The organism is Nocardia sp. 852002-51101_SCH5132738, assembly GCF_001665695.1.
GTDB classification, from domain to species: domain Bacteria; phylum Actinomycetota; class Actinomycetes; order Mycobacteriales; family Mycobacteriaceae; genus Nocardia; species Nocardia nova.
The window spans coordinates 1-57236 of record NZ_LZML01000148.1; the positions used below are offsets into that span (position 1 = coordinate 1).

Annotated in this window: 53 protein-coding genes (1 of these 53 running past the window's edge); 27 read left to right on the forward strand and 26 right to left on the reverse strand. The window is 68.1% G+C overall.

What is annotated here, in order from left to right; genetic code table 11:
* Positions 1-1635 (forward strand): NAD-glutamate dehydrogenase domain-containing protein (locus tag A5789_RS21775; protein WP_197516679.1); only part of this gene is annotated, 1635 nt, incomplete at its 5' end.
* 135 nt (positions 1636-1770) lie between these two features.
* Here A5789_RS21775 and A5789_RS21780 read toward each other — a convergent pair.
* Positions 1771-3033, reverse strand: coding sequence for an SPFH domain-containing protein (locus tag A5789_RS21780; RefSeq protein WP_064905944.1), 1263 nt, complete (start codon positions 3031-3033; stop codon positions 1771-1773).
* A gap of 184 nt (positions 3034-3217) precedes the next feature.
* Between A5789_RS21780 and A5789_RS21785 the strand changes: the two genes are divergently transcribed.
* Together A5789_RS21785 and A5789_RS21790 are read left to right on the forward strand one after the other, a co-directional pair.
* Positions 3218-4768: an amino acid permease gene (locus A5789_RS21785; protein WP_063018512.1), complete on the forward strand. Its 1551-nt coding sequence runs from the start codon at positions 3218-3220 to the stop codon at positions 4766-4768.
* Between the two features lie 127 nt (positions 4769-4895).
* Entirely contained in the window at positions 4896-7325 is a 2430-nt protein-coding gene (locus A5789_RS21790; RefSeq protein WP_082940871.1) for a serine/threonine-protein kinase, read from the forward strand.
* Positions 7326-7331: 6 nt separating this feature from the next.
* On the opposite strand, the gene A5789_RS21795 is transcribed toward A5789_RS21790, so the two are convergent.
* Positions 7332-7697, reverse strand: coding sequence for a DUF1707 domain-containing protein (locus A5789_RS21795; RefSeq protein ID WP_064906005.1), 366 nt, complete (start codon positions 7695-7697; stop codon positions 7332-7334).
* 117 nt (positions 7698-7814) lie between these two features.
* Between A5789_RS21795 and A5789_RS21800 the strand changes: the two genes are divergently transcribed.
* From A5789_RS21800 to A5789_RS21820, 5 genes are all read left to right on the forward strand, one after another.
* Positions 7815-8549 carry a MerR family transcriptional regulator gene (locus tag A5789_RS21800; protein ID WP_064905946.1) on the forward strand — a complete coding sequence of 245 codons (735 nt, stop codon included), beginning with the start codon at positions 7815-7817 and terminating at the stop codon, positions 8547-8549.
* A 142-nt stretch (positions 8550-8691) separates the two neighbouring features.
* Positions 8692-9201, forward strand: a complete 510-nt coding sequence (locus A5789_RS21805) for a hypothetical protein (protein ID WP_064905948.1) — start codon at positions 8692-8694, stop codon at positions 9199-9201.
* Positions 9202-9324: 123 nt separating this feature from the next.
* Positions 9325-9909: a dihydrofolate reductase family protein gene (locus tag A5789_RS21810; RefSeq protein ID WP_030515447.1), complete on the forward strand. Its 585-nt coding sequence runs from the start codon at positions 9325-9327 to the stop codon at positions 9907-9909.
* Positions 9910-9973: 64 nt separating this feature from the next.
* The gene (locus A5789_RS21815) at positions 9974-11353 is read left to right on the forward strand and encodes an AAA family ATPase (protein WP_064905950.1); all 1380 of its coding nucleotides are present in this window, start codon (positions 9974-9976) and stop codon (positions 11351-11353) included.
* Complete coding sequence (locus A5789_RS21820; RefSeq protein WP_064905952.1) at positions 11350-13845, forward strand: AAA family ATPase; 2496 nt, start codon at positions 11350-11352, stop codon at positions 13843-13845. The genes A5789_RS21815 and A5789_RS21820 overlap by 4 nt, the downstream gene beginning before the upstream one ends.
* Here the strand turns inward: A5789_RS21820 and A5789_RS21825 are convergent.
* Both A5789_RS21825 and A5789_RS21830 read right to left on the reverse strand, forming a co-directional pair.
* Entirely contained in the window at positions 13839-14930 is a 1092-nt protein-coding gene (locus tag A5789_RS21825) for an aminotransferase class V-fold PLP-dependent enzyme (protein WP_064905954.1), read from the reverse strand. The genes A5789_RS21820 and A5789_RS21825 overlap by 7 nt on opposite strands.
* A gap of 87 nt (positions 14931-15017) precedes the next feature.
* Positions 15018-15923 (reverse strand): MBL fold metallo-hydrolase, encoded by a 906-nt coding sequence (locus tag A5789_RS21830; RefSeq protein ID WP_227462795.1) that lies wholly within the window; start codon positions 15921-15923, stop codon positions 15018-15020.
* 157 nt (positions 15924-16080) lie between these two features.
* Here A5789_RS21830 and A5789_RS21835 point away from each other — a divergent pair, with 157 nt between their 5' ends.
* Positions 16081-16521 (forward strand): MerR family transcriptional regulator, encoded by a 441-nt coding sequence (locus tag A5789_RS21835; RefSeq protein WP_064905957.1) that lies wholly within the window; start codon positions 16081-16083, stop codon positions 16519-16521.
* On the opposite strand, the gene A5789_RS21840 is transcribed toward A5789_RS21835, so the two are convergent.
* The 3 genes from A5789_RS21840 to A5789_RS21850 all read right to left on the reverse strand — a co-directional run bounded on the left by A5789_RS21840 (position 16515) and on the right by A5789_RS21850 (position 19550).
* On the reverse strand, positions 16515-17810 hold the full coding sequence (locus A5789_RS21840; RefSeq protein ID WP_064905959.1) for a sensor domain-containing diguanylate cyclase: 1296 nt from the start codon (positions 17808-17810) through the stop codon (positions 16515-16517). The genes A5789_RS21835 and A5789_RS21840 overlap by 7 nt on opposite strands.
* A gap of 32 nt (positions 17811-17842) precedes the next feature.
* Entirely contained in the window at positions 17843-18646 is an 804-nt protein-coding gene (locus tag A5789_RS21845; protein WP_082857425.1) for an SAM-dependent methyltransferase, read from the reverse strand.
* Between the two features lie 118 nt (positions 18647-18764).
* Complete coding sequence (locus A5789_RS21850) at positions 18765-19550, reverse strand: maleylpyruvate isomerase N-terminal domain-containing protein (RefSeq protein ID WP_064905961.1); 786 nt, start codon at positions 19548-19550, stop codon at positions 18765-18767.
* Between the two features lie 416 nt (positions 19551-19966).
* Here A5789_RS21850 and A5789_RS38420 point away from each other — a divergent pair, with 416 nt between their 5' ends.
* The 3 genes from A5789_RS38420 (at position 19967) to A5789_RS21865 (ending at position 22090) form a co-directional block, all read left to right on the forward strand.
* Entirely contained in the window at positions 19967-20731 is a 765-nt protein-coding gene (locus A5789_RS38420) for a DUF6319 family protein (protein WP_063018518.1), read from the forward strand.
* Between the two features lie 102 nt (positions 20732-20833).
* A complete protein-coding gene (locus A5789_RS21860) occupies positions 20834-21211 on the forward strand; it encodes a MerR family transcriptional regulator (protein ID WP_064905963.1) in 378 nt (125 codons plus the stop codon).
* 15 nt (positions 21212-21226) lie between these two features.
* Positions 21227-22090 carry a TIGR03619 family F420-dependent LLM class oxidoreductase gene (locus tag A5789_RS21865; protein WP_064905964.1) on the forward strand — a complete coding sequence of 288 codons (864 nt, stop codon included), beginning with the start codon at positions 21227-21229 and terminating at the stop codon, positions 22088-22090.
* 7 nt (positions 22091-22097) lie between these two features.
* Here the strand turns inward: A5789_RS21865 and A5789_RS21870 are convergent, their stop codons facing one another.
* From A5789_RS21870 to A5789_RS21880, 3 genes are read right to left on the reverse strand one after another with little or no spacing between them, the layout of a single operon-like run.
* Positions 22098-23639, reverse strand: coding sequence for a GGDEF domain-containing protein (locus A5789_RS21870; RefSeq protein ID WP_082940874.1), 1542 nt, complete (start codon positions 23637-23639; stop codon positions 22098-22100).
* Entirely contained in the window at positions 23639-24238 is a 600-nt protein-coding gene (locus A5789_RS21875; RefSeq protein ID WP_082940875.1) for a hypothetical protein, read from the reverse strand. The genes A5789_RS21870 and A5789_RS21875 overlap by 1 nt, the downstream gene beginning before the upstream one ends.
* Positions 24235-24783: a pyruvoyl-dependent arginine decarboxylase gene (locus A5789_RS21880; protein WP_104363743.1), complete on the reverse strand. Its 549-nt coding sequence runs from the start codon at positions 24781-24783 to the stop codon at positions 24235-24237. The genes A5789_RS21875 and A5789_RS21880 overlap by 4 nt, the downstream gene beginning before the upstream one ends.
* 200 nt (positions 24784-24983) lie before the next feature.
* On the opposite strand from A5789_RS21880, the gene A5789_RS21885 reads away from it, so the two are divergent.
* Entirely contained in the window at positions 24984-26705 is a 1722-nt protein-coding gene (locus tag A5789_RS21885; RefSeq protein WP_228794972.1) for a sodium:solute symporter family protein, read from the forward strand.
* Between the two features lie 288 nt (positions 26706-26993).
* Here the strand turns inward: A5789_RS21885 and lhgO are convergent, their stop codons facing one another.
* The 7 genes from lhgO to A5789_RS21920 all read right to left on the reverse strand — a co-directional run bounded on the left by lhgO (position 26994) and on the right by A5789_RS21920 (position 36126).
* Positions 26994-28196 (reverse strand): L-2-hydroxyglutarate oxidase, encoded by a 1203-nt coding sequence (gene lhgO / locus A5789_RS21890; RefSeq protein ID WP_064906011.1) that lies wholly within the window; start codon positions 28194-28196, stop codon positions 26994-26996.
* Between the two features lie 108 nt (positions 28197-28304).
* Positions 28305-28967, reverse strand: coding sequence for a YcnI family protein (locus A5789_RS21895; protein ID WP_064905966.1), 663 nt, complete (start codon positions 28965-28967; stop codon positions 28305-28307).
* A 196-nt stretch (positions 28968-29163) separates the two neighbouring features.
* Positions 29164-29862, reverse strand: coding sequence for a hypothetical protein (locus A5789_RS21900; protein ID WP_063013840.1), 699 nt, complete (start codon positions 29860-29862; stop codon positions 29164-29166).
* A gap of 284 nt (positions 29863-30146) precedes the next feature.
* Complete coding sequence (locus A5789_RS21905; RefSeq protein WP_082940876.1) at positions 30147-31652, reverse strand: PepSY domain-containing protein; 1506 nt, start codon at positions 31650-31652, stop codon at positions 30147-30149.
* Between the two features lie 293 nt (positions 31653-31945).
* The gene (locus A5789_RS21910; protein ID WP_064906015.1) at positions 31946-32524 is read right to left on the reverse strand and encodes a hypothetical protein; all 579 of its coding nucleotides are present in this window, start codon (positions 32522-32524) and stop codon (positions 31946-31948) included.
* Between the two features lie 128 nt (positions 32525-32652).
* Positions 32653-34311, reverse strand: coding sequence for an acyl-CoA synthetase (locus A5789_RS21915; RefSeq protein ID WP_063013836.1), 1659 nt, complete (start codon positions 34309-34311; stop codon positions 32653-32655).
* Between the two features lie 144 nt (positions 34312-34455).
* Positions 34456-36126: an acyl-CoA synthetase gene (locus A5789_RS21920; protein ID WP_064922888.1), complete on the reverse strand. Its 1671-nt coding sequence runs from the start codon at positions 36124-36126 to the stop codon at positions 34456-34458.
* A gap of 160 nt (positions 36127-36286) precedes the next feature.
* Between A5789_RS21920 and A5789_RS21925 the strand changes: the two genes are divergently transcribed.
* The 3 genes from A5789_RS21925 to A5789_RS21935 all read left to right on the forward strand — a co-directional run bounded on the left by A5789_RS21925 (position 36287) and on the right by A5789_RS21935 (position 39431).
* Positions 36287-37474 carry an NAD(P)/FAD-dependent oxidoreductase gene (locus tag A5789_RS21925; protein WP_064905968.1) on the forward strand — a complete coding sequence of 396 codons (1188 nt, stop codon included), beginning with the start codon at positions 36287-36289 and terminating at the stop codon, positions 37472-37474.
* Positions 37471-38367: an RNA polymerase sigma factor SigJ gene (gene sigJ, locus A5789_RS21930; RefSeq protein ID WP_063013832.1), complete on the forward strand. Its 897-nt coding sequence runs from the start codon at positions 37471-37473 to the stop codon at positions 38365-38367. The genes A5789_RS21925 and sigJ overlap by 4 nt, the downstream gene beginning before the upstream one ends.
* 176 nt (positions 38368-38543) lie before the next feature.
* The gene (locus A5789_RS21935; RefSeq protein WP_064905970.1) at positions 38544-39431 is read left to right on the forward strand and encodes a proline iminopeptidase-family hydrolase; all 888 of its coding nucleotides are present in this window, start codon (positions 38544-38546) and stop codon (positions 39429-39431) included.
* A 450-nt stretch (positions 39432-39881) separates the two neighbouring features.
* Here the strand turns inward: A5789_RS21935 and A5789_RS21940 are convergent, their stop codons facing one another.
* Positions 39882-40076: a hypothetical protein gene (locus A5789_RS21940; RefSeq protein WP_064922875.1), complete on the reverse strand. Its 195-nt coding sequence runs from the start codon at positions 40074-40076 to the stop codon at positions 39882-39884.
* A gap of 176 nt (positions 40077-40252) precedes the next feature.
* Here A5789_RS21940 and A5789_RS21945 point away from each other — a divergent pair, with 176 nt between their 5' ends.
* Entirely contained in the window at positions 40253-40855 is a 603-nt protein-coding gene (locus A5789_RS21945; RefSeq protein WP_064905975.1) for a chloramphenicol phosphotransferase CPT family protein, read from the forward strand.
* A gap of 583 nt (positions 40856-41438) precedes the next feature.
* Here A5789_RS21945 and A5789_RS21950 read toward each other — a convergent pair.
* The 7 genes from A5789_RS21950 to A5789_RS21980 form a co-directional block, all read right to left on the reverse strand.
* Positions 41439-42677, reverse strand: coding sequence for an acyl-CoA dehydrogenase family protein (locus A5789_RS21950; protein ID WP_064905977.1), 1239 nt, complete (start codon positions 42675-42677; stop codon positions 41439-41441).
* Between the two features lie 46 nt (positions 42678-42723).
* Positions 42724-44109, reverse strand: a complete 1386-nt coding sequence (locus tag A5789_RS21955) for an acyl-CoA dehydrogenase family protein (RefSeq protein ID WP_063013822.1) — start codon at positions 44107-44109, stop codon at positions 42724-42726.
* 120 nt (positions 44110-44229) lie between these two features.
* Positions 44230-45024 (reverse strand): hypothetical protein, encoded by a 795-nt coding sequence (locus A5789_RS21960; protein ID WP_063013820.1) that lies wholly within the window; start codon positions 45022-45024, stop codon positions 44230-44232.
* Positions 45024-45917: an ABC transporter ATP-binding protein gene (locus A5789_RS21965; protein ID WP_063013818.1), complete on the reverse strand. Its 894-nt coding sequence runs from the start codon at positions 45915-45917 to the stop codon at positions 45024-45026. The genes A5789_RS21960 and A5789_RS21965 overlap by 1 nt, the downstream gene beginning before the upstream one ends.
* A 67-nt stretch (positions 45918-45984) precedes the next feature.
* Positions 45985-46770: a histidinol-phosphatase gene (gene hisN / locus A5789_RS21970; RefSeq protein WP_227462794.1), complete on the reverse strand. Its 786-nt coding sequence runs from the start codon at positions 46768-46770 to the stop codon at positions 45985-45987.
* Positions 46771-46830: 60 nt separating this feature from the next.
* Positions 46831-47637 carry an SDR family oxidoreductase gene (locus A5789_RS21975; protein ID WP_064905979.1) on the reverse strand — a complete coding sequence of 269 codons (807 nt, stop codon included), beginning with the start codon at positions 47635-47637 and terminating at the stop codon, positions 46831-46833.
* 145 nt (positions 47638-47782) lie between these two features.
* The gene (locus tag A5789_RS21980; RefSeq protein ID WP_063013812.1) at positions 47783-48370 is read right to left on the reverse strand and encodes an NADPH-dependent FMN reductase; all 588 of its coding nucleotides are present in this window, start codon (positions 48368-48370) and stop codon (positions 47783-47785) included.
* Between the two features lie 132 nt (positions 48371-48502).
* Here A5789_RS21980 and A5789_RS21985 point away from each other — a divergent pair, with 132 nt between their 5' ends.
* From A5789_RS21985 to A5789_RS22020, 9 genes are all read left to right on the forward strand, one after another.
* Positions 48503-49360 (forward strand): helix-turn-helix domain-containing protein, encoded by an 858-nt coding sequence (locus A5789_RS21985; RefSeq protein ID WP_064905981.1) that lies wholly within the window; start codon positions 48503-48505, stop codon positions 49358-49360.
* 83 nt (positions 49361-49443) lie between these two features.
* The gene (gene prfB / locus A5789_RS21990) at positions 49444-50556 is read left to right on the forward strand and encodes a peptide chain release factor 2 (protein WP_063013808.1); all 1113 of its coding nucleotides are present in this window, start codon (positions 49444-49446) and stop codon (positions 50554-50556) included.
* Between the two features lie 127 nt (positions 50557-50683).
* Complete coding sequence (locus A5789_RS21995) at positions 50684-51541, forward strand: mechanosensitive ion channel family protein (protein WP_063013854.1); 858 nt, start codon at positions 50684-50686, stop codon at positions 51539-51541.
* On the forward strand, positions 51528-51686 hold the full coding sequence (locus tag A5789_RS36770; RefSeq protein WP_156055619.1) for a hypothetical protein: 159 nt from the start codon (positions 51528-51530) through the stop codon (positions 51684-51686). Before A5789_RS21995 ends, A5789_RS36770 begins: the two co-directional genes overlap by 14 nt.
* 74 nt (positions 51687-51760) lie before the next feature.
* Positions 51761-52450 carry a cell division ATP-binding protein FtsE gene (ftsE, locus tag A5789_RS22000; RefSeq protein ID WP_063013806.1) on the forward strand — a complete coding sequence of 230 codons (690 nt, stop codon included), beginning with the start codon at positions 51761-51763 and terminating at the stop codon, positions 52448-52450.
* The gene (gene ftsX / locus A5789_RS22005) at positions 52450-53355 is read left to right on the forward strand and encodes a permease-like cell division protein FtsX (protein ID WP_063013804.1); all 906 of its coding nucleotides are present in this window, start codon (positions 52450-52452) and stop codon (positions 53353-53355) included. The genes ftsE and ftsX overlap by 1 nt, the downstream gene beginning before the upstream one ends.
* A 192-nt stretch (positions 53356-53547) precedes the next feature.
* Entirely contained in the window at positions 53548-55668 is a 2121-nt protein-coding gene (gene recQ, locus A5789_RS22010; RefSeq protein ID WP_063013802.1) for a DNA helicase RecQ, read from the forward strand.
* Between the two features lie 145 nt (positions 55669-55813).
* Positions 55814-56065, forward strand: a complete 252-nt coding sequence (locus A5789_RS22015; protein ID WP_155525635.1) for a hypothetical protein — start codon at positions 55814-55816, stop codon at positions 56063-56065.
* 15 nt (positions 56066-56080) lie between these two features.
* Entirely contained in the window at positions 56081-56317 is a 237-nt protein-coding gene (locus tag A5789_RS22020; protein WP_030515490.1) for a hypothetical protein, read from the forward strand.
* 7 nt (positions 56318-56324) lie between these two features.
* Here A5789_RS22020 and A5789_RS22025 read toward each other — a convergent pair whose 3' ends face one another.
* The gene (locus A5789_RS22025) at positions 56325-56693 is read right to left on the reverse strand and encodes a hypothetical protein (RefSeq protein WP_063013798.1); all 369 of its coding nucleotides are present in this window, start codon (positions 56691-56693) and stop codon (positions 56325-56327) included.
* Between the two features lie 340 nt (positions 56694-57033).
* Between A5789_RS22025 and smpB the strand changes: the two genes are divergently transcribed.
* Positions 57034-57236, forward strand: partial view of an SsrA-binding protein SmpB gene (gene smpB, locus A5789_RS22030; RefSeq protein ID WP_063013852.1) — the 5' end (the start) only. The gene runs 271 nt beyond the window's last position; only the first 203 of its 474 coding nucleotides appear in the window; it begins with the start codon at positions 57034-57036; its stop codon lies off the right edge, out of view.

The window sequence follows — 57236 nt, forward strand, 5'->3', positions numbered from 1 at the left end:
GGCGTGAGCACGCTGTCCCCGCCGGAAATGATCCGGGCGATCCTGCTGGCGCCGGTCGATCTGCTGTGGAACGGCGGTATCGGCACCTACATCAAGGCCAGTACCGAATCGCACGCCGACGTGGGTGACAAATCCAACGACGCCGTGCGGGTCGACGCGGATCTGTTGCGCGTCAGAGTGATCGGCGAGGGCGGCAATCTGGGCGCCACCGCACTCGGCCGGATCGAGTTCTGCAAACTCGGTGGCCGGATGAATACCGACGCGCTCGACAACTCCGCCGGCGTGGACTGCTCCGACCACGAGGTCAACATCAAAGTCCTGCTGGGAGCGGCGATTTCCTCCGGCGAGCTGGCCGCCTCGGACCGCAATGCCCTGCTGGCCGAGATGACCGACGAGGTCTCGGCACTGGTGTTGCGCGACAACATCTCCCAGAACTTCCGGATGGGTCTGTCGCGTTCGAATGCGGCCGCCATGGTGGGGGTGCACCGGCGGTTGATCGCGGAACTGGAGACCCGGCGCGGTGTGGACCGGCAGCTCGAGGCACTGCCCTCGGATGCCGAACTGGACCGGCGCGCCGCGGCCGGTGCCGGGCTGACCTCACCCGAGCTCGCCAATCTGCTTGCGCACGTGAAGCTTTCGCTCAAGTCGGATCTGCTCGGTGGCGATCTGCTGGACAGCAGTGCGTTCGAGGCGCTGCTGCCGGGGTACTTCCCGACACCGCTGCGGGAGCGCTTCGGCGCCGCGATCGGCCGGCATCCGCTGCGCCGGGAGATCCTGGCCACCATGGTGGTCAACGATATGGTCGACTACGGCGGCATCACCTACGCCTTCCGGCTCGCCGAGGAGGCCGGCGCCACCACCGACGATGCGGTGCGCGCCTTCACCGCGGCCGTGGAGATCTTCGATCTGCGATCGCTGTGGGAGCGCATCCGCACCACGCCGATGCCGGCCGCGGCGCGCAACGAGCTGGAGATGGAGACCAAGCGCACCCTGGACCGGGCGGCGCGCTGGCTGCTGACCAACCGGCCGCAGCCGATCGCGGTCGGTGCCGGCATCGCGCGTTACCGCGACGGGGTGCGGGCGCTGGCGGCCCGGGTGCCGGCCTGGCGGCCCGGCGCGCTCGCCGACGATCTGATGTCGCGCTCCGGCGGACCGATCGGTCACGGCGCGCCGCGGGAACTGGCAGAGGAGGTGTTCCTGCTGATCCATCGGTTCCCGCTGCTGGACGTGCTCGACATCGCCGATATCTGTGAACGCGATGCCGACGAGGTGGCCGCCCTCTACTACGCGCTGGACGCCCACTTCGACATCCAGCGCCTGCTGTCCGCGGTGGCCGGACTGGATCGCGGCGATCGGTGGCAGACCCTGGCGCGCTTGGCCGTTCGCGAGGATCTCTACGATTCGCTGCGCTCGCTCACCGCCGACGTGCTGACCACCACGGAACCGGTCGACACCCCCGAGGAGAAGATCGCCTACTGGGAATCGACCAACCGCTCCCGTCTCAGCCGCGCTCGCGCGGCACTCGGGGAGATCTTCACCTCCGACGCCCACGACCTGGCGACCCTGTCGGTAGCCGCACGCCAGGTCCGCAGCATGGTCGGCAGCGCCGAAACGACGGCGACGGTGCCCAGCTGACCTGCCGGTGGGTTCGGGTGCGCCGCCTGGGACCGGCACACCCGAACCCACTCCGGAACCCGCCGCCGCCCACTCGGTTTCACGAGTGGGCGGCGGCGTCCGCGAATCCCGGTCCCAGCGAGCAGCCGCGGCGGCTCACGGGCCGGCGGGGGTGCCGCAGGCGCCGCAGAACCGGGCCGCGGGCGGGAGGTCCGCACCGCATTCGGCGCAGTGCCGCGGGGGAGCGGCCAGCCGGGTCCCGCAGTGCATGCAGAACCGCGCGGTGCGGGGGTTGTCGGTATCGCAGGCCGCGCAGGTCACCTGCTCCGAGGCGGTGGCCTCGTCACTCTCGAGCCGTGACGCCGCGGACGAAGGCGATTCCGCGCTCGAGGAGGCGGCGGGGGAGCCGGTCGTCGCGGAGTCGTCGGCCCCGGCGGGAGTTGTCGGCGGCAGCGAGCCCGAGGTCGTCGGCTCCGGTGTGGGTGGCGGTTGCAGGGCCGGTCGGCCCGCGGGCTGACCGAACGGCGGCGGCGGGGGTGGCGGGGATTGCTGCGCGGCCCACGGCACCGTCGACTGCTGACCCATGCCGGCAATGGCGTTGAGACCCAGTGCGGCACCGAGGAATCCACCTTCTCCGCCGCCGTGTCCGTGCGCCATTCCCTGTCCCGCGCCCAGGGCCATTTCCCCGGCGGCGTAACGCTGGAAGTCGCCGGCGAGCCGGATGTAGGTGACATCCTTGGCGAGTCGTTTGAGCCGCTCGGCGTCCTCCGGTGCCAGGGTGATGTCGAAATTGCCCATGCGCGAGATCCGCATTCCGTACTCGTACAGCGTGAGATTGGTCTGGCGCACCACCGCGGACTCGATCGACTGCAGCTGCGCCGAGAGGCCGAGCACCTGCCAGTCGCCCTCCGAGATGCCGTGCGACACGGTCATCTTCATCGACTTGAGCAGCAAATCCGCGCACCAGGCCTGAACTCCGGCAGGATCGGTGAGATCGGTGGTGCCGACGAGGGAGGTGATCAGTTGCGCGGGATCGCGGACGGACAGGGCGAATTCGCCGAAGACCCGCAGCGTCACGATCTGCTCGCTGGCCGGGTCGACGATGTCGTCGAGCCGGCCGCCGAATTTGACGCCCGCGAATTCGCGCGTGGAAACGAAGTACAGCTCCGCGCGGTAGAAGTTGTTGCCGGTGACGGTGTCGACGAGCGCACCGAGTACCGGCAGCTCGTCGGCGTCGACGCGATGGCGCCCCGGCCCCATCGTCGCGACGACCCGGCCGGACTTGACGAACAGTGCGATCTGATCGGCGTTGACGATCGTCCGGCTGTAGCGCCGGATGTTCAGATCGGGCCACTTGTAGACCAGCTGATCCTTGCGACCGTCCGGGACGGCGATGAATTCCCGCTCGAACCAGGCCATATCCTCGCCCTTCCTCGGCCGTTGTCGTTATCCAGCGTACCGATACCTATCGGTATGATCTACCGCCGACCTCGGCGGATGGCATTTCCGTTGTGTTACAACCCATCCCACGTATTGAACGTGCCGTTGAATGACGGTACATTGCCCATAGATATGATCGCCGTCACGTGAAAGGTCCTCCCCCATGACAACTGTTCGACCTCCCTCGGAGGCGACGGCGCCCGCGGACGCGCTGCATGCCGAGGATGCGGGCTATCACAAATCGCTGCGCCCCCGGCAGCTGCAGATGATCGCCATCGGCGGTGCCATCGGCACCGGCCTGTTCCTCGGCGCAGCCGGCCGCCTGCACGACGCGGGCCCGGGCCTGTTCCTCGTCTACGCCGTCTGTGGAATCTTCGTATTCTTCATCCTGCGAGCGCTCGGCGAGCTGGTGCTGCATCGCCCCTCCTCGGGATCGTTCGTCTCCTACGCTCGCGAGTTCTACGGGGAGAAGCTGGCTTTCGGCGTCGGCTGGATGTACTTCTTCCACTGGTGTATGACCGGGATCGTAGACATCACCGCGATCGCGACCTATGTCCACTATTGGGGAGGGACCCGCAGCATTCCGCAGTGGCTCATCGCGCTGATCGCACTGGCGATCGTGGTGAGCATCAACCTGATCTCGGTGCGCTGGTTCGGCGAGCTCGAGTTCTGGGCGGCGCTGATCAAGGTGGTCGCGCTGGTCGCCTTCCTGATCGTGGGTGTGGTCATCCTCGGCGGCCGCTTCGATCTGGACGGCCAGACCACCGGCCTGAGCCTGCTCTCCGCGCACGGCGGTCTGTTCCCGACCGGATTCCTGCCGCTGGTCACCGTCACCACCGGTGTCGTCTTCGCCTATGCGGCGGTCGAGCTGATCGGCACCGCCGCGGGTGAGGCCGAGAATCCGGAGAAGATCATGCCGCGCGCGATCAATTCGGTGATCGCACGGATCGCGCTGTTCTACGTCGGTTCGCTGGTCCTGCTCGGACTGCTGTTGCCCTACAGCGACTTCCACGCCGGCGAGAGCCCGTTCGTCACCTTCTTCTCCAAACTCGGGGTGAACGGCGCCGGGTCCATCATGAATCTCGTCGTGCTGACCGCCGCGTTCTCCAGCCTGAACGCCGGGCTCTACTCCACGGGCCGGATCCTGCGCTCGATGGCGATGAACGGCAGCGCGCCCAAGGTGGCCTCGCGTATGTCGAGTTCCGGTGTGCCCTACGTCGGCATCCTCGCTACCGGGTGCATCGCGCTGATCGGTGTCGGACTCAACGCGATGGTGCCGGACAAGGCGTTCGAGATCGTGCTGAACATGTCGGCGCTGGGCACGATCTTCGCGTGGACGGCGATCATCCTGTGCCAGTTGCAGTTGTGGCGCTGGTCGCGCATCGGCAAGGTCGAGCGGCCGTCGTTCCGGCTGATCGGCGCTCCGTACACCAGCATCGCGACCCTGGTGTTCCTGGCGGCCGTGGTGGTCCTGATGGCCGCCAGCGACGACGACGTGCAGCGCTTCGCCGTGCTGGCCATGGTGTGCGTCATGCTGCCCGCGCTGGTCGCGGGCTGGTTCCTGGCCCGCCGCAAGGTCTTGGCCATGGCCACCGAGCGTCTCGGCTACACCGGTCAGTTCCCGGTGCTGGCGGAGCGTCCGCTACAGAACGAGGCGGCCGAGTCGGCAGCCGAATCCGGGGAGCCGGGATCAGCGCCCGACGCCCAGAAGTAGTCGCTCCCTCCGCCCCGGTACCACCGGGGCGGAGCTGTTCCCGGCCTTGGGAAGCTCGCGAACGCGGGACCGCGAACGGGGAACGAGAATGAGGCCCCGGTTCATCAGCGGCCTCGGGAGGTTTCTCATGCCGGAGCGACCCGATACGCCACTTCCGCATCCGTGGGCGAATCGCCGCATCCGCCGCAGCGAGGTGCGCGGACCCGATGCGCATCCGTGGGCGACGCGACGCAACGGTGGGACAGAACTCTCGCAGCGACTGCGCGTCGCGGTGGACTCTCCGGATGAACCGTCCGTGCGGCAGGCCGGCGGCATCGCTGTCGAGAAGAACGGTGCCGCAACGAGTTTCGAGCCGGACCCGTTCTCGGGGCCGGTGACCGCGGATGTCGAGGTCGACACGCTCGGCACCGACACCGGCTCCGGTCGCAGCGCGCGCTCGCGACCGAGTCCGCGCCGGCTGGGCGCCGGCCTGGTGGAGATGCCGCGGGTGGTCTCGGTGGATCCGCGTGCCGCGGTGCTGGACGACCCGGAAGTGCCCGAGGAGAAGCGGTTCTGCTGGAAATGCAACTCCCCGGTCGGGCGCGCGGGCGACGCGGGCCCCGGGCAGGTCGCGGGGGACTGCGGAAAATGCCGGTCCCCGTTCAACTTCCGGCCGATTCTGCAACCGGGTGAGGTCGTCGCCGGACAGTACGAGGTGCAGGGTTGCCTGGCGCACGGCGGTCTGGGCTGGATCTACCTGGCCGTCGACCGCAACGTCAGCGATCGCTGGGTGGTGCTGAAGGGCCTGCAGAATCCGCAGGATTTCGAGGCGCACGTGGTCGCGCTCGCGGAGCGGCAGTTCCTGTCGGAGGTCGCCTATCCCGGCATCGTGAAGATCTACAACTTCGTCAAGCACCGCGGCCCGGGCCGCGATGTCGCCGACGGCTACATCGTGATGGAGTACGTCGGCGGGCAGTCGCTCAAGCGTGTGCTCGATCAGCGTGCGCCGCAGCGTATTCCGGTGGCGGAGGCCATCGCGTACGTGATGGAGGTTCTGCCGGCGCTGGACTACCTGCATTCGTTCGGATTGTCCTACAACGACCTCAAACCCGACAACATCATGGTCAGCGAGGACGAGGTCAAACTCATCGACCTCGGTGCGGTGGCGGCCATGGAGTCGTTCGGAAGTATCTACGGCACACCGGGTTTCCAGGCGCCAGAGATCACCGAGACCGGGCCCACCGTCGCCTCCGACATCTACACCGTGGGCCGCACCCTGGCGGCACTGGTGATGCAGTTGCCGCGCGACGAGCGCGGCCATCAGCTGCCGGAAATGCCGGAGCCGCAGGCACATCCGCTGCTGGTCCGCTATCCGTCGCTGTATCGGCTGCTGTGCCGGGCCACCGATCCCGAACCGGCCCGCCGATTCCCCTCCACCTATTCGATGTACTGCCAGCTCACCGGCGTGCTCCGGATGGTGCTGGCCACCGACACCGACCGGGAACATCCGCAGGCTTCGGTCGAATTCGGTTCCATGCGTGGTGATTTCGGCATCGAGACGCTGATCGGCCAGACCGACGGTATCGTCGACGGCCGCCACCGGATGCCGACCCTCGACGCGCGCGCGGTGGTGGCCGCCCTGCCGGTTCCGCTGATGGACAGCACCGATCCCAGTGCCGAGCTGATGTCCACGCTGTTGCACGGGGATCCGCGCCACGCGCTGGATACGTTGCGGCGCATACGCGATCGGATCGCCTCCGGGGTGCTGGCCGACACCGGTTCCTTCGAACTCGAGGGCGCCCTCACCGCGGTGCGCGCCCATCTCGATCTGGGCGAGGTGGAACCGGCGCGGGCCCTGTTGCGGGAACTGATGCTCGACTACGACACCGACTGGCGGCTGACCTGGTACCGCGGTATCGCCGATCTGCTCGACGGCGCCTTCGAGCACGCCTACACGCAGTTCAACACCGTGCACGCCATGCTGCCCGGGGAGATCGCCCCCGCGCTCGCGCTGGCGGCCACCGCCGAACTGGTCCTGCAACATCTCGACCTACCGGCCGATCCGGATCGCTGGCACCGGGCCGCGGTCGACTTCTATCGGACCGTTTGGCGCACCAACCACGGGGTGGTCAGCGCAGCGTTCGGACTGGCGCGGCGACTGGCCGCGGACGGCGAACTGCTCGACGCCGTCGCGGTACTCGACCGGGTGCCGATGTCCTCACGGCACTACGCGCTGGCCCACATGACCGGCGGACTGCTGCTGGTGTCGCGACCGGTGGCGGAGGTGACCGAGGAGGACCTCGCCGCGGCCGCGCTGCGCCTGGAGGCGCTGCCGGAGGAACCGCGGGCCTCGCAGTTGCAGGTCGTCGTGGTGGGCGCGGCGCTGGAATGGGTGCGTGCGGGCGGGCAGCCGCGCCGGCCCGAGGCGACCCTGCTGGGCTTCGCGCTCACCGAATCCGGTCTGCAGCTGGGGCTCGAGACCTCGCTGCGCGCCCTCGCCCGCACGGCACCGGGCCGGTTGCATCGTTACCGGCTCGTCGATCTGGCCAATCAGGTACGTCCGCGCACCCGGTGGTGAACCGGCTCAGGCGACCCCGCGCACCCGCCAGAGCACCACGGCCACCGGCGCCGCGGCGATCAGCAACAGCCACAACCAGTTTCCGGCCGCCCATGCCGCCGCCCCCGCGAAGACCGTGATGGCACCGGCCAGGACGGCCAGGGAGGGCAGCGGATTGGCCGGTGCGGGCGCGGCCGGGGGATCGGGGGTGACGGCGGGCAGATCGGTGAACAGCGCCGCCAGCTCGACGCGGGTATCGGCCCGGGTGGCCAGCGCGGTGCGCTCGTCGAATTCGGGCAGGGTCAATCTGCCGGCGCCCAGTTGCTGTGACAATTCTTGCAGTGCGCGCTCTCGCTCGGCGACGCTGGGGCGCGCGTCCGCCATATCGTCCATGCACAGCAGGATAGGTCCGCCACCCCCGCGGATCGCAATCGAACCGCCAAGGATGGGAACCGGCATGCCGCCGCACACTTTCGATCCACGTATGTTTCAGTGTGGTTTCCTTGATGTATGACGACCCGGACCGAGTACACCATCGACGAGCTCGCGCGTGAGGCGGGGACCACCGTGCGCAGCCTGCGGGTGTACCACGAGCGCGGTGTGCTGCCGCCGCCGCAGGTCAAGGGTCGCACCGGCTTCTACAGCGCCGAACACCTCAACCGGGTGCGGACCATCAGCCGATTGCTGGACCGCGGCATCAAACTCAATGGCATCAAGGAACTGCTCAACGCCTGGGATCGCGGTGACGATCTCGGCGACATTCTGGGTGTCGCGGAGCCCGATGCGTCGTCGGGCGCCGAATCGCCGGCCGATGTGACGATCGCCGCGACCGACCTGGCGCAACGGTTGCGCGAGGTGCCCAACGGACTGGCCCGGGTCGTCGCCCTCGGCCTCTACGAGCCGGTCGACGCCGGCACCTACCGCGCCGCCGATCCGATGCTGCTGCAGGCCGCCGACCGGCTGGCCGCCGCGGGTGTGCCGGAGCCGGAGATCATCGCCGAATTCGAGCGGCTGGCGACCGAATGCGACCGGATCGCGCGCCGCTTCACGGACCTGTTCCAGCGCACGGTGTGGACCGGCTTCCAGGATTCGGCGGGCACGCCGGCCGATGTGGCCGGGCTGGCCGCGGGCTCCGAGGCGATCCGGACCGTCCCGGCACAGGCCGGCGCCGAACTGATCGGCCGGTTCGTGGCCCGGTATCTCGATCAGGACAGTGCGCTGAACGAGGCGCTCGCCGACTCCTGAGCGTTCACCGCGAAATTTCCTCACTCCCATCCCTGGGGACACCTCGCGATATAACGTGCCGTTATCTAACGGTACATTAACGGTGTGGCCGATACTTCCGTCCATCAGCGTCGGAAGTGCACGATTGAACGGAGACACACCGATGACCGCAGCCACCTTTGCCCGCGCCACCCGATCCCTGCTGCTGGCCGCGACCGTCGCGGGTGCCGCGGTCGTGGGCCTGTCCGCCGGTCCGGCCGCGGCACAGGCGCCCGGACCGTACTGTCTGTGGGCCGGCGCCGCCTTCGCCCCGGGGACGCAGGTACATGCCGGCGGCTGGGCATTCAGTTGCCGCAGTGAACTTTTCGGCGCCGCCCGGTGGAATGCGGACGGCCCGTCCCACCGCGCCGACACCGTGGCCAATCCGGGCGCGCTCGGAAACCCGGCCGGTCGCTTCAGTCCCGGCGCACGCCAGCCGGGCACGTCCTACAACGACTACTGCGTGGGCGATCAGCTGATCGCGGGGACCGAGGATGTGTACGAGGCGGTTCCGGCCTCGGGCGGTCTGTACTGGCGAGCAGCCGGGCCGATCTCCCAGTGGCGCTTCCAGGGCGAGGGCCCGGCGCCGACCTGGCGTTCGTCGAGCCTGTGCCGCGACGGCGAACTGCTCTGATCCGGCACCTATAGGTAACGGGCGCAACCTACTTAAGTAGGTGCGCCCGAACATTACCGATGCGCGCCGCCCCCACCGGGGGGAACAATCACACGTCGGCAAGTTACGGCAGATGGGTGAGCGATGGCAGGCGTGACACTGTGGATGCAGATGTCGCTCGACGGATACGCGGAGGGGCCCGACCAGGAAATTCACTGGCCGGTGGTGGACGAAGAGCTGTGTGAGTCCTTCCTGGACGAACTACGGGCGGCCGAGGTGTTCGTCTACGGCCGTAAGACATTCGAGATCATGGCCGCGTTCTGGCCCTATGCCGATGCCGATCCGGCCATCTCGCCGTTCTACGTCGAATTCGCGCGCTGCTGGAAACGCACACCGAAACTGGTGTTCTCCCATACGCTGCGCGATCCGGGCTGGAACACCCGGGTGATCGGTGCGGATCCGATCGGCGAGATCAGCGCGCTGCGGGCGGCCTCGACCGGACCCGTCGTGGTCTTCGGCGGTGCGCAAACCGCCTCGTACTTTCTCGAACACGATCTCGTCGACGAATACCGGCTGTTCGTGCACCCGCTGCTGCTCGGCGGTGGGGTGCCGCTGTTCCCCAAACCGCTGGATACGGCGGGACTGCAGCTGGTGGACATCATGACCTTCGACAGCGCGGTCGTGCAGATGCACTATCAACAGGCCGCGCCGGTCGCGCGAACGGGGTAGTCGCAGATCGCGGTATCGAATCCGGACACACGACGGGGGCACGGTGGGCTAACTTGTTCCTACTATGTTCCAGCGATCGCGCATCGGTGTACTGCCCGCCACCAGCAGTGAGTTCGTGGGCAGGCTCGCGCAGCGAGAGCGGATAACCGCGCTGATCGCCCGTGGCGCACGGCTGATCACCCTGACCGGCCCCGGCGGTATCGGCAAGACCAGGCTGGCCATCGAAACGCTGCGCCGCGACGTAGACCTGCCCACGCGCTGGCTGGCGCTGGCGGAACTGGACGCCGAGACCGCGATCGCCGAACTGCGCGAGTTCGCGCCCCGGCCCGGCGGCGCCCCGCACGTATTGGTCCTGGACAGCTGCGATCGGCTGGTGACCGCCCTCGCGACCGAGCTCGCGGACCTGCTCGAAGCCGACCCGGCGCTGACCGTCGTGGCCACCAGTCGCGAACCGATCGGCTGGATCGACGAACAACTCGTCCCGGTGCCCTCGCTGGATCCCGCACAGGCGTTGCGGCTGCTGCGCATTCGCATGGAGCTCACCGGCCGCACGGCCGGCGACGGCGACGAGGACGACGATATCCTCCGGCGGATCTGTGCGCATATGAGCCACAATCCGTTCGGACTGCGGCTGGCCGCGATCAGATTGCGGCACCATCCGCCCGCCATCGTGTTGCACGAGGTGAGCGGCGATGCCTACGACCGTCGCCTGCAATGGTCCGACAGTGCCCGGGTCGGGGTGGAAGCACGCCACCGCGATATCGGCGCCAACATCGCATGGTCCACCAGTCGCTGCACCCCAGCCGAATCCATTCTGCTGCAACGGTTGTCGGTCTTTCCGGGTGGCTCCGCGGGCGGCGGAGCCGATCGGGAGGCGATCGAGGCGATCTGTGCCGACGAGGCGTTGCCCGCGGTGTCGATCGAATCGACACTGGACCGGCTGGTGGAACGGTCGCTGGTGATCGTGCGGCTGACCGGGACCTCGGCACGGTGGTATCTCACCGAATGTGTCCGCCTCGTCGCGCGCGCCGAACTGCACCGGCGTGATCCGGTCGAGGCCAATCGGCTCGCGGCCCGGCATCTGCAGCTGCGCCGGCTGGAGGTGCGCCGCGCCGAGGGCTCGGCGCTGCCCCAGCAGCCGTGTGTCGTCACGGCACAACCGCCGGTCGGCGCGGTGGCGGCGGCGCGGCCGGAGTCGGAGCGCTGGGAGAGCCTGTCGCGGGCGGAACGTGAGGTGGCGGTGCTGGCGGCCGCGGGCTGGCCCAACAGCGCCATCGCCGTGCGCCGCCGCAGTTCGGTGCGCACGGTCGATGCCCAGGTGGCGATGGTCCGGCAGAAGTTGCAGATCACCTCGCGCGCGGAGATCGCCCGGCATCTGCCCGCCGAGGCCCGGGAGCGGATGCGCAGCGAGGCTTTGGCCCGGCGCGAGACGGCCCGGTCGTGACCACACCGTGGATATCCCAATTCGTCGGCCGGACAGCGGAACTGCGCAGCATCGCCGAACTGCTCGAACCCGGTGGGCCCCGGCTGATCACGCTGCTCGGACCGGGTGGGATCGGTAAGACGACGCTGGCTACCGAGGCGTTGCGCAGGTCCCAGCGGCCCGGTCGCGATCACGTGCTGTGGGTGCGGTTGGCGCGGCTGGAGACCGGCGCCGACGCCGAGGCGGTCGCCGAGGAGATCGTGCGCACCGTCGCACCGACCGCGACCACCGGCAGCAGCGCGGAAGACTGCCTGCTCGAGGCCTTCGCCGCGCTCGGCGCCGCTCGCACCGTCCTGGTCCTGGACAACTGTGAACACGTGCTGCATCCGGTGGCGCGGCTGATCGTCGAGCTACTGAGCGTGAATCCGGACGTCACCGTCGTGGCCACCAGCCGGGAACCGATCGGCTGGACCGACGAGCGGCTGGTGCCGGTGCCGCCACTCACCAAAAACCATGCGCTGGAACTGTTCCGGCGGCGTGCCGAACTGACCGGCCGGCCCATCGCCGCGGATCCCGCGACCCTGGAACTGGCTGCCCGGATCTGCCGGCAGGTGGACAACAATCCGCTGTTCATCCGGCTGGCCGCGGCCCGGCTGCGCTACCGGCCGCTCGCCGAGGTGTTGCGCGATCTCACCGGCACCGACTCCGAGGCGTGGATGCACTGGTCGTCGGGTGTGCGGGCCGGCGCCGACGAGCGTCATCGCAACGTCGGTGACGTGATCGCCTGGTCCTACGGGCTGTGCACCGACGCCGAACGCCTGCTGCTGGACCGGATGTCGGTCTTCGCGGCCGGATTCGACCCCGGTGACGAGGAAACCCGCAGCGGCGGTATCGAATACAGCGCGGTGGCGCAGGTCTGCGCCGACGAGGCGTTGCCCGAGCCGGTCATCGCCGCCACGCTGGAGCGACTGGTCGAACGGTCGCTGGTGTCGACCCGCATGACGGCCACCTCGGTGCGCTATTTCCTGCCCGAGAGCGTGCGCGCGTTCGCCCGCCTCCGGCTGCAGGAGCGACCGGACGGTGCGGCCTCACCGTCCGGCATGCCTGCCCGCCATCGTCGCTACTTCCGTGACAAAGTCGTTGCCGGACAGGCGATGTGGTACGGCCCCGACGAGATGGAGTGGATCGACTGGGTCCGCGGGGCATGGAACGACGTGCTGCTCGCGGTGGAGACCAGCCTCGGCGATCCGGCCGAGGCCGTGATCGGACTCGAGATCGCCACCGTGGTCATGGCATTGCGGGTGCCGTTCCTCACCGGCACCAACCGCGCGGTCGCCGGGCTCACCGAACGCGCCCTCGGGGTGGTCGGCAACGATCCGGCCTTGTCGTCGCTGCGGATCACCGCCAAGGCCCTGATCGGCTGGATCGCGGTGTGGCAGGGCCGATTCGACTACACCTCCCGCCTTCTCGGCGAATGTGCCGCCGAATGTCTCACCGATCCCGTGCTGCGCCGGGAGTGGCGAGAGCACACCGCCGACGACATCGGCCTGCCGGCCCAGGTCGAATTCACCTGGGGACTGGAACTGTTCCTGATTCGCCTGGACCTGCGCTCGATCGAGGTGTTGTCGCGCGCCCGCCGGAAGTTCGCGGCCGTCGGCGATCGCGGCGGCACCCAGCGTAGTGATCTGTTCACCGTGCTCGCGGCCGCCAGCCTGGCGACCCCGGAGGTGGCCGGGCGGGTGGTGCGCCGCCACCTGCACGACGCGGCGAAAACGGATGCGCCGTGGGCGGTTTCGTGGGCGGAGTTCGCGGAACTGGTCGCCACCATCCGCCACGGCGACCCCGCGGACGCCGTGCGCCGGGGCCGGGAGGCGGTGGCCGCGCATCTCGATCGCGGAGATACCTGGACCGCGGGTTGGATCATCCATTTCTGCACCGTCGCGCTGGCCGCGATCCTGTCGCGGCGTATCGAATCCGGCGCGCGCCCGGACGAGCTCGCGGCGGCCGCGCGAGAGATCGCCTACCTGCAGGGCGGCACGGCCGCGCTGCATCGCTCGATGGGGATCGCCTCGGACCGGGTGCCGCTGGTGGTGGAGGGATCCTTGGCGGCGCGCGCGGCCGCGACCGCGGTGCTCGGGGCCGAGAGCTACGCCGCCGCGGTGCGTCGCGGTGGGCGGATGCGGCCGCAGGACGACGAGTTGCAGCGGTATTTCCTCGGGCGGCTGGAGATCGTCGAGGACGCCGACGCCGGTCCGGACGACGCACGATGGCAGGAACTTTCACCCGCCGAACGCGATATCGCGATTCTGGTGGCCGCCGGGTGGACCAACAGTGCGGTCGCGGTGCGCCGCGGGACGTCGGTCCGCACGGTCGACGCCCAGGTGGCGACCATTCGCCGCAAACTCGCGGCCGCCGACCGCTCGGCGATCATCCACCGCATTCCCGGCGAACTGCGCGATCGCGTGCGTGCCGAATCGCGACAGCCACCGGGACGTCCGCGCCGCACCTACTGACCCGACGTCGTTCGACTCCGGCTGTCGCTCAAGGCTTTCAAGGCACGGTCGACATCGTCGGAATCGTTGTGGACGTGGAACGACACCCGCAGCGCACCCGCTCGGGCCGTGGTCACCACCGCGGCCTCGGCCAGGGCGTCGGCGGCGGCCGCGGCGCCCGGAATCGACACGATCGGCGCTCGTCCGGGCACGGGCGTGAGGCCCAGGTCGTCCAGTCCGGCGCGGAAGCGGTCGGCCAGCGCCAGATCGTGGGCCTGAATCGCCGGAATCGTCAACTCCTCCAGCAGTTCCGCTCCGGCCAGCGCGCCTACCACGCCCAGCCAATCGGGCGTGGCGTCGAAGCGCCGCGCGGTATCGGCAAGTCGTTGTGGTGCATACATTTCCGCCCAGCGGTCGGCGGCCGCGTACCAGCCCGGCGCATGCGGGCGCACCCGGTCGGCGATCTCCGGCCGGATCGCCAGCAGCCCGACACTGCGAGCGCCGAGCAGCCATTTGAAGCTCGCGCACACCCAGATGTCGGCATCGGCGAATCGCAGCGGCAACCAGCCCGCCGCCTGCGAGACGTCGAACAGCAGCAGCGCGTCGTGCGCCGCGGTGGCCTCGCGCAACCGCGCCGGATCGACCGTCCGGCCGTCGGCGGACTGGACGAGACTGCAGGCCACCAGCGCGGTATCCGGTCGAACCTCCTCGGCCAATCGCTCCAGTTCCACCGTGCGTACCCGCAGATCTCCGCGGTAGCGGAACGGATTGGGTACGGAGGCGAAATCGCCTGCGGCGACCAGTACTTCGGAGCCGGGCGCGAGTGCGGCCGCGGCCGGGCCGATGAGCGCGGCGGCCGAATTGCCGATCGCCACATCGGCTGCCGTCGCGCCGTCGAGGATGCGGGCATAGGCCGCGCGCAGCCGATCCACCCGATCGTCGTAGCGCGAGGGTGCGCGATGCCCGCTCGCCCACCCGTCGAGAACCTCACGCACCGCCGTGAACGCGCGGGCCGGCGGAATGCCGTACGAGGCGGTGTCGAGATAGGTGGTGTCGACCGCGAATTCGTGGCCGGCCAGAGCGGGAACATACGCCGAGGAGGTCATGAGGCCATGGTCGCGAGCGAGTGGCCCGCCGGTCCATAGCCACCCGAGGCTCGCTGGACCGGTCGAAGGTGCCGAACCGCCGCGACCTCAGCCGTCGCTCGCCGCGCCCACGTTCGCGTCCTCGGCGCGCAACCGCTGGGCGGCCGCGTGGTCGTGGGTCGGCACCACCGTCACCGTCGTGCGCGCCAGATGCAGCCGGTGCAGTGTGCGGAAGGTCAGTTCGCGATCGTCATCGGCGAAACCGCCCGGGTAGCTTGCCTTCTGGCGGATCTTGTCGATCTGCAGGTGGTGCCAGGCGGCATCCCCGGCGAGCAGGACCCAGCCCCGCCGGGTGTGGGCGAGGACGCCGATACTGCCGGGGGTGTGCCCGGACAGATCCACCAGCACCACGGTCCCGTCGCCGAACAGATCGTGGCTCGCGGTGAACGTCAGCACCGGCGGTCCGTCGAGGTCGTATTCGACCACGGGCCGCTCCCGCAGCGCATCGCGGACGCCGCCGACCGGCGCGACCGGACCCGTCATGATCCACCGCTGCTCGACGCGGTGCATGTGGACCGGCAGTTCCGGCAGATCCAGCAGACCGCAGACATGATCCCAATGCGCGTGCGTGGGCAGCGCGAAATCCAGCGGTCGCGGATCGTGTTGACGCAGCGAGTCGACGGTCGCCACGGTTGCGGCCGGGGGCCGCACCGCGACCCGCAGGACCGCCGGGAGCTGCGCGATCGCGCGACGTTCGGCATCCAGGCAGACGCCGGGGTCGACCACGAACCGGGCCTGCGGATGCTCGACGACGAAGGCGGTCAGCGCGTTGTCGATACGGCGCGGGGTGAACGTTCCCTCGACGACCGCCGCCGTCGGCACCGACCGTGGTGCCTGCGGCAGCGCGCGCACCGAGACGACGCCTCGGGGCTCGGGCAGCCCGGCATCGGGGATCGAGGCCAGGAAGCGCCGATCGAGCCGGCGGGGCAGCATCAGCCCGCGCACGGAACCCACTGCGGCAGTGCAGCATTCGAGCACACTCGGTGTCTTCACCGGATCCGGCATGTCATTCGTCCGTTCTGTGGGTGGGCCGCGAACGACGGGATCGTCGCCACGTGTTGTGGCACGATAAAACTTAAGGTCGACATGAAGTAAAGGGGTGAGGCCGGCGATGGACGAGGGACTGAAGATCGGCGACGCCGCCGTGGCGATCGGCGTCGAGGCGCATGTGCTGCGCCATTGGGAATCGGTCGGGCTGCTGCATCCGGCCCGCAGTCCCTCCGGGCATCGCGCCTACGACGAACAGACTCTCGACCGGGCACGGCTGATCCGCACCCTGCAGCGCACCGGGTTGTCGCTGCGCCGGATCCGGGAACTCGGCATCTCCGGGCGCGACGAACGGCTGGCCCTGATTGCCGCCGAGCGGACACAGTTGCGCCGCCGCATCGACCTGTTCGAGGCCACCGATCGCTTCCTCGCCCACATCCTCGATTGCCGCCATCCCATCCTCGCCGAATGTCCCGACTGCTCCGGTTTCCTCGCCCGATACGGCGACGAGCGCGACCGGCACGAATTCGCGGATCGAGACCCCTCGCCGCTGCCGGCTCACTGATGCAGGCGTGACCGGCTGCCGGGCCGTTGCCGCGCACTCTTGTTGCGGTACATCGCGGTGTCGACGGCATGCATGAGATCGTCGACCGCCTCGGGCTGCCGGGTGACCAGTGCGGTGCCGATCGAGGCGCCCACCGTGATCGCCCCACCGGCCACCACGACCGGTTCGCCGAGTGCCGCCAGCAGCCGGGACGACATGTCGACCAGTTGCGTCTCGCCCGCGCACCGTTCGATCAGCACGATGAACTCGTCGCCCCCGATCCGAGCGGCCAGCCCATCGGGCTCGGCCGCCGCCCCCAGTCGCTCGGCGACCGTACGCAACACGCGATCACCGATGGTGTGCCCGTAATCGTCGTTGATCTCCTTGAATCCGTCCAGGTCGAGATAGCACAGTCCGATCGGCGGCTCGGCCTGCGCCAGCCGGTCGAAGAACAGCAGCCGATTGGCGAGCCCGGTCAGATCGTCGTGATGGGCTTCGTGCCAGAGCCGGTCGGCCAGCGCCTTGCGCTCGGTGATGTCGACGGCCACCCCGATCAGGAATCGCACCCTGCCGCGCGCGTCCCGCACCACCGACATGGACAGGTCGATATCGGAATGGTGACCGTCGGGCCGGGTGAGCGACGTCTCCATCCGGAAGCGGTCCAGACTGCCGCGCAACAGCTGCTGGAACTGGGTGTAGGCCTCACCGACGTTGCCCTCGCCCAGCACCGCCGCCACCGACCGGCCGAGGATCAGGTCGATCGGCACACCGAGCATCTCGGCGAAAGCGGCGTTCACATCGCGGACCCTGCCGGTCTCGGCGTCGATGGTGCCGATGCCCACCGAGGCGCCGGCGAAGATGGCGCCGAACCGGGCCTCCGACAGTTGCCGCCGCGCCTGTTCCTCACGGACCGCGGCCAGTGCGGCGCTCAGCGTCGTCTCCTGTTCGGCCAGAGCGGCACCGCGCAGGGCCGCGGTGAATCCGGCGGCGAACTCCGCGGCCACGGTGACGGCGCGGTCGCGGACGGTCTCGTAATCGGGTTCACCGGGGTCCGGGCAGATCTCGGCGACCATATCGCGGCAGATCACCGCCACCGATCGGCTCACCGCGGCATCGTCGCGATAATTCGCGGCGACCAGCGACGAGGCGGCCAGCCGGGCGGCCTCGACGCCGACGGTGCCGCGCAGCGTGCCCAGCAGTTCCTCGCACAGGCCGGTGAGCAGGGTCTCGATCTCGGTTCGCGTCAGCGTCGGCGCGACCACTCCGTCGAGTGCGTCGGCCCACCGCGCCGCCAACTCCTGCGAACCCACCCTGCAAACCCCTGCCTATCCCGTGGACCCCGTCACACCTTGTGCCCCACGCCGCCCAAACCGAGCGAGCGTCCCGGCGTCTCGTGCAGGTCACGCTCGGATTCCGGGCGCCACAGAGGTAATTCGACGACGCCCGGCTCGACCTGTTCCCAGCCGGTGAACATGTCGACGATGGCCGCGCGGTCGCGGAAACGGATTCCGACGCCGCTGGTCGATTCCTCGTGAATCCGCGCGGCCGCCTCCGGCCGGTGTGCCGAGGACAGATGGGAGATCGCGATATAGCTGCCCGGCGCCACGGCCGCCCGCAACGCGGCGACCTGCTCGCGCGGACGTTCCTCGTCCTGCAGCAGATGCAGCACGGCGACCAGCAGCAGACCGACGGGACGATCGAAGTCGATCAGGCCGGTCTCACGGGCGCGCGCGAGCAGTTCCTCCGGCTTGCGCAGATCCGCCTCGATGGCGCCCGCGTGGTCGTTGCCCTCCAGGATGGTGGCCGCATGGGTGACCGCGACGGGGTCGATGTCGGCGTAGAGCACCCGGATCGAGGGATCGATGTCGTGCGCGACCTCGTGCACATTCCCAGCGGTGGGAATTCCTGATCCGACATCGAGGAACTGCCGGATCCCGGAGTCGATCATGAATCGGACCGCCCGGCGCAGAAAAGCGCGGTTGCTCAATGCCAGCCGCGGCAGATCCGGCACCAGCTTGCGCCCCTCCGCCGCGGCGTGCCGGTCCACTTCGAAATTGTGGGAACCGCCCAGCAGCGCGTCGTACATCCGGGCCGGGCTGGGCCGCTGCATATCCACGCCCTCGGGCGCCCACGCTGGCCTGTCCACTCGAATCCCCTCTTGCCGATCGAGAATCGGCCCGCCGGACCGCGGGGTCCGGGGCCGATCTTGTCGAAGCCCAACTGTACGCCCACGCGGGTCCGGTCCGCGGACATGCGTCGGCCGCTCAGACCAGATTGATCGAGTCGAGTACGCGGGCGCCGAGCTCGGCATCGCCGGTGATCGCGACCGCGCCCGCCCGCCACGGCAACCGCCGGGTACCCCACTGCGGAAACTCCAGCGCCAGCGCGGCGATATGGGCGGCGGCGCCGGCGGCCTGACCGGGCCGCACCCGCAGCCGTCCGCCCCGCGGCTCGATCCGCCAGGTACCGCCGCCGGGGCCGGTGAAAGTCAGCGCCACCGGGGCGTCGAGCCAGCTCAGCGCCTCGCGATGGGAACGCTCCAGCAGTACGGTGAGCCAGGTCAGGATGGCGTTCATGCGCAGCGCGTCGGTGGGTGGCGGGGGAAGGTCGAGCGCGGGCGCGATGTCGTGGCGCAGATGCGTGTGCCAGTCGAAGAGCAGCATCGCCGGAATCAGGTCCAGCCGGTACCAGCCCAGCTCACCGATCGGGAGCTGTATGCGCCGTATCCCCGCCGCGGTGAACAGCGACAGCGCCCGCACGCCGCGCCGCGACCAGGTGTCGAATTCCGGCAATACGTGACGCGTTGTGTGCGAACGTTTTTCGTCCACCAGCTGTTCGTTGAGGCGCTCCAGATCGCGAGTGGCCACGATGGCGGCGGCACTCGGGGTGAGCAGCGCGCGCACTCCGGTCGTCATGTGGATGACGACCTCGGCCACCGACCATCCGGCGGCCGCGCTGGGCGCGGCCCACTGCTCCTCGGTCAACTCCCCGCAGAATTCGAGCACCGCGCGGCGCTCGTCACTGAGGCCGGGCAGATATCGCGAACTCATCGGCAGACCTCGACGACCACCGAACTCCTCATGAACAGCGCACGCTACCGGTTCGTGGTCGCCGGGAGCCAGAGCGCGCGCCGATTTCGGCCCCGGACCGGCGCCTCGGCACACTGCGGCAACGTCGCCGCACCCGCCGGGACGTCCGTCTGTGCCGGTGCGCCGGCGAAGGGGCCGGCCGAACGGTTCGCCGAAACATTGCAGTGGTCTCGTACGCGGGCGAACCGACGGACACCGACGATTCCGGATGCCGCGTTGTGCACGCGGCCGAGTTCGCCGCGCGCGGATCGGCCGATTCGCTGAGCTGTTGCCGATATGTCTGCCGTAACCCGGGTGTCGCGCACGATGTGGACTTGTCGGTGCCATGGGGCATGCTCTTGGCACGCAGATGTCTACGAGCCCGCCCGGAGTACACCATGTCGTCCCCACGAACCAAACCGCAACCGTTGTCCGACACCGAGATTCGACAGATAGCGGCCGAGCTCGCCGACGGCCGGCCACCCATGGTGTGGTTCACTCCGGCGGCAGTGGGAGTATCCGAGGGGCGTTCGGGCAAGGTGATTGCACTCGGTGATCCGGCCGACGGCGATTTCCTGCAGGTCCGGCCGACCGGATCGAAGGATGTCATGTCGTTCTCGCCGACCGAGGTGACATTGGCCAAGCCCGCCCGCAAGGACAAGCGCACCACCACATCCGAGACCACCGGCGCTACGCCGGCAACGAGGAAGGACACCGCAGTGAGCATGTCGTCGTCCGTGACCGCGCCGTCCGCGCCGACCACACCGGCAGCCGTGCCCGCCGCGGCGTCGAAAACGCCTGCGCCGCAACCTGCTTCGGATCAGAAGCCGGCGGCCAAACCCGCCGCCACGCCGGCCGCCCGTCCCCAGAAGTCGGCCGCGGCCGCCCGCAAATCCAAGGCCCCCGAGGTGACGGTCACCCTGTCCGGCACCGCCGACGGGGAATGGGCCGTGGATGTGGTGCACGGTAAGAAGCGCACGATCAAGGGCCTGGCGGTGGCGGGTGCCTCGGTGGCGCAGGCCGCGAAGCTGCTGCATCCGGAGGTCGCCGAGGTGGTCGACTCCGTCCTGGACGCCGTTCGCGACTCTCAGCGCGCCAAGGTCGAACAACTCCAGGCCGAACTCGAACAGGCCCGGCGCCTGCTCGACGAACTGTCCGGCTAACCGGGCCGCACGCCACAGCTCCCTCCGAATTCGCGGCCGCGGCCTTGCGTTGACACCGATGACAACGTTTAGCGTGACGGCTGCAGTGGCGAGAGGGAATTCATGCTGATCGGAGAACTGGCCGAGCGGGTGGGAACGAGCGCCCGGATGCTGCGGTACTACGAGCAGCAGGGTCTGGTCCGGTCCCGGCGGTCGGCGAACGGCTACCGCGTCTACGACGAGCACGAGGTGGATGTCGTACGCAAGATTCGCGATCTGCTGGAGCTGGGATTCGATCTGGCCGACACGCAGCCGTTCGTCACCTGTCTGCGCGCAGGCAACGAGTCGGGTGACGAATGTCCGGAATCTGTCGAGTCACTGCGTCGCAAATTGGCCGAGATCGACGACGCGATCGCTCGACTCGGCGCCGCACGCCGGCATCTGACGGATCGGATCGACGCTGTCACCGGACCGTCGCCGAAGTGTGCGTTCACCTGCTAACTCGGAGGTTTCCGGATGCGTTTCGCGGTCAGCTACAGCACGGCATTCAACGGCACCGATCCCGATCGGCTCGTCGCCTTCGCCCGGCATGCCGAGGACTGTGGATTCGAAGGGCTCTACGTCCAGGATCACATCGCGCTGTATCCGGGGGCGGACTACGGCGCGGGCGAATTGCCGCCCACCCTGCCGTATTTCGATCCGCTCGACTGCCTGAGCTTCGTCGCGGCCGCCACCCGGCGGATTCTGCTCGGCACCGGCGTGCTGTTGCTTCCCTACCGCCATCCGGTCGTGCTGGCCAAGCGGCTGGCGACGATCGACGTGTTGTCGCGCGGCCGGATGCGGCTGCTCACCGTCGGCCTCGGCAGTCTGCCGGGGGAGGCGCGGGCGCTCGGGGTCGACTACCGCACCCGCGGCCGCCGCGCCGACGAGGCGATCAACGTGCTGCGGCTGCTGTGGTCGGGCGGTCCGGAGGGTGTCGGTCACCGTGGTGAGTTCTTCTCCTTCGACGATCTGTGCAGTTACCCCAAACCCCATGGCGTGAGCGAACTTCCCATCCATGTCGGAGGTTCCAGCGCGGCGGCCGCGCGTCGTGCCGGGCGGCGCGGCAACGGCTATTTCGCCGGCGGCATGCTGACCGAGGCCGAACGCGACCGGCAATTCGCGCTGGCGCGCGGGGCCGCTGCCGAGGCGGGCCGCGACCCCGCGGCTCTCGAGTACACGCGATGGGGATCGGCCGATATCTCCGCCGACCGTGCCGGACAACTCGCCGAAACCGGTGTGCATCGCCTCGTCGTCGGATTCGCCGGAGCCGAGCCGGCGCAGCAACACGATCAGATGTCGGAATTCGCCGAACGTTTCGCGATCGCACCCGCGGTGTGACGCCGGCTCACACCGCCGGTTCGTGCCGGCGCACTCGCCGCCGGCTCTCGGCCTGGGGGAGATGGCGCAGGTCGTCGTGGAAGGCGCAGCCGAGCGAATAGTCCTTGGCGTGGTACATGGCCGAATCCGCTTCGCGCAGTAAGTCGTAGATGGTGGCATCGGTGCTGCGCGGGCCGCTGCAGGCGATGCCGATGCTCGCGCCGATGGTCACCTCGGTGACCGACAGTTCGAAGGGTTTGCCGAAGGCGGCCAGCAGTTTCTCGGCCAGTACGGCCGCCTCGGCGCGGTTGGCGCCGGCCAGCACCACGAATTCGTCGCCGCCGTAGCGGGCCGCGACATCGTCGCGGTGGATGACGCGGCGGATGCGGGCGGCGGCGTTCGCGATGAGTTCGTCGCCGACCGCGTGGCCGTAGCTGTCGTTGATGGTCTTGAAGCCGTCCAGATCGAGAAACAGCAGGCAGATCGGGCGCCCGGCCCACAGTTCGCGATTGCGCGCCGGGGCGCGCAGCAACGCCGACCGATTGAGCAGGCCGGTGAGCATATCGTGGTCGGCCTGGTACTGGGCCCGGCGCTCGCTGCGCGCGCTGCGCACGATCGCGCGCTCGCTGCGCACCAGCACACCCACCAACAGCGTGGCGAGCAGTGTGGAGACCACCACCCGGTCCACCGTGCCGACCGGCGCGCCGACGGTCGGCACCAGCGAGGCGACCACCAGCGTCACCGCGATCACGCTGGCGCGCTGCCGGGACCGGTGCGGATGCACCCGGCGGGGGCCGCCGAGGGTGACCATGGTCGGATGCAGCGCCGCCAGCCCGACCATCGCATAGGCGACGAGCAGCGGCGTCAACAGCATGCGCGCGTCGAGATGTACCGAGCCGGCGGACTGCAGGTTGTAGCCGAGGTCGGCCACCAGGATCGCCAGCAGGCCGACGTGCACCAGCCGCAACGAGGTCTCCGAGCGCGACGACGTGACCACGGAGTGGGTGACCAGCGTCAGCAGCAAGGCATCGATCACCGGATAGATCGGCATGATCAGCGCCGAGGCGTCCCACTGCCGGGTGTTGTGCAGCACCGGGGAGATGAGAAAGGTCCACGAGGCGAGCAGGGCGCCGAGCGCGATCAGACCGGAATCCAGCACCAGATCGCGCTGACAGCTCGAGCGCCGCGGCCACAACCAGAGGAAGGCGGCGACTCCGACGCCGCCGTAGCCGGCCAGCGTCGCCAGATCGTCGTACGGCGGGAAGCCGCTGGCGGTGAAATCGCGCAGCAGTGTTCCGGCGGCGAACAAGACGCCGGAGAGGGCGAGCAGATACCAGGCTGCCGGCGCGGGCGGCCGATGCCGGCGCACTCCCGTCCTGATCATGGTCAGCGTCGCGACGACGACACCCAGCATCGCCGTCAGTGACAGCGCCGGGGATTCGGCGATCGCCAGGACCGCCACGATCGAGACGACGGCCGTCGATAGCGCTGTGCGCCAAAGCTTTTCCGGCGGCCAGGTGCGCAGCGGCCGGATGCGGGTGGTGTGGTGGTGCTGTGTGCCGGATGTCATCAGCCCCCCTGGTCCGCGTCGTCGTTCAGGAACCGAGCCGCGTAGTAGGTTTGTGAATCCTCGACCGCGACTTCCACGTTCGCCTGTTCACCGACCGCACTGCGCAGTGCGTCGGCAAACGAGAATTGAGAATTGTTGTACGAGCAGATGTCCCAGCCGACGACCCCACCATCTGCCGCCAGGATCTGGACAACTGTACTGATCATGGCATGAAAAGCCACCCCGTGTCGCGCAGTTGGGGTAACAAGGGTGAAACCTGCATAGTAAATCGCATCGCGCTCGGCGTGTTGCGGAAACCGTGTCGCAAAATACTCCGGACTGATCCACGGCACGGTGTCCAGATGCCGCGTCAGGGTGGTGAGTCCGATCGGTTCGCCGGCCGGTGTGCGGGCCACGATCTTGTCGACCCGGGTGTCGGTCATCTCCGCGCGGAACTCGTTGCGATGCAGCACCTGCCGGGCGATCGCGCGCGCTCGCAGCGGTCCGAAAGCCTGCTCGTAGAGGTCGTGGAAGAGGTCGATCTCGGCGTCCGCGATCGCCGTCACGATGGTGATCTCGACGCCCGGCCACGACGCCCCGGTTCCGAGGGCATCGCTCACGGACGATCCCAGCCGCTGGCTCGGTAGGCGGCCAGCACCAGCGCACACGTGTCGCGCCCGTCGGCGCGCACCGCGACGGTGGCAGTGTGGATCGGGCCGAAGCGCCCTGGCCGTGCGGTGGTCATATCGGCGAGGCTGGCGTTGATGAGATCCTCGACCTGCCCGGTAGTTTCGGCGGCGTGTTCCACGAACAGGCCCGCGCCGGAGCCGTCCGCACACAGGGTCCAGCCGATCCCGGCGGCCGCGGTGGCGCCGGGCGATCGCGCGTGCCCGAGGGCGTAGACGCAGTAGAGACGATCGCCCCAGCCGATCCGCTGGCGTACTCGCGCCGTCCGCCGCACCTGCGCCCGGGGCGGGATCACCGAGGATAATCGGATCAGATTCGCCTCTCCCACACCGAGTTCGCACAGGGCCGCGTCGAAGGCGGCCACCTCGGTAGCGCCCGTTCCCGTCGCCGTGCCGATCTCGATGGTCAGCGTCGCAGGTCCCTCGCGATCGCGATCGCGGCGGCCGAGTGGGTCGAGCGAAGTATGAGTTGTGAGCATCGTGTTCGATCCTTCCCGGGCTCACCAGTGTTGCATTTTGCAGGGCGATGTTTCTCTAAATTCTTCCTTCGAAGAGTGGCAGATCGACCCGGCGCGCGCCGCGCGGGCGGCGGACTGGCCCCGGAGATGCACTGGGGCGCGCTACGATCCGGGCACATCGTGACCCGGTCGACCGCTGGTCTTTCCGACAGGAGATCCGTATGCAGCCGCTAGCTCAGCCACCGCACCGGTTCGATTCTGCGGCGGCGGTGCTGGGGTCGGATCAGCTCCGGCTCGATGCCGCGCCCGTCGATTACGCCTTGGTCGCCGTGTATTTCGTCTTCGTACTCGGAATCGGACTGATGGCCCGCGCACGGGTCTCCTCGAGTATCGATTTCTTCCTGTCGGGTCGTTCGCTGCCGGCGTGGGTCACCGGCCTGGCCTTCATCTCCGCGAATCTCGGTGCGGTCGAGATCATGGGCATGTCGGCCAACGGCGCCGAATACGGCATGCCGACCATGCATTACTTCTGGATCGGCGCGGTGCCGGCCATGCTGTTCCTCGGCGTGGTGATGATGCCGTTCTACTACGGCTCCAAGGTGCGCAGCGTCCCGGAATTCATGCGGCGCCGCTTCGGCACCGGTGCGCATCTGGTGAACGCGCTCAGTTTCGCGGTAGCCCAGGTGCTGATCGCCGGGGTGAACCTCTATCTGCTGGGTTCGATCGTCAACGTGCTGCTGGGCTGGCCGCTCTGGGTATCGGTGATCGTGGCGGCGCTGATCGTGTTGTCCTACATCACCCTCGGCGGTCTGTCGGCGGCGATCTACAACGAGGTGCTGCAGTTCTTCGTCATCGTCGCGGCGCTGCTGCCGCTCACCCTGGTCGGCCTGCATCGCATCGGCGGTGTGAGCGGATTGAAGGACCAGGTGACCGCCCGGCCCGACGGCTCCGAACAGTGGCATTCCTGGCCGGGCCACGAGCTCAGCGGTTTCTCGAACAACTTCCTGTCGGTGACGGGGATCGTGCTCGGACTCGGCTTCGTGCTGTCCTTCGGTTACTGGACAACCAATTTCGTCGAGGTGCAGCGCGCGCTGGCGACGCATTCGATCTCGGCCGCGCGCCGCACCCCGATCATCGGCGCCTATCCGAAGATGTTCATCCCGTTCATCGTCGTCATCCCCGGTATGGTCGCCGCGCTGCTGATCCCGCAGATCGCCGAGTTGAAGAACACCGGCCACGGTGACGCGACCTACAACCAGTCGCTGCTCTATCTGATGAAAGAGGTCCTGCCGAACGGACTTCTGGGCGTCGGCCTGGCGGGACTGCTGGCGGCGTTCATGGCCGGGATGGCGGCCAACATCTCCGCGTTCAACACCGTCTTCAGCTACGACCTGTGGCAGCAGTACGTGATCAAGGACAAGCCCGACGGTTACTACCTCACCGTCGGCCGCCTCGCCACCGTCGGCGCCACGGCCATCGCGATCGGCACCGCGTTCATCGCGGGCAGCTTCTCGAACATGATGGACTATCTGCAGACGCTGTTCTCGTTCTTCAACGCGCCGCTGTTCGCGACCTTCATCCTCGGCATGTTCTGGAAGCGGATGACCCCGACCGCCGGCTGGGTGGGTCTGGTGTTCGGAACGCTCAGCGCGGTGGTGGTTTTCATCCTGAACAAGGCCGAGGTGTTCCATCTGTCGGGGCAGGGCTCGAGTTTCGTCGCCGCCGGCGTGGCCTTCGTGGTCGATATGGTGCTCAGTATCGCGGTGAGTATGTGGACCGCGCCCAAACCCGACGCCGAACTGGTCGGACTGGTGTATTCGGAGACGCCGAAGGCCCAGCTCAGCGATCCCGATGCCGCGACGCTGCCGTGGTATCAGCGACCGGTGCTGCTCGCCGGGATCGCGCTGGTCATCGTGATCGCGCTGAACATCTTCGTGGGATGAGGAAGTGACGCCATGCTTTTCGATATCCGCACCATCGTCGGCTCCCTGCTCGGGTGCTACGGCCTGATCCTCGTCGTCACCGCACTCGTCCACGACACCGTGGCCGATCGGGTGCGCACCGGCGGTTGGAACATCAACCTCTGGGCCGGGATCGGGATGCTCGTCGCGGCGGCGGCGTTCCTGCTGTGGGTGGTGCTACGCCCGGTCCGTCAGCTCACCGCGAGGCCGAACCGGAGCCGGCCGACACCGAGCCGCCCGCCGGCCCGTCGGAACCCTAGCGGCCCAACGCTATTCGCCCTCGCGCTCGAGTACGTCGGCCACCTGCTCGGCGATGGCCATACTGGAGGTGGCCGCGGGGGAGGGCGCGTTGCGGACCGCGGTGATCGGGCCGAGGCGGTGGATGCGGAAATCGTCGACGAGGTCCCCGCCGGCGTCGACGGCCTGCGCTCGCACGCCCGACCCGGCCCGGAACACATCGTGCACGCCGATATCCGGGACATACCGTTGCGCCGCGCGCATATAGGCTCGCGCCGACAGTGAGCCGTACACTTCACGCACCCCGGTGCGCCAGTGCCGGCGCGCCATTCGCCAGGTCCCCGGCCAGGTCGCGAGGTCGCGCAGGTCCCGCGCGGAGACCGCGGACCGGCGGTATCCCTCGCGGGCGAAGGCGAGCACCGCGTTCGGCCCCACCTCGACCTCGCCGTTCACCCGGCGGGTGAAGTGCACGCCGAGAAAGGGATACCGCGGATCGGGTACCGGATAGATCAGCCCGCGCACCAGCTCCTTCTTCTCCGACCGGACCAGCATGTATTCGCCCCGGAACGGAACGATTCTGGGCCCCGGCCGGTCTCCGGCCAGTCCGGCCACGGTGTCGCTGTGCAGGCCCGCGCACACGATGAGCCGATCGACCACGATCGCCGCGGCGTCCGAGCCGATGCGGATGCCGTTCGAGGCGCGCGTGACGGCGGTGACCGGGAACGACAACCGGATCTCTCCGCCGGCGGCGGTGATCTCGTCGGCGAAGGCGGCGGCGATGCGGGGATAGTCGGTGATGGCGGTGTGCGGCGAATACAGCGCGGCCAGACCCGTCGCATGCGGTTCGATCTCGCGGATCTCGCCGGCATCGATGCGCCGCAGTCCCGGCACGGCGTTGCTGCCCGCTCGTTCGGCCAGCGCGTCCATTCGCACCACGTCGTCCGGGGTGACGGCGACGACCAGTTTGCCGACCTCGTCGTAGGGCAGCTGCTTCTCGGCGCAGTAGTCGCGCAGCAGCTGCCGCCCGCGGGCACAGAGGGTGGCCTTCAGCGAGCCCGGTTCGTAATAGATTCCGGCATGGACGACTCCGGAGTTGTGCCCGGTCTGATGGACCGCGACCCGGTCCTCCTTGTCCACGACGACGACCCGGGTGCCGGGCCGGCGGCGGACGAGTTCCCGGCCGATCGCCAGTCCGATGATGCCGGCGCCGATGATGCCGACGGTCTGCTCCGGCACGCTCACTCCCACTCTCACCCGAGATCGGCCATTGCGCTCGTGGTCAATGTACGGGCGGTCTCCGGCGATCGCGTTTCCGGGGCCGATCGGGCGCCGCGGCGGTGTCGGCTACCGCCGAGACCGGTTTCGCGTGAACATCGTGGCCGCCGCGAGGACACCCAGTGCGCCGAGCACGATGCCGATACTGCCCAGCCATCGTGCCGTGGTGTCGGTTTCGTGTTCCTCGGCCGCGGCGGCGGCGTGGACGTCGCCGTGGTTGTGCGCCCCGCCCGCGTGTGCCGGCGCCAATGCCAGTGTCGGAGCGGGGAATTCGGGTTCGCCGTCCCCGGAGGAGGGTTGGTCCCATCGCACGACCCGGCCGTCGGCGTAGGTCTGGGTGGCGGGCAGGGAGACGGTGTCGGCATCCGGTAGTCCGTCGGCCAGTATGGAGAACTGTTCGAACTGCCCGGCCTCGATGCCGCTGCCGGTATCCGCCATCCAGGTGACGGCGACGACCCTGTGGTTGTCGTTGCGGGTGACCTTGGTCTTCCAGCCCGGCACGGGTTCGGTTTCGGCTTCGGTCAAGGCCGGAAGCTGCACGCTCAATTGGGTGGTGGCGCTACCGGTGGCCGATTCGTTGGGTACCCGGAAGGTCAGCACCGCCGAACCGCCGCGCGCCGCGTCCGGACCGGAGACGGTGACGTGGGCGAGAGCCGGGGCGGCCGCGAGGATTGTGGCCCCCGCGGCGGCGACACCGGCGCGTGCGGTGCGGTGGAACCAGGAATCGTTCATAACGCGGTCACTCCTTCGCGAAGGGAAAACGGAGACAACCTGTGCTGATCGTGTGCACGATATCCCGGAAGGGCTGCGCCGGCGCCGATCCCGGCGGATTGCGCTGGGCGCCTTCGCTGTTCCGCCGGCGGCCCCGCGCCCGATACCCGGCAGATCACCGGATATCGGGGTGCGGGTGCCGCGTCGTCTCGCTACCTCACTTCGCGGGGAACGGGGAGTTCACCGTGGTGAAGTACTGGGCCGCGGCCAGGACCGCGACCGGGGCGGTGACCAGCAGCTGACCCGCGAGGGTGCCCAGCGCGCCGATGGCCACGATGCCGCCGAGGCAGCCCACCACCGCGGCCGGTACGAACGGGCCGAACATGCCGACGATGGTGGCCGCCGCGATGGTCGCGCCCGCGATTCCGCCCAGGACGCAGCCGATTCCGGCGCCACCGATGCCACCCACCAGGGTGCCGATGGAAGCGCCGGCGCTGAGGGTGCTGGTCATCCGGCTCCATGCGGCCTGCTCCCGGTCGTACGGGGTCTTCCACGGCGCGCTGTCCTCGAACGGCATCGCGACCGGCTGGTAGGCCGCGTGCGCGAGGTCGAACTTCGGCGTGAGGGTCGCGGTGCGGTCGTGGATCCGCGCCTCGATCGGGAAGACGAAATCGTCGACCCGGAACGAGAGCTGCGTTCCGGCCAGGACCGTGCCGTCGGCCGCCTTGACGGTGAATACGCCGTCGTCGGCCGACAGCGATCCGGCATCGGTGGAGATGACGGTGCCGCTCGGCGTGGTGGTGGCCTGGAAGCCCACCGCGCCGGCGTCGGTGGGGGCGGCGCCGGCGGTGGCCGTGCTCAGGCCCAGGGCGGCGGCGACGAGGGCGGCGGTGGCGGCGATGTTCTTGATTCCCATGGTGATGAATCCCTTTGCGGTATCAGGTAAACGAAAGTTGCTGTAGGTGTGCCGACTGCGCCGAATATGGGCATGATGCAGCCCCGGACGACCGCAAGCGGTACGTCCTGCGTATTGCGGCGCAATCGGTGATGCCGGCCGATCGCTGTCGGCGGCTGTTACGACCCGGCCGAGCGCGCGGTCCATCGCACGGGCGACGCGGTGGTGCTCGCGTGCGCGGGAATGATGTTGCGGCGCAACCGAATTACCTCGGCCGGTGTCGTAACCGAGTGCGATTCAGGACCTCAGACGACTGCTCCCCGGCGTCGTCCCGCGATCAGGCCGAGGACGACATCGACGATCAGGAACGCGAGCAGGCTCACGCCCAGCACCGGTGCGAACCAGCCGATCCCCACAGTGACCGCGATCAGCGGCACGCTGATCCACAGCGGCGCCCGCCGCAGCACACCGCGTGCCGGTGCCCGCCCGAAGGTGAACGGGCCGTCCGCGCGGGTCGGCCGTCGTCGCCACCACATCAGATAGCCGCGTCCGATCACGGTGATCAGCGCGATCATCGTGGCCAGCAGCAGCAGTTGATTGGCGAGGCCGAACAGCATGCCCATATGCAGCGCGATGCCCCAGTTGGCGAGTTTGGCCATCAGCGGCCAGTCCGCGTAACGCAGGATGTCGGTGACATCGCCGGTCCTACCGTCCACGGCGATCGCGTCCTGGGTGTAGACCCCGGGCAGGCGGCGCTCCTTGACGGTGAAGGCGGTGGTGTCCTTCGCCGGGACGGAGATCTCGACCGGACCGTCGATGCCGTGTCCGCGGGCCACCGCGAGCACCTTGTCCGCCTGGGCGGCGCGGTCGGCGGGAACGGGCATCGACATGCCGTGGCCGCCGGTGTGTTCGGCGTGTTCGCCACCGGCCGGCATCGACGGCATCGGTGCACCCGGCAGCGCCGTGTCGACGACCGGCGTGGTCCAGCTCAATTGCTGCCGCAGCGACGTGATGTGCTGCCCCGCGTGCAACGACCAGGTCAGGCCCGTGGCCGAGAGGAACAGCAGCGGCAGCAGAATCCACATGCCGACCGTGGCATGCGCACCGACGCTGCGCGGGCGACCGGCCTTCGACCGGTCCGGCCACAGCAGCCGCCGCAGCGAGCCACGGGAGCGGCGCAGCCACATCACCACACCGGCCAGCGCGATGATCCACATCCACGAGGCGGCCATCTCGCTGTAGAGCCGGCCCACATCGCCGAGATGCAGGTTGCGATGCAGCACATCGATCCAGGTGCGCATGGGTAGCGCGCCCGTACTGCCGTACACGACGCTGTCGCCCACGGACGTCGCGGTCGCCGGGTCGACGAAGACGGCGCGGCGCTCGGATTCACCGAGGCTCGGATCGGTGAAGATCACGCGGGTGGTGTCGCCCGCGAGCTGCGCCGGGTCGACGGCGATCAGCGCGAGTCCCGGTTCGGCGGCCACACCCGCCGCGATCTGCTCCGACAGCGGCCGCGCCGAGCCGGTCGAATCCACATGCAGCAGATCCCGATTCACGATCGACTCGAGGCTGGGGGCGACCGCGTACAGCGCCCCGGTCACCGCCGCGATCAGGATGAACGGCGCGACGAAGACGCCGGCATAGAAGTGCAGCCGCATGGCCAGCGCCTGCACCGCTCGTGCGGTGCCGGACCCGGACGGTCGCGACCGATCGGCCGAACCGGGTGGTGACTGCTGCGCCGCCTCGGGCGGCGACTTCTCCGGCTGCGGCGGCTCGGTGCCGGCAGCCGGAATATCGGTGATGCTCACTGGTAGTGCTCCTGTTCGAGGGCACCCACATGGCTGTGCGCGAAAACCGCGTGGCTCGCAACCGTATCCGGGATCGGCGTGGTCTCGGGTTCCGCCGCACTGGGACTGTGGCGGTACCCGCTTCCGAGACAGCCGAATACGCGCCGGGACGACGCGGTTCGGATTCACCCGCAGAGTCTCGGTGCGGAAGATACGCCGCCCGATCCCGCGGTCGAAGCACCCGAAATGCTGCGCCGGTTACCCGGAACGCACTGTCGGCGAGAAGGATTCGCGAATGTGGGTGATGAGATGTATCAGCAGGACGCAGCGAGCGGGGGTCCGCGAGTGCGGAAGGTCTCGGTGGGGAAGATCCGCAGGATCACCCGGTCGCGGTGAACGCTGCGCGGAAGAATCGGTTCGTCGACGGCCGGGAGGCTGACCGGGACGGGCAGCGCCCGCACGACGGCGGTGCCGATCCGGTAGGCGGCCTCGGCGCCGAGAATGACGACGGCGGCGCACACCGCGCCGACCAGGTGAGCGCCCAGCATGGCGGGCGTCCACAGCGGCATATCGTGCATCTGCGCCATATCGGCCGACATCACCAGATGGCCGATCAGCTGCCCGCCCCACAGGGCCGCGACGAGTCCGACGGCGGTGGTGCGCAGTGGCGCCAGCCCCGCGACGAGCGCGCCGACCACGGTGGAGGCGGCCACGAGCAGCATCAGGGTGCTGGACTGCACCGGCATCCCGCCCGCCGCCCATCCGTGCGCGGCGATCGACAGGGCGCCCGATACGGATCCGGCCGACGCGCCCCGCAACCGCGCCACCGCGGCCCGACGCGCACGCGTCGACACCTGGGCGCGGGCCGATGCGCAGCCGGACGGGGGGAACACGAGCTGAATGATAGCCGACCGCTTCGAAGCGAATTCACAGATACGTTCGACTCTTCCCGCGTGGAAGCTCCGCGGAAACACGATCGGCCCGGGAGTCGAAACTCCCGGGCCGATCGGTGCCGGTGAACTCAGTCGCCGGTGACGTCCATTTCGGTCAGCGGCTTGCGCAGCAGCTTGCCGGTGGCGTTGCGAGGCAGCTCGTCGAGGAAGATCACCTCGCGCGGCACCTTGTAACGCGCGAGGTTCGCCTTGACGTAGTCCTTGATCTCCTGGGCGTCGCGCTTGGAGTCGGGACCCGGCACGACGAAGGCGCGCAGGCGCTTTCCGAATTCCTTGTCGTCGACACCGACGACCGCCGCCTCCTGCACGTCGGCGCGATCGGCGATGAGGTGCTCGACCTCCTGCGGGAAGACGTTCTCGCCGCCGGAGACGATCATGTCGTCGTCGCGGCCGTCGATGAACAGCAGCCCGTCCTCGTCGAAGTGCCCGACGTCGCCGCTGGACATCATGCCGTCGATGGTCTCCTTGGTGCGGCCGTCGGTGTAGGCCTTGAAGGAGTGCGCGTTCTCGATGAAGATCGTGCCGGTGACGTTCGGTTCGGTGATGCGCTTGCGGTTCTCGTCGAACAGCGCCAGCCGGATCCCGAGGGGCGGGCGTCCCGCGGTGCTCGGCGACTTGCGCAGATCCTCCGGACTCGCGACGGTGATCAGCGCGCATTCGGTGGAGCCGTACACGTTGTAGAGGACGTCACCGAAGTAGTCGAGGCTGCGCGTCACGACGTCCGGCGGGATCGCCGAGCCCGCGGCGAAAATCATCCGCAGCGAGGACATGTCGTACTTGGCGAGCGTCTCGGGCGGCAGGTCCAGCATGCGCTGCAGCATGGTCGGCACCACCACCAGCGACTCCGCCTTGTACTTGTCGATGTTGGCGAGCGTCTTCTCGGGATCGAACCGGCGCTGCTGGAAGATCATCCGGTTGCCGAGCGAGAGCCCGAGGGTGAACTGCGAGAGCCCGGTGGCGTGGAAGACCGGCGCCGCGACGACCATGGAACCGTTGCGCGGCAACGGAATTCGATCCAGGAACTGCGCGGAGATGAACGGGCTGACCTTGTCGCGCGGCGCGCCCTTCGGGGTGCCGGTCGTGCCGGAGGTCAGAATCACCATGCCGCCCGGCTTCGTCGGCGCGCTCACCGCATCGGGGGACTGGCCCTCGCGCAGCGAATCGACGGTCGGGATCGAAGGATCGACGTTGTCGGACTCGTCCACCCAGGTCAGGATGCGGGGGATCTCGTCGGGAATGGCGCTCATCAGGTCGAAGAACTCGCTGTCGTGCAGCACCAGTTTGACCTGCTCGCGCGTGGCGACATCGGCGAACTGCGGTTTCGCGAAGCCGGTGTTCATCAATACCGCCCGCACACCGAGCTTGCCGGTGGCGGCCAGGCTCAGCACCATGCCGCGGTGGTCGCGCGCCAGCAGCGCCACCACATCACCCTCGCGCAGACCGTGTGCCGCCAGGCCGCGAGCCAGCTGGTTGGACTGCTCGTTGACCTCGGCGAAGGTCAGCTCGCCCCGCTCGTCCAGCAGCGCCGCGGACTTCGGATTGGTCTTCGCGGCGTGCATGATCACGCCCGCGAAGGGTCCGAACCTGGTGACGTTGAGCGCCGAGCTGACCGCATGGTCCGGTCGCAGCGGGCTGAACAGCCCGCGTTTGCGCATGACGTTGACCCCCAGAGCCAGATCTCCGGCCTTTCGGAGGGCAGTGCTTGCTGACGGAAGGACAGCTGACATAGGTACAACCTTCCGCGGATTCCGCCAGGCAGGCGGGACCGCAACATCGAGATCCAGTGCCTGCCAACCCTAGCAAGCAGGGGCACGCGGGTGTGGTTCGCGTCTCTGTAACCGACGGTACCGTACAACTAGTCGGGTGACCGGTTATGTGATCTGGTATTCCACCAGTGCCCGGCGCAGCAGCTTGCCGGTGGCGTTGCGCGGCAGATCGTCGAGGAACACCACGTCACGAGGCACTTTGTAGCGGCCCAGGGTGCCCTTGACGTAGGCCTTGATCTCGTCCGGATCCAGGGTCGCGCCGGGCTCGGGCACGACGAAGGCGCGCAGGCGTTTGCCGAATTCCACGTCGTCCACGCCGACCACCGCGGCGTCGAAGATGTCCGCCCGCTCCAGCAGCAGGTTCTCGACCTCCTGTGGGAAGACGTTCTCGCCGCCGGAGACGATCATGTCGTCGTCGCGGCCGTCGACGAACAGCAGCCCGTGCTCGTCGAAGTGGCCGACGTCGCCGGAGGACATGTAGCCGTCGATGATCTGCTTGTGCCGACCGTCGGTATATCCCCCGAAGGGTGCGCCGGACCGAATGAATATGCGCCCCTTGACATTCGCGCCGTGCACACGCTTGCCGCTCTCGTCGAACAACGCCACCTCGCAGGTGACGGGCGCGCGGCCGGCCGTACCCGGGGCGAGGGCCAGATCGGCCGGCTGGGCGACCGTCGCCACCGCGCATTCGGTGGAGCCGTAGAGGTTGTAGAGCACCGGGCCGAACGCCTCGGTGGCGCGCACGGTCAACTCCGGGGACAGCGCCGATCCCGCCAGCACGATGGATCGCAGTGAGGACAAGTCGTACCGCTCGCGCACGCCCGGATCGAGTTCGACCATCCGATGCAGCATCGTCGGCACCGCGACCAGCAGGTCGACCTCGTGTTCGGCGATCAGGGCCAGGGTCCGCTCGGCGTCGAAGCGGCGCATCATCACCGTCGTCGCGCCCAGCGCGGTGGCGATCAGCCAGGTGGCCTGGCCCGTGCTGTGGAAGATCGGCGAGACGATGAGCATCGTGCCCTGCGCCGGGAACGGGATCCGATCGGTTATCTGTGCCGAGGCGATCGGCGAAACCGCCTCCCGGGGAGCGCCTTTCGGCAGGCCGGTGGTGCCGCTGGTGAGGATCACGAAGCCGCCCGGCTTGGCCGGCAGCGGCAGCTCGGTCGGTGGATGGGCCGCGATCAATTCCTCGATCGTTATTGCGCCCGTGGGCAATTCGGCGCCGTCGTCGACCCAGGTGATCACCCGCGGCAGCTCCGGCGGCAGCGCGTCGAGCAGGCCGACGAATTCACTGTCGTGCAGCACCACCTTCACGTGCTCGCGCTCGCAGACCTGCGCGAACTGAGGTTTCGCGAAGCCGGTGTTCATCAGCGCCAGCCGTGCCCCGGCCTTCCCGGCGGCCGCCATCGCCAGCAGCAGTCCGCGATGATCGCGCGCGAGAATGCCGATCACCGTTCCGGGTTCGACGCCGAGCGATTGCAGGCCGCGGGCCAGCCGCGTGGAGTTGTCGTCGAGTTCGCGGAAGGTCATACTCCCGTGCTCGTCGACCAGCGCGGGCCGCTGCGGCCACATCCGCGCGGCATGCCGGACCATCGTCGCCTGCGGTCCGAGCCGGCGCCCCTCCTTCGCCGACAACACCGTCTCACCCAGATTGCGCGGGTCGATCAAACCGCGCTCCCGCAGCACATTCAGCGCCCGCACGGCCTCGGTCACCTCGACCGCCTTGCGCTGCACCCCCTGCAGAATCGACCCGATACCGACGCCCACGTCAACCATCTCCACACGACCCGATCGCGTGCTGGGGACGGTAGCAGCCGCAAGTGTGACTTGGTACACACTTCCGGTCAACAGCTTGGCCTCGATTGTGGGTGGCGACGTGTGACGCACGCCATAGCGTCGGGTGTCATGTTTCGCGCGCCGGCGGTGTCCCGAGAGCATGACCGAACACAACACACACCACAGGATCGTCGTCATCGGTGGCGGTTACGCCGGAACGGTTGCCGCCAACCATCTGCGGATCCGTACCGATGTCCATATCACGCTGGTCAATCCGCGTCCGGAATTCGTCGATCGGGTCCGGCTGCATCAGTTCGTGGCCGGTACCGGTGCCGCCACGGTCGACTACGGCACGCTGCTCGGTGCGGGCATCGAATTGGTCGTCGACAGAGCTACGCGCATCGACACGGCAGCCCAGGTCGTCCGGCTGGCGTCGGGCCGCGCCGTGGACTACGACCACGTCGTCTACGCGGTCGGCAGTGCGTCTGCGATACCGTCGTCGGTGCCCGGCGCGCCCGAACTCGCCTTCCCGGTAGCGGAATTGGAATCCGCGCAGCAGGTGCGCACCGAGTTGGACCGGCTGTCCTCCACTGCTCCGATCACGGTGGTCGGCAGCGGGCCGACAGGTATCGAGACCGCCGCGGAACTCGCCGAACAGGGACGGGTCGTCACGCTGGTCTGCGGCGAGACCGCGATGCCGTCGCTGGGTGCGCCGGGACGCCGATACGTCGGCAAGTGGCTGGCCCGCCACGGTGTCACCGTGCTCGCGGGCAAACGGGTGAGCGAGGTCCGCTCGGACGCGGTGGTCTTTGCCGATGGTGGCGTATGTCCCAGCGCCCTCACCATCTGGACGACGGGCTTCGGCGTACCCGAGTTGGCGGCCGCGAGCGGGTTGCGAACCGACGAACTCGGCCGGTTGCTGACCGACGAGACGCTGACCAGCCTCGACGACGAACGCATCGTCGCGACGGGCGACGCTGCGGCGCCCTCCGGGCAGCCGCTGCGAATGAGCTGCCAGGCGGCCGGACCGCTCGGAGCTCACGCCGCCGACACCGTCCTCGCTCATATCGCGGGGACCGAGCCCCCAACGATCGACCTGGCCCTGACCGGGACCTGCATCAGCCTGGGCCGTCGCGTCGGCATCCGTCAGCTGGCGCGCCGTGACGATATACCCGTGAAGCTCTACATCGGTGGCCGCCCCGGTGCCAGGATCAAGGAAATGACCTGCGACCTCGGGGTGCGCAAAATTCGCCGCGAGGCGCGCAAGCCGGGGTCCCTGGTCTGGGTCAAGGGCGGCCCGCGGCCGACGCAGCCGGTCTCCTCCGAACGAGTGGAGAGGTCCGCATGACGACCGACGAACATGCCGAGCGCTTCACCGGCTTGCGACCGCTGCTGTTCACGATCGCCTACGAAATTCTCGGCGCGGCAAGCGAATCCGACGACGTGCTACAGGACAGTTATCTGCGCTGGGCGCAGGTGGATCTGTCCACCGTGCGCGACACCAAGCCGTATCTCGCGCGCCTGGTCACCCGGCAAGCGCTCAATGCCCTCCGATCCCGCACCCGCCGCCGCGAGGACTACGTCGGCCCCTGGCTGCCCGAACCGCTGTTGCTGGACGACACCGACGCGTCGGCCGACCTGGTCCTCGCCGAATCGGTATCCATGGCGATGCTCATCGTGCTGGAAACTCTGAGTCCGGATGAGCGCGCGGTCTTCGTGCTGCGCGAGGTCTTCGGCTTCGACTACGGCGAAATCGCCTCCGCCGTAGGCAAATCCGTGAGGACAGTACGCCAGGTCGCACACCGCGCCCGCGCCCACGTGCAGGCGCGCCGCAAACGCTTCGACTCGGTCGCAACCTCGGAGCTCGAGCAGATCACCGAGCAGTTCCTCATCGCCGCCGTCACCGGCGATCCGGAGGCTCTACTGTCACTGCTCGCTCCCGATGTCACCTTCACCGCCGACAGCGGGGGCAAGGTCATCGCGGCCCGCCGCCCTGTCGTAGGCGCACACCATGTCGCCCGATACCTGGCCGAACTGTTCGGAAAGGCCCGCGAGATGCCGAACTTGCGAATGGACGCGGTCAACTGCAACAACGCGCCCGCCATCGCCGCCTACGCCGACGACCACCTGGTAGGCGTCTACCTACTCGAAGTCGTCGACGGCAGAATCGCCAACTTCTACGCCATCCGCAACCCTGACAAACTCGCCACGCTGGGGGTACGTCGCCGGATCAGTCGATAGCGATCGAGCGGGGACGGCGATCACCCGCACCCGTGCAATCCGCGGATGCATCGACGCACCACGCCAGACCATTGTTGCCAACGAATTGGCCTCGGTTGTGGAACCGCGTCGCTAGTAATTCGCCGGCGTGGTTATCTCGGATATGTCCACGCGCTACCCGTTCGAGAGGAGTGGATATGCGTTCGGAAGAAGGTCGTATCGACGTTCCCGGCGGGCGCGTCTGGTATCGGTCGCTCGGCGAGAACGGAACTCCGCTCCTGTGCCTGCACGGGGGGCCGGGCTTTCCGCACGATTATCTGGAGGCGCTGGCGCAGATAGCCGGTGAGCGCCGGGTCATCTTCTACGACCAGCTCGGCTGCGGCAATTCCGATCGGCCGAGCGATACCTCGCTGTGGACCGTGGACCGGTTCGTCGCGGAACTCGTGGCCGTGCGTGCGGCGCTGGGCTTGGAGCGCGTCCATCTGCTCGGCAATTCGTGGGGCGGGATGCTGGCCCTGCAGTACACGCTCGACCGGCAGCCGGCACTGGACAGTCTGGTGCTGGTCGGTGCTCCGGCAAGTATGCCGCGGTGGTCGAGGGACTGCGCGGAACTGCTCGAGGAGGAGCCGGCCGAGGTGCGAGAGACGATTCGGCGGCACGAGGCGAGCGGGTTCACCGGGTGCCCGGAGTATCAGGCCGCGACGCTCGGCTTCTATCGCAAGCATGTGTGCCGGCTGCGGCCGTGGCCGGTCGGGCTCGAACGTGCGTACGCGGCAGCGGGTTACGAGGTTTACCACACCATGATCGGACCCAGCGAGTTCACCGTGACCGGCTCGTTGAAAGAGTGGGACGTCACCGAACGGCTGGGGGAAATCGGCGTGCCCACCCTGTTGATCGGCGGCCGGCACGACGAATGCCGTCCGGCGCATCTCGAGGATATGCGCCGCCGCATCCCCGGCTCGCGAATGGTGACCGTCGAGGACGCCTCGCACCTGTGCTTCGCCGAGCAGTGGGACGCGTTCCACGCCGAGCTGACCGGCTTCCTCGCCGAGGTGGAAGGCAGGCCGGCCCAGCCGACGGCGTGAATCGACCTCGGTCCTTCGCTCGGGGTGACCTCCAGCGCCTCGAACGGGACCTACGGCACGGGATCGGGAACCGTCAGCGCCCTACCGTCGAAGGTGTACACCGAGGAGCGGCAGTGCCGCAAGGGAGGATGACACCATGAACTGGCCGACCGCCGCAGTCCTGATCGCTCTCCTCTTCACGATCATGGTCATCGTGACGACCTACCTGACCGGCCGCTTCTCCAAGCGGTAACCGGCCGTCGGCCGGTCCGGTGTAGGGCCGATCGGTGAACCGGTGCGAGTCGGGCCCGCACCGGTTTTCCGTTGTCCCACAACCTACTTCAGCTGCGCGCTGGTCGGCTCCAGCACGCGCCGGGCCACGATCAGCTGCTGAATCTGCTGCGTCCCTTCGACGATGTCGAGAATCTTTCGGCTCAACGACTGCGACAGCAATGAGCGCAAAGATCGTGTTCAGCGGGTCGCTGCGGTGTTCACCCCTCTGATGGCCATCGGACCGAAGATGTCGTCGTTGTCGCGAATCACTGCGGTGAACCGGTCACCGACTTGTCTTGTGGGATATACCTTCTCGACGGTGCCGTCGACGGCGTTACACGCATGCAGCATCGCGGCCTCGATTTCGCCGCGGCCGAAGTCGTCGATCGCCAAGCGGATCGAATCACACCGTGGTGCCACTGAGCTGGAAAGAAGGATCGCCGATACAGCACCTGGTGGTCCTGAGTGCTGCGCCGCATTGGGACGGCGGATCGTGGTTGTCGCTGTGTGCGGTGGTCTTTGTCGCCGGCTCTCGGGTTGACGCGAAAGCGATCGGATAACGTGGGTGGATGCGGAGCGTTGAGCGTCCTTCGCGGGTGATTTTCCTCAACGGCACGTCGTGCGCGGGAAAGACCACGTTGGCGCGGGCCATCCAGGATGAGAGTGACGTCCCGTTCGTCTACTGGGGGATCGACACCCTGTTCAGTCTGGTGCCGCCGAACTGGGGTGGTGGGCGCGACGGCCGGCTTAGTCGCGACGGTTTCTGGTACGACCGGACTGGCCAGGATGCAGACGGTCATTCGGTGCTGGTCGTCCGTTACGGCCAGGTCGGGTACCGCATGCTGCGGTCGGGGTGTGCTGCGGCTGCTGAATTCGCTCGGGGTGGTGATCATCTGGTCATAGACGAGATGTTGCTTTCCCCGGATCTGCTGCCGATATGGCTGGATGAATTGGCCGGCCTGGATGTTCAACTGGTCGGTGTCACCTGTCCGCTCGCTGTCGCCGAGCAGCGGGAACTGGTTCGTGGCAAAACGATCGGGTTGGCGCGAGGCCATCTGGCCACAGTGCACGATCACGGTTTCCCCTACGACATGATCGTCGACACGACTACTGCGACGCCCGCCGAACTGGCCCGAGTTGTACTGCATCGAGAGCAGACTGCCGGCCAGTGACGTTGTTTGGCCTTGGTGGTGGTCGGTATGCGTACATGGGTGGGCGAATGCCCATCACGTAGTGACGCGTAGCGCCCTCGAGGCTGGAGGGGCGCGGGAACACAATGCAGGCCGACCACCACCAGGGCCACGCGGCCGAAGGACGCCCACGTCGGTAGACCGCATCGGCGGGACCTCGGCAAGGTAACTGGTCTTTTGACCAGCGATTATGTCGATTTTGTTTGCTTTTTGTGTTTCGTTGCTACCAGGGGGTGGTAGCCATCGATCGGGTCGGGAATCAGAAAGAATCCATTTGAAGGAGATGAGGACGATGGGTTCATTCGGACTCGATACCAGTGTCGCCTTTACTGCCGCTCTGCGGTGGATTGAGCTGATGTTCGGAATCGACCTCGGCGTCCACTGACGGCGGCGTGTGACAGGTTGCTGACCGCCGGTAGCTCACTACCGGCGGTCAGTCCTTTGCCGGGCCGGTTTCCCGGCTTATCCGGCTTCTGTTCCAACCCCGCCTTGGAAAACGCCGGAGGTGAAAGAATCGGTGCGAGTGATGAAGCGAACCCGCACCGGTTTTCCGTTGTCCCGCAACCTACTTCAGCTGCGCGCTGCTCAGCTCGAGCACCCGCCGCGCCACGATCAGCTGCTGGATCTGCTGCGTGCCTTCGAAGATGTCGAGAATCTTCGAGTCACGGCTCCACTTCTCCAGCAGGGTGCGCTGGGAGTAGCCCACCGCGCCGGCCAGTTCGACGGCCTTCAGGGTCACGTCGGTGCCCATGCGCCCGGCCTTGGCCTTGGACATGGAGGCTTCGAGGGAGTTGGGCTTCTTGTTGTCGGCCATCCACGCCGCGCGCAGGGCGAGCAGGTAGGCGGCTTCCCAATCCGATTCCATGCGAAGGAATTCCGCGGCGGCGGCGGACTGGTTGTTGGCGGGGATGTCGTAGGAGATCTCCACGCCGGACTCCTCGAGGATCTTGCGCAGTTCCTCGAGTGCGGCGCGGCCGACGCCGATGGCCATCGCGGCCACCAGCGGGCGGGTGTTGTCGAAGGTCTGCATGACCCCGGCAAAACCCTTCTCCACGTTGACTTCCGGGCTGCCGAGGATGTTGTCGGCCGGAATGCGGCAATCCTCGAGGCGCAGTTCGGCGGTGTCGGAGGCCTTGATGCCGAGCTTGTGCTCGAGGCGAGCTACGGTGAGGCCCTTGGCATCTCGCGGCACCACGAACGACTTGATCGCCGCGCGGCCCTTGGACTTGTCCACCGAGGCCCACACCACGATGTGGGTGGCGCGCGAGCCGGCGGTCACGAAGATCTTGGTGCCGTTGAGGATCCACTCGTCACCGTCGAGCACCGCGGTGGTCGACACGGCCGCGGAGTCCGATCCGAAGGACGGTTCGGTGATGGCCATCGCCGCCCACACCTTGCCGAAGCGCTCCAGCTGCTCGTCGGTGGCGACCGCCGCGATCGCGGCGTTGCCCAGTCCCTGGTAGGGGATCGACAGCATCAAACCGACGTCGCCCCAGCAGGTTTCGAGCGCATTCAGCAGAGCCGACATGTTGCCGCCGTTGCTGTTGCCGAGCAGTTCGGTGGAGTGGCTGTCGGCGGCCTCCTCACCGGACTTGGCCTTGCGGCCGCCGGTGGCGCCGGAGATGTCCTGGGTGCCGGAGTCGGCCAGGCCCTCCACCATGGCTGCCATGGTGTCGAGCTCCACCGGGTATTCGTGCTCGCCCAGGTCGTACTTGCGCGAGATGGGGCGGAAGATCTCGGCGGCGACCTGGTGGGCCTGGTTGGCGCTGGCCCGCAGCTTCTTGGGGAGTTCGAGATTGATCATCGGAATGTCTCCATCAATACGGTTCAGGGGGTCGAGGAGACCCGGATCAGATCAGGACCACACCTTCGGCGACGCCGATCGCCCGCAGATCGCGGTACCAGCGCTCGACCGGGTGTTCCTTGGTGTAGCCGTGGCCGCCGAGCAGCTGCACGCCGTCCAGGCCGATCTGCATGCCCTTGTCGGTGGCGAACTTGCGGGCCAGCGCCGCCTCCCGGGAGAAGGACAGCCCCTGCTCCGCGCGTGACGCACCCCGCAGAGTCACGAGCCGCAGGCCGTCGAGTTCGATGGCGATATTGGCGACCATGAACGCCACCGCCTGCCGGTGCGCGATCGGCTCGCCGAACGCCTCGCGCTCCTTCACATATGGCTTGACATAGTCCAGTACGGCCTGGCCGGTGCCGACCGCGAGCGACGCCCAGCCCAGGCGGGCCAGCCGCACCGCGTCGGCGTATTCCTCGGCGCGCTGGGCGGCGTCGCCGTCGCCCAGGATGGCCTCGGCCGGAACCGCGACGTTGTCCAGGATCAGCCGGCCCAGACCGGCGGCGCGCAGGCCCATACTCGGATCGGCCTCGATCACCACACCCGGCGTATCCGATTCGACGATGAAAAGCGCGGGGCGGCCGTCGATTTCGGCACCCACGATGAACAGCTCGGCGTCGGCGGCGGCCGGAACCAGGCTCTTGACGCCGTTGATCCGGTAGCCGCTGGGGGAGCGGGTGGCCTTGGTCTGCAGCGCGAACGGGTCGAACAGTGCCCGCGGCTCGCTGATCACGACCGAGGACTGCGGCACGTTCTCACCCGTGAAGGCGCCCAGGTAGGTCTGCTGCTGTGCGTCCGAACCCCACTGCGACAGCGCGACGGCCACACCCGACGGGGCCAGAATCGGCAGCGCCAGGCCCATATCTCCGTGCGCGAGCGCCTCCGCGACCAGCGAGTTGGTGACCGCGCCGCGCTCGGTGGCCGCACCCTCGAGCTCCTCGGGCACGTTGATCAGCGTGATGCCCAGTTCGGCGGCGCGCTCGAGCAGATCCTTGGGCGCCTGGGCCGCGCCGTCGGCCTCGTAGGCCGCCGGGCGCAGGATCTCCGCGGCGAATTCGCGCACCGTCTCGACGATCATCTGCTGCTCGTCGGTGGGGGTGAGGTCGAAGTAGTCCTTACTGCGGGACTCGTTGGCGGGCAAGCGCTTCGGTTTACCGCCACCGGATACCTTGCCGAATGCGCGGGTGGCTGCGCCGAGCGTGCGGAAGCCGGTCTTGGTGCCCTCGTAGGTCAGCCGTTCGATGGGCTTGCGCAGGTTGTACTTCTCGGCCAGTTCGGAACCGGTAATGGTCGTCATGACCCGCATGGCCGCGCCCATCCAGTCACGCTTGACCGGGTTGAGGCCGACGGCGGAATCCGGACGTCGCTCCGTTGCGGTGTCTCGAGTGCTCATAGTCACCAGTCTTCTCGGGTATGGGTTTCGGGTGATCGGTCCCAGGATCTTACTTGCGAGTAAGTCTATCTTACTCCAGAGTAAGAAGGCAGTCGAGTGCCGATCGGTCTGTATCGATTCTCATACCCCGGCGATGTCGCGACGATCGAAAATCGGCAGCGAAGCGACCACGAAGACAGCCGCGGCCACCACGAGCCACAGATAGCCCGGCCGCAGGCCCGCGCCCATCGGGCCGTCGGACAGCGCCTGTTCGAACGGCGACCACCGGCCCCACGGGCGCACCGCGTCGACGATCTTCGACGCCGCGTACAGCACATAGGCGGCCACCGCGGCCACGCTCGCCACCGCGACCGCGACCAGGCGGCGACCGGAAGCGGCGCCCACCGCCAAGGCCAGCCCGCCGAACGGCGCGGCCAGCGCGATCATGGCGATCGATCCCGTCGCCGCGGCCCCGACGCCGATATGCATCCCGAATATCGCCGAGAACACGACAACGGAGGCGAAAAGCACGGTGCCGAGCACCACCAGGCCGGTGAGCAGCACCGCGACCTGTTCCTGCACGAGCCGCACCGGCGTCACCCGCGTCACCAACAACACCTCGAGGGTCCCGGACTCCTCCTCCCCGGCGATCGCGCGGGCGCCGCGCGAGACCGAGAAGACCAAGAACAGGATGGGCAGCATGATGCTGTAGAGCTCGGTGTTGAGAAAGCCTGTGCCGGTGAGGAAGTCCTCGATCCCGAGCAGCTTCCGCAATGCCGGCGGGTAGTTGTCGACCATCTGCCGGAGCCCGGGGATGTTCGATATCGACGGCCACAGCGCCGATTCCAGCAGTACCAGCGCGACGATCCCGAGGCTCCAGCCGATCAACCCGCGCCGTTGGTCACGCAGGCATTTGACGAACACCGTGCTGAACATCAGCTGTCCTGTCCGTAGTAGGTGAGGAAGACCTCTTCGAGATCGGGTTCGTGGCTGATCACGTCGACCACCCCGTAGGGTGCGACGAACTTCAGGAGTTCGGCCGTCGAGCCGTCCACCTCGACGTGCAGCACCGGACCGGCGCCGCTCACCGATCGCACCCCGCCGACGGCGGCCAGCAGCTGCGGTTCCGGAGGTGTGGAGGCGAAGGTGAGGTCGAGCCGCCGCAGCGATTGCGCCGCCAGTGCCGCGACCGACCGGACTTCGACCAACCGGCCCCGCCGCAGAATCGCCACCGTGTCGGCGACCGCCTGCACCTCCGACAGCACGTGCGAGGACAGGAATACGGTGCGCCCGGCGTCGCGGGCCTCTCGCAGCAGAGTCAGGAATTCTCGCTGGACCAGCGGATCCAGCCCTTGGGTCGGTTCGTCGAGCACGAGTACGTCCGGTTCGCCCATGAATGCCTGCACCAGCCCGACCTTCTGCCGATTGCCGTGCGACATCGCCGAGATTCGAGCCGATGTGTCCAGGTTCAGGCGTTCGGCCAATTCGCGGGGAACCGCCGGATCGACGTCGCCGCGCAGCCGGGCCAGGTAGGTCAGATACCGCTCGGCGGTGAGATTCGGATAGGCGACGAATTGGCCGGGGAGATAGCCGATATGGCGCTGGGCGGCCGATCGGTCACGTCCGACGTCCGCGCCCGCGACCGTCACCGAACCGCGGCTCGGACGCATCAGGCCGACGAGTATCCGAACGGTCGTCGTCTTACCGGCCCCGTTGGGTCCCAGGTATCCGAAGATCACTCCGGGCGGAACCTCGAGGTCCAGGTCGAGCAGTGCCGGCGTGTGACCGTAGAACTTGGTCAGGCCGCGCATCGCGAGCATCGGTGGCATGGTCCCAGACTGCGCGGCCGGGGCCGGACAGAGCAGAGCCCTGCGAACCCGTGGGGACGGACTTATGTCACCCGCGCAGCGCCTCGAGTACGGAGTCGTGCAGCAGTCCGTTGGTGGCGACCGCGCTGCCGTGATGCGGTCCGGGGGTTCCGTCCAGGGCGGTGAAGCGGCCGCCGGCCTCGCGCACGAGCACATCGAGCGGCGCGAGGTCCCACAGCGAGACCTCCGGTTCGGTGGCGATATCGAGCGCGCCCTCGGCGAGCAGGCAGTAGCCGAAGAAGTCGCCGTAGCCGCGGGTGCGCCACACCTGATCGGTCAGGTCGATCAACTGCTCACGCAGCCCCAGGTCTCGCCAGCCGGACAGGCTGGAGATCGCGAGACTGGCCGAATTCAGCCCGCCGACCTCGGAGACCGTGATCGGCTTCGGCTCCCCGTCCTCGAAACGGGTCCACGCGCCGGAACCCGTTGCGGCCCACCAGCGTCGGCTCAACGCGGGCGCGCTGACGACGCCGACGACCGGAACGCCGTCCTGCAACAGCGCGATCAGACTGGCCCACACCGGAACTCCGCGCACGAAGTTCTTGGTGCCGTCGATCGGATCGATCACCCACTGCCGTCCGATGAACTCGGCCTCACCGCCGAACTCCTCACCGAGCACGGCGTCGTGCGGACGCCGCTCGATGAGAATGTCGCGCAGCGACCGCTCCACCGCCAGATCCGCGTCCGAGACCGGGGTCAGATCCGGTTTGCTGTTCACCTTCAGGTCGAGGGCGCCGAAACGATCACGGGTGATCGCATCGGCCGCATCGGCCAACAGCAGGGCAAGGTCGAGATCGCCGGCATGATCGGTCACACGGCCACCGTAATGGGCGCACCCGATCGGAGCCATTCGCGGTCTCGCCGGGGCCACGAGCTACTGCTGCGGATTCCAGACCGCGGGCCAGTCCTTACCGCGGAAGGCCGCATCGATGCCGCCGTCGCAGAAGATCACCGAGCCCACGAAGAAACCGGCCTTGTCCGACAGCAGGAAGGCCGCGAGGTCGGCGATCTCCTCCGGGCGACCGGGCCGCCCGATCGGGGTCATGGCGAGGAACTGCTTCATGCCCTCCCCGGTGAGCGCGTCCTTGCTGCCCTCCTGGGTCATCGGGGTGTCGATGATGCCGGGCGCGATGGCGTTGAGGCGGATGCCGTCGGCGATGTACTCCGCCGATTTCGTCCGCGCGTACCAGGCCAGGGCCGCTTTCGTCGCCGGATAGGCCTGGATCGCGCCCAGGTCGCCGAACGATTCGGCGATGCCGCGGGCGCGTTCCTCGTCGCCGGCCAGGCAGGCGTCGGCCAGTTCCACCGGCCAGAGTGGTTGTGTCGTCGTGGAATTCGACGACACCAGTACCACCGAGGCGTTGCCGGACTCGCGCAGCAGCGGCCGCAGCCCCTCCAGCAGCGCGATCGCGCCGAAGTAGTTCACCGACACCACGAGCCCACCGGGCCGCCCGGTCGCGGCGGCGACACCGGCGAAGGGCAGGAATCCGTCCAGCCGGCCCGCACTGATCCGGGAGACCTCGGCGACCGCGTGCGCGCGTCCCTCGGCCGTGCCCAGATCGGCGGTCACCTCGGCGTCGCGCAGATCGACCCCGATGACCCGGTGCCCTTCCTTCTCCAGGTGGACGGCGACGGCCGCCCCGATCCCCGACGCGCTCCCGGTTACGGCGATGGTCCCCATCGACCCTCCTGTTTCGGCTGGATGAAACCACGAATCAGATATTCGAATCGAGGCTAGTTGTGGGCTCCCGTCGTGTGGAGGGTCGTTCCACTGAGCGGGCCCGGCCGAGCGTCTGTGACCGGCCCATGCCATCGCGAGCCGTTGTTCACGCCGCGACCCGCGCCGCAGCCAAAGCGCTCGCCCACCAATGCAATTGGTCGAGCATTCCCGCTGCCGCCGCCTCGGATTCGCCCGGTGCGGTCCACCGTCCCTCGGCGTCGAACTGCTGGTAGTACCGGGGGAAGGACACGTAGTCGCGGATCGTGTGCGCGTTCAGCTCGGCGAACACCTGCCGCAGGTGAGCGATGGCGTTCAGCCCGCCGCTCGCCCCGCTGTAGCCCACGAAGCCGATCGCCTTGCGGTCCCATTGCGTGTAGTGCCAGTCGATCGCCGTCTTGATCGAGGCCGGGTAACTGCTGTTGATGTCGGGCGTGACGATGACGATCGCATCCGCGGCATCCAGACGCCGGGTCAGATCGACCATGCCGGCGGGCCGCGGCGGATTCGGTTCCATTCGCGGGGGAACCGCCGGCAGTGCGACGGGCAGATCGGCCCCGGCGAGATCGATGAGGTCGACCTCGAATCCGTCGTGCCGCCGGGCCTGTTCGGCGAACCACTCACCGACCACCGGCCCGAAGCGGCCCTCCCGGACGCTGGCGATGACAACTGCGAGCCGCATTGTGCTGCTGGACATTTCGGATCTCCTTCGGAAAGCGTCGTTCGCTGTCGTCGACTCTGCCGTCCGGGCGTGAGGCCAGGGAGCCCGCTGCGAGGGTGGTAGTGAGAGGGATACCCTCGGCGCGCCCCGCGCTGTTAGCGTCGATCTGTGAGCGATAACGAGCTGGGGCTTTTCCTGCGTACTCGGCGTGCGGCGGTCACCCCCGCCGAGGTCGGGCTCCCGGCCGGGCCCCGCCGCCGCACCCCGGGGCTGCGCCGCGCCGAACTCGCGACACTCGCCGGAGTCAGCGTCGAATATCTGATCCGGCTGGAGCAGGGCCGAGACCGGCATCCGTCGGCGAGCGTGCTGTCCGCATTGGCCGATGCCCTTCGATTGAGCCCGAGTGAGCGCGTCCAGCTGCATCGGCTGGTCAAATCCGCCGATCCCGGATTCAGCTGTACGGGCGGCGCGCTGCCCAATCGCCTGGTCCGGCCCGCGGTGCAGACCATTCTCGACCGTCTCGCACCGGCGCCCGCGGCCGTCTTCAACCGCCTCAGTGAGGTTTTGAGCTGCACCGATGGCTATCGCGCGCTGGTCGGCGGCACCGGCCTGCTCGATCACGGCCTGCCCGCGGGCTACCCGCGCTGGCTGTTCACCGATCCGCGTGCCCGCATCGTCTACCCGGAGTGGGACCGTCGTGCCGATCTCGCGGTAGCCAACCTGAAGGCCGGTCCCTTTCGCTCGGATCCGACCATCGCCGCGCTCGCCGACGAGCTGACGCTGCTGGCGGGTGCGGAATTCACCCGTCGTGTCGCCGACATCGCCGGGCTGCCGGATACCAGCGGCATCAGCCGGATGGACCATCCCGAGGCGGGTCCGCTGCGGCTGGCCTACGAACGGCTGGACCTGTCCGCCGACGACGACCAGTACATCCAGGTCCAGCTGCCTGCCGACGACGCGACGGCCGCGGCCCTCGATGCGCTGCTGGGCCGCCGCCCGGGTGGATTGCGCGCGGTATCGGGCTGAGCCGGCCGCCCGCCGCATCGCCCGGGCTGCCGGCGACTCGCCGCATTTCACCGCCACCTGCGCGAGCGGTAGATTGGACAACCGTGCATCCTGACGTTTCCGCTGATCTCGCCGAACTCGACACCACGTTGAAGACTGTCGAGTCGGTACTCGACGTCGACGAGCTGCGCCGTCGCATCGACGAGCTCGAACATCAGGCCGCCGACCCGGAGCTGTGGAACAACCAGGAACACGCCCAGCAGGTGACCAGCGAGCTGTCGCACGCCCAGGGTGAGCTGCGCCGCGTCACCGAACTGCGGCAGCGGCTCGACGATCTGCCGGTGCTCTACGAACTCGCCGAAGAGGAAGAGGGCGAGGCCCGCACGTCCGCCCTCGCCGATGCCGACGCCGAACGGGCCGCGCTGCACGCCGACGTCGAGGCGATGGAGGTGCGCACGCTGCTCTCGGGCGAGTACGACAAGCGCGAGGCGCTGGTCAACATCCGCTCGGGCGCCGGTGGTGTGGACGCCGCCGACTGGGCGCAGATGCTGATGCGCATGTATGTGCGCTGGGCCGAGCGCCACAAGTATCCGGTCGAGATCTACGACACCTCCTACGCCGAGGAGGCGGGCATCAAGAGCGCCACCTTCGCGGTGAAGGTGCCCTACGCCTACGGCACCCTCTCGGTGGAGATGGGGACCCATCGCCTGGTGCGGATCAGCCCCTTCGACAACCAGGGCCGTCGCCAGACCTCCTTCGCCGAGGTCGAGGTGCTGCCCGTGGTCGAGGGCACCGACCATATCGAGGTTCCGGAGTCGGAGATCCGCGTCGACGTGTATCGCTCCTCGGGCCCGGGTGGCCAGAGCGTCAACACCACCGATTCGGCGGTGCGGATCACCCACCTCCCGACCGGCATCGTGGTGACCTGCCAGAACGAGAAGTCGCAGCTGCAGAACAAGATTTCGGCCATGCGCGTGCTGCAGGCCAAGCTGCTGGAGCGCAAACGGCAGGAGGAGCGCGCCGAGATGGACGCGCTCAAGACCACCGAGGGCGCCTCCTGGGGTAACCAGATGCGCTCGTACGTGCTGCACCCGTACCAGATGGTCAAGGACCTGCGCACCAACTTCGAGGTGAACAATCCGTCCTCGGTTCTCGACGGTGATATCGACGGTTTCATCGAAGAGGGAATCCGCTGGCGGATGCGCCAGGACGCGTGAAACCCGCCTATCACGGCACAATCACGGCATATCGGTCGGTCGCCGGTCGTAGTAACCTGTCTGGCGTGTGTTCGGGCGGCAGATCGGCTTGTGTCGGTGCACGGTTGATACCGGAAAGGATGCGCCGATGACGACGACTCTCGCCACCGGATCCGGTGCGGAATTCACGTCGTGGCTGCGCGGCAGCGGGCTCGAGATCGTGCTGCTGATCGTGGGCGCGATGCTGTTCAGCCGCTTCGCCACCTTCGTGCGTGACCGCATCACCCGCCGCATCGACGCCGGTTTCCAGAGCAGCGATTCGCTGGTGCGCACCGAGGCCGCCAAACATCGCCATGCACTGGCCCAGGTCATCACCTGGGTGGTGCTGTCCATCGTCTACTTCCTGGTGTCGCTGGAAGTGTTGCAGCGCTTGGGCTTTCAGCTCGGCGGTCTGGTCGCTCCGGCCGCGGTGCTGGGTGCCGCGCTCGGTTTCGGCGCCCAGCGCATCGTGCAGGACCTGCTCGCCGGATTCTTCCTGATCACCGAGCGGCAGTACGGATTCGGTGATGTGGTGCGCATCGCGGTCACCGGGCAATCCGAGCCGGCCGAAGGTACCGTGGAGGACGTCACGCTGCGGATCACCACATTGCGCAATCCGGACGGGGAGGTCATCACGGTGCCCAACGGGCAGATCGTGAAAGTGACCAATCTGTCGAAGGATTGGGCCCGCGCGGCGATCGATGTGCCGGTGCCCGCCACCGCCGATATCACCAAGGTCAACGAAATCCTGCACGAAGTGGGCGCCAAAGCATTTCAGGATCGCCGCCTGAAATCGCTACTGCTGGACGAACCTACGGTGATGGGCCTGGAAGATCTCACCGTCGACCAGATGAACATTAGGATGGTGGCCCGCACACTGCCGGGTAAACAATTCGACGTCGGACGCGAGCTGCGAGTGCGTGTCGCCGCGGCGCTGCGTCGGGAGGGTTTGAGTGAAACCGCGTAAATCGACCGCGATCTTGGTCAGTGTCTGGGTCGCGACGCTCGTGCTGTATCTGTTCGTGAAGCCGGCCACGCCGGACCATTCCGGTTTTCCCAACATCGCGAATACCGTTTCCGGTTCCGCGCTGACGACCGCGCCGGCCCGCTGACCTCTCTGTGACAAGTCGCATGCTCCGGAGTGGGCCGGGGTGTGCCATGACTTCGCTGGCTACACTGGCACCTCGTGATCACCCTGCGGAACGTCACCAAGTCATATAAAACCTCGACGAGACCCGCGCTGGACAATGTTTCGGTCGAGGTCGACAAGGGCGAGTTCGTCTTCATTATCGGACCGTCCGGGTCGGGTAAATCGACGTTTATGCAACTGTTGCTGAAAGAGGTCAAGCCGACCACCGGCGAAGTGCATGTCGCGGATTTCCGGGTCGACCGGTTGCCGGGACGACGGGTGCCCAAGCTGCGCCAGCGCCTCGGCTGCGTCTTCCAGGATTTCCGGTTGTTGCAGCAGAAGACGGTCGAACAAAACGTGGCGTTCGCGCTCGAGGTGATCGGCAAGAATCGCAAATTCATCAATCGGGCGGTGCCGGAGGCGCTGGACCTGGTGGGTTTGTCCGGTAAGGCGGATCGCCTGCCGACCGAGCTGTCCGGCGGTGAACAGCAGCGGGTCGCGATCGCCCGCGCGTTCGTGAACCGGCCGCTGGTACTGCTCGCCGACGAACCCACCGGCAACCTGGACCCCGACACCAGTCAGGACATCATGATGTTGCTGGAACGCATCAACCGCACGGGCACCACGGTGCTGATGGCCACCCACGACAATCACATCGTCGACGCCATGCGCCGGCGCGTGGTCGAACTCGATCGCGGCCGCCTGGTCCGCGACGAGGCCACCGGCGTGTACGGGGTGGGCCGGTAATGCGCGCGAGCTTCCTCTTCGGTGAGGTCTTCAACGGCCTACGCCGCAACGTCACCATGACCATCGCGATGATCCTCACCACCGCTGTCTCGCTCACCATGCTCGGCGGCGGCATGCTGGCCGTCCGGATGGCCGACAAGACCGAGCAGTACTTCCTGGACCGGCTCGAGGTGCGGCTGTACCTGACCGAGGACGTCTCGGCCAACGATCCGGACTGTTCGCAGGACCCGTGCAAGGCGCTGATGTCGGCGCTGAAGTCCGAGACCGGCGTGGAATCGGTGCAGTTCCTCAATCGCGAGGAGGCGGTCCGGGAGGCGAAGGAGAAGACCTTCAAGGATCAGCCGGAGCTGGCCAAATACGTCAGCGAGTCACCCCTGCCGGCCTCGCTGCGCGTCAAGATGACCGACGCCTCGCAGTATCCGCGCATCTTCAAGGACTTCCAGGGCAAACCCGGGGTCGGATTCGTGCGCAACGACAAGGACATCGTCGACCGGCTGGTGAGCCTGTTCGACGGCCTGCGCAACGCGGCCTTCGGCCTGGCGGTACTGCAGGCCCTGGCCGCCCTGCTGCTGATCGCGAATATGGTGCAGATCGCGGCGTTCACGCGCCGGGAGGAGGTCGGCATCATGCGTCTGGTCGGTGCGACGCGCTGGTACACCCAGCTGCCGTTCCTGCTCGAGGCGGTGGTCGCCGCGCTGGCCGGGTCGGTGCTGGCGGTGATCGGACTGATGATCGCGCGGCCGCTGGTCATCGACCGCGCCCTCGGCGACCTGTTCGCGTCGAAGGTCTTCCCGCGCATCACCGGCGACGACATCGCGGTGGTGGCGCTGACCGTGGTGCCGGTCGGCATCGTGTTCGCCGCGCTGACGGCCTACGGCACACTGCGCTACTACGTGCGCGAATAGGGTCGTTCCGGGTTCCAGCCGGAGCAGAGCAGCAACGCGAGAATCGCGCTTGCGTCGTTCGGTGTTGCCGGTCGCATCGGGGCGGAGTCGGTCACGTCGGCGGAGACTATCAATCGGTGGTGGTTCGCAGAATCGACAGCAACGGGTGCGGCTGTGGATTGGGGGTTCGGATCGTCGGTGGTGGTCCGTAGGATGGCTGGCGTGAATTCCCCGGAGACGCTCGAGACGGCCGATGCTTCGTCGCGCACTGTGGAAACCGATGCGGCGCAACAGATTCTGCAGCGTGTATTCGGGTACGACAGTTTCCGGGGATTACAGCGCGAGATCGTCGATCAGGTCGTCTCGGGGGGCGATGCGCTCGTTCTGATGCCTACCGGCGGCGGCAAGTCGCTGTGTTATCAGATTCCGGCGCTGGTGCGGCCGGGGGTGGGTGTGGTCATCTCGCCGCTGATCGCGCTGATGCAGGATCAGGTCGACGCGCTGACCGCGCTCGGGGTGCGGGCCGGATTTCTCAACTCCACCCAATACCCGGACGAGCGGCGCACGGTCGAGGCGCAGTTCGTCGCCGGGGAACTGGATGTGTTGTATCTGGCGCCGGAGCGGTTGAAGCTCGAATCGACCGCGGAATTACTCGATCGCGGCAAGGTGTCCGTGTTCGCCATCGACGAGGCACACTGTGTCTCACAGTGGGGCCACGACTTCCGGCCCGACTATCTGGCGTTGTCGGTACTGCACGAACGCTGGCCCGACGTGCCGCGGATCGCCTTGACCGCCACCGCCACCGAGGCCACACGCCGCGAGATCGCCGAGCGGCTCGACCTCACCGGGGCCAAGCATTTCGTCGCGGGTTTCGACCGGCCCAATATCCAGTACCGGATCGAACCGAAGAATCGCGCCGATCAGCAACTGCTGTCCTTCATCCGCACCGAACATCCGGGGGAGGCGGGCATCGTCTACTGCCTGTCTCGCAATTCGGTCGAGCGGACCGCGGAATTCCTGTGCCGCAACGGAATCGAGGCGGTGCCCTATCACGCCGGTCTGGACGCGCGTACCCGCGCCACCAACCAGGCCAGGTTCCTGCGCGAGGACGGGCTGATCGTCGTCGCGACGATCGCCTTCGGGATGGGCATCGACAAACCCGATGTGCGGTTCGTGGCACATCTGGATCTGCCCAAGTCGGTGGAGGGCTACTACCAGGAGACCGGTCGCGCCGGCCGCGACGGCCTGCCGTCCACCGCCTGGATGGTCTACGGCCTCAATGATGTTGTGCAGCAACGCAAGATGATCGACTCCTCCGAAGGCGACGCGGCGCACCGGCGCCAGTTACAGCTCCACCTGGATGCGATGCTCGCGCTGTGCGAGACCGTGCAGTGCCGCCGCACCCAGCTGCTCAACTACTTCGGCCAATCCGGTGACACCTGCGGTAACTGCGACACCTGCCTGAATCCGCCGGAATCCTGGGACGGGACGGTCGCCGCGCAGAAGGTGCTCTCGGCGGTGCTGCGGCTCAAACGCGAACGCGGGCAGAGCTTCGGCGCCGGACATATCGTCGACATCCTGCTCGGGAAGTCGAATCCGAAAGTGTTGCAGCACAAGCACAACGAGTTGAAGGTGTTCGGCGTCGGCGCCGATCTGCGCGATACCGAATGGCGCGGCGTGATCCGCCAGCTGCTCGCCCAGGGCCTGCTCGCGGTGCACGGCGAATACGGCGTGCTGACCCTCACCGAAGCCAGCGACGAGGTGCTGTTCAAGAACCGCACGGTCCTCATGCGCCGCGAGCCGGAACGCGTGAAGCCACCGCGCGCGGCCAAGGCGAAGGCGTCGCGCCTCGCCGCGGCCGAGCTGGCGCCCGCGGCGGCAGACCTGTTCGAACAGCTTCGTGCCTGGCGTGCCTCGGTCGCCAAGGAGCAGGGCGTTCCCGCCTACGTCGTCTTCCACGACGCCACCCTGCGCGATATCGCCGGCCGTGCCCCCGCGACCCTGGCCGAACTCGGCGGCATCAGCGGAATCGGTGAGAACAAGCTCGCGAAGTACGGCGAAGGTGTCCTCGAAGTGGTCGTGGGATTCGATGCGGGTAGCTCGGTCGGGGCGGCGGAGGCGCCGGCCCCGCGTCCGAACCGAGCCGAGCGACCGGCCGGCCGGCGCGGCTCCTCCCGCGCAGCCGCATCGGGTGCCCGCCCGCGCCCGGAACCGTCTCGCGGCCCGGTCACACGCTCGAGGTTCGAGGCCGCGGAACCGGCAGCCCCGAACGATTCGGTGAACCGGGACATCCCCGACGCCGATTTCGAGCCCCCGCCGGACGACTTCTACTGAACCGCTCGGTGCATCGGCGTGCCCGCTCACCAGCGCGGACGGTGGTTGCGGTCGCTGTGCGCGCCGGTGTCGACCGCCACGCCGGACTCGGGGTGGCGCCCGTTCCACGTTTATCCCTCCGCCCGGCGCGGGTAACCGTCTCGCCGTGACACATGGGCAGGACGGAGTGATCGAGACCAACGGGTCGCCGAAGAACCACGACCCGGCTTCAGGCGCCGATTTGGCCGTCTCGGCCACGCCGGATCCTTCCCGGCTCGGGGTGCGGCCTCTGGGCCGGATCGGCATGACCCGGCAGTTGCGACGAGCCCGCACCGGCATGCGGCCCTCGACGCTGGCCCTGATCACTGTCTGGATTGCCGTCTTGGCGCTGTATCTGGCGGTGCGACCGGGCGGATAGCGGTAGCGTGCCGCTATGTCCCACGACCATCACGACGACCGCTCCGATCAGTCGTCGGATTCCGGCCCCGGCGGCGATCCGCCGGATGCCGCGAAACCCGGACCTCGCCGCACCCGAGCGGATTCGGTCGAGGCCGGGTGGCTGCGCCCGCACGCGAACCCGCTCGGTCGCCCGCGGCTGACGACCGTGGTGCTGCTACTCGCGTGGATCGCCTTGCTGATTCTCTATCTGCAGGTCCGCCCCGGCGGCTGACCGCGCGTCAGCGGTCGGTGCTCACCCGCTCCCACATCATCGCGTTCTGCCAGCCGTAGCGCTGAAAGGCCCAGTCCTGCACGGTCTTTGCGACGAGTTCGAAGGCGGGTGAGTGCGGGGTTCCCCAGCGCGCGGTGTCGCGCACGCTGGCACGGAACTGCATGCCCGGCCCGCCCCCGCCGTATTCGACGATATAGCCGCGACCGTCGTCGGGATCGATGCGCCGATCCATCTCGACGCGCAGATAGTGTTGGGCCGCAGGCGAACCCGGGCGTTCGACGACGAGTTGGGGTTCTCGGTAATCCAACTCGGCCAGGAGATCGTGTAGTTGCGCATCGGTCGGGTCGTCGAGTACACGATCCGAGGCGGTGCTCACTCTGAATCTGGGTACCGTTGTCACGCAACCATTTTGCGCGCTCACTCGGCGATGGGCACACAAAATCGGTTCCCGGCGGTGGGGATGTCCGCATTCGTCCGCTGCCGCCGCCTGCCGGTGCGGTGGTTTCTCCCGCGACACCGGCGCCCGGGCGGTGCGGGCGGGTTGCCGGAGACCGGCCGGCCGTGAGCCGGATCACGGCATATTCCGCGCCGGAATTTCGTTTTCCTTCTGTTCGGCGGCCGTGTAAACCGGACAGGTCCGCCCGCTCAGCGGGCGTCGAGGCACAATGACAGCGTGGAGCGCCGCCGAGCTGCGCGGAGTCGAGGGAAAGGTGTTCATGAAGGAGAAGGGGCGCAAGGTCATCGCCACCAACCGCAAGGCGCGGCACAACTACACGATCCTCGACACCTACGAGGCGGGGATCGCGCTGGTCGGTACCGAGGTGAAAAGCCTGCGGGAAGGTAAGGCGTCGCTGGTGGACGCCTACGCCACCATCGACGACGGGGAGGTGTGGCTGCGTGGCCTGCACATTCCCGAATA

Excerpts from the sequence above, each read along its gene's own strand:
- A5789_RS21780 (WP_064905944.1), bottom strand. The coding sequence starts at position 3,033 with ATGGCCTGGTTCGAGCGGGAATTCATCGCCGTCCCGGACGGTCGCAAG.
- A5789_RS21785 (WP_063018512.1), top strand. The coding sequence starts at position 3,218 with ATGACAACTGTTCGACCTCCCTCGGAGGCGACGGCGCCCGCGGACGCG.
- A5789_RS21790 (WP_082940871.1), top strand. The coding sequence starts at position 4,896 with ATGCCGGAGCGACCCGATACGCCACTTCCGCATCCGTGGGCGAATCGC.
- A5789_RS21795 (WP_064906005.1), bottom strand. The coding sequence starts at position 7,697 with ATGGACGATATGGCGGACGCGCGCCCCAGCGTCGCCGAGCGAGAGCGC.
- A5789_RS21800 (WP_064905946.1), top strand. The coding sequence starts at position 7,815 with ATGACGACCCGGACCGAGTACACCATCGACGAGCTCGCGCGTGAGGCG.
- A5789_RS21805 (WP_064905948.1), top strand. The coding sequence starts at position 8,692 with ATGACCGCAGCCACCTTTGCCCGCGCCACCCGATCCCTGCTGCTGGCC.
- A5789_RS21810 (WP_030515447.1), top strand. The coding sequence starts at position 9,325 with ATGGCAGGCGTGACACTGTGGATGCAGATGTCGCTCGACGGATACGCG.
- A5789_RS21815 (WP_064905950.1), top strand. The coding sequence starts at position 9,974 with ATGTTCCAGCGATCGCGCATCGGTGTACTGCCCGCCACCAGCAGTGAG.
- A5789_RS21825 (WP_064905954.1), bottom strand. The coding sequence starts at position 14,930 with ATGACCTCCTCGGCGTATGTTCCCGCTCTGGCCGGCCACGAATTCGCG.
- A5789_RS21835 (WP_064905957.1), top strand. The coding sequence starts at position 16,081 with ATGGACGAGGGACTGAAGATCGGCGACGCCGCCGTGGCGATCGGCGTC.
- A5789_RS21850 (WP_064905961.1), bottom strand. The coding sequence starts at position 19,550 with ATGAGTTCGCGATATCTGCCCGGCCTCAGTGACGAGCGCCGCGCGGTG.
- A5789_RS38420 (WP_063018518.1), top strand. The coding sequence starts at position 19,967 with ATGTCGTCCCCACGAACCAAACCGCAACCGTTGTCCGACACCGAGATT.
- A5789_RS21860 (WP_064905963.1), top strand. The coding sequence starts at position 20,834 with ATGCTGATCGGAGAACTGGCCGAGCGGGTGGGAACGAGCGCCCGGATG.
- A5789_RS21865 (WP_064905964.1), top strand. The coding sequence starts at position 21,227 with ATGCGTTTCGCGGTCAGCTACAGCACGGCATTCAACGGCACCGATCCC.
- A5789_RS21870 (WP_082940874.1), bottom strand. The coding sequence starts at position 23,639 with ATGACATCCGGCACACAGCACCACCACACCACCCGCATCCGGCCGCTG.
- A5789_RS21880 (WP_104363743.1), bottom strand. The coding sequence starts at position 24,783 with ATGCTCACAACTCATACTTCGCTCGACCCACTCGGCCGCCGCGATCGC.
- A5789_RS21885 (WP_228794972.1), top strand. The coding sequence starts at position 24,984 with ATGCAGCCGCTAGCTCAGCCACCGCACCGGTTCGATTCTGCGGCGGCG.
- A5789_RS21895 (WP_064905966.1), bottom strand. The coding sequence starts at position 28,967 with ATGAACGATTCCTGGTTCCACCGCACCGCACGCGCCGGTGTCGCCGCC.
- A5789_RS21900 (WP_063013840.1), bottom strand. The coding sequence starts at position 29,862 with ATGGGAATCAAGAACATCGCCGCCACCGCCGCCCTCGTCGCCGCCGCC.
- A5789_RS21915 (WP_063013836.1), bottom strand. The coding sequence starts at position 34,311 with ATGTCAGCTGTCCTTCCGTCAGCAAGCACTGCCCTCCGAAAGGCCGGA.
- A5789_RS21920 (WP_064922888.1), bottom strand. The coding sequence starts at position 36,126 with ATGGTTGACGTGGGCGTCGGTATCGGGTCGATTCTGCAGGGGGTGCAG.
- A5789_RS21925 (WP_064905968.1), top strand. The coding sequence starts at position 36,287 with ATGACCGAACACAACACACACCACAGGATCGTCGTCATCGGTGGCGGT.
- sigJ (WP_063013832.1), top strand. The coding sequence starts at position 37,471 with ATGACGACCGACGAACATGCCGAGCGCTTCACCGGCTTGCGACCGCTG.
- A5789_RS21935 (WP_064905970.1), top strand. The coding sequence starts at position 38,544 with ATGCGTTCGGAAGAAGGTCGTATCGACGTTCCCGGCGGGCGCGTCTGG.
- A5789_RS21945 (WP_064905975.1), top strand. The coding sequence starts at position 40,253 with ATGCGGAGCGTTGAGCGTCCTTCGCGGGTGATTTTCCTCAACGGCACG.
- A5789_RS21950 (WP_064905977.1), bottom strand. The coding sequence starts at position 42,677 with ATGATCAATCTCGAACTCCCCAAGAAGCTGCGGGCCAGCGCCAACCAG.
- A5789_RS21955 (WP_063013822.1), bottom strand. The coding sequence starts at position 44,109 with ATGAGCACTCGAGACACCGCAACGGAGCGACGTCCGGATTCCGCCGTC.
- A5789_RS21960 (WP_063013820.1), bottom strand. The coding sequence starts at position 45,024 with ATGTTCAGCACGGTGTTCGTCAAATGCCTGCGTGACCAACGGCGCGGG.
- A5789_RS21965 (WP_063013818.1), bottom strand. The coding sequence starts at position 45,917 with ATGCCACCGATGCTCGCGATGCGCGGCCTGACCAAGTTCTACGGTCAC.
- A5789_RS21975 (WP_064905979.1), bottom strand. The coding sequence starts at position 47,637 with ATGGGGACCATCGCCGTAACCGGGAGCGCGTCGGGGATCGGGGCGGCC.
- A5789_RS21980 (WP_063013812.1), bottom strand. The coding sequence starts at position 48,370 with ATGTCCAGCAGCACAATGCGGCTCGCAGTTGTCATCGCCAGCGTCCGG.
- A5789_RS21995 (WP_063013854.1), top strand. The coding sequence starts at position 50,684 with ATGACGACGACTCTCGCCACCGGATCCGGTGCGGAATTCACGTCGTGG.
- ftsX (WP_063013804.1), top strand. The coding sequence starts at position 52,450 with ATGCGCGCGAGCTTCCTCTTCGGTGAGGTCTTCAACGGCCTACGCCGC.
- recQ (WP_063013802.1), top strand. The coding sequence starts at position 53,548 with ATGGCTGGCGTGAATTCCCCGGAGACGCTCGAGACGGCCGATGCTTCG.
- A5789_RS22020 (WP_030515490.1), top strand. The coding sequence starts at position 56,081 with ATGTCCCACGACCATCACGACGACCGCTCCGATCAGTCGTCGGATTCC.